The organism is Roseospirillum parvum (genome assembly GCF_900100455.1).
In the GTDB taxonomy this organism is placed as follows: Bacteria; Pseudomonadota; Alphaproteobacteria; order Rhodospirillales; family Rhodospirillaceae; genus Roseospirillum; species Roseospirillum parvum.
Genome location: NZ_FNCV01000001.1, coordinates 1 through 55,998, shown reverse-complemented (window position 1 = coordinate 55,998; position 55,998 = coordinate 1). Strand labels below are relative to the sequence as shown.

Below are 55,998 nucleotides of genomic sequence, written 5' to 3'. Positions count from 1 at the left end.
TCGGCTGCTCGAAGCCGGCGATGACCCGAAGCAGCGTCGTCTTGCCGCAGCCCGAGGGGCCAAGCAGGGTGAAGAACTCGTTGCTTCTGATGTGCAGGCTGACGTTGTCGAGCGCCCGCACCTCGCCCTGCTGGTCGTCGGTGAACACCTTGACCATGTCGCGGATGTGGATGCCGGGCTGGGGCGGGGAGTCCATCGCGCTCCCCATCGGGGAGGCGGTCGGTGGACTGGGGGGCAAAGACGGCTCGGGCGCCAAGGCTTGCGCTCTCCCTGCTGGCTGTGGTCGGGGACTGCGGGCAGCGGCAGTCCGGGCGACGGAAACCGAAAACGGCGACTGGGTTGGAAAACTGGGTTGGAGAAACAGCGGCGCCGCCGGTTCGTTTCCCTGCCCCGGGCTGCCCGACCGCCATACTCCCCCTTTTCTTGGAAAACAGGTTCCGCGAGTTGCCATCCCTTCGTCAACCAGGTTGTTGGGAATTTTTGACACTTGTTTGGGCAACCGGGCCCGACTGCCCAGAAAACCGCCATCGGTAAGATGGTACTCCCCCTTGACGCTCCCCACGGAAAAGGCATTTGTGGAGCCGACGGGGGCCCCGCGCGGCCACCCGGCGTCCCTTCCGCTGCCTTTCGTCGGCTATCCCCATGCGCCACCGTCCACTGCTCGCCGTTGCCGTGCTGGCCCTCGCCCTGGGCCTGACCGCCCCCGTGGCGCGGGCGGAAAGCGCCCTGCTGCGTCAGGTTCATCACGACCTGGAAAGCGACATGACGGCCCAGTTGAGCCGCCTTCAGGCGCGCCACGACGCGGCCCGCGACGCCCTCGGCCCGGACCATCCGGTGCTCGGTCGGCTGGGGCGCGCGGTGGCCCGCACCCAGGCCACCCTGGACACCCTGGCCACCACCGTCGCGACGGCGCGGGCCGAGGGCGACACGGCCTATCTCACGGCCCTGGAGGCGGCCTGGCGGCAGGCGGTGGAGGCCCGGGAGGCGGCCCAGGCGGCGCAGCGGGACCTCTCGGCCCGCCTGTCCCACCCCTCCACCCCGCCCACCCCGGGACCGGTCGGCCTGCCCCTGTCGCCGCCGCCCCCCCAACACGCCGCCGAACCGGCCGCCGAACCGCCTCCCCAGGCCGAACCGCCCCCCCAACTCGCGGCCCGCGACCCCGGCCTGAGCGGGCGGCTCGACGCCGAGCGCCAGGGAGCCCGCCGCCTGCACCGACGAATCGGCGAATTGCAGGTCCGCTTCCAGGACCTGGTGCTGGGTCTGGCCGCCGACCACCCGGCCCTGCCCCAGGTGATCCGGCTTGGCGAACGCCTCGGCCTGGCCCGCGACATGGTGGCCGAGGGCCTGGACAGCTACGAGGAGTTGGCCGAGGGGTTGGCCGCCGGGCGGCTCGACCCGGTGGGGGTCGAACGCGCCATGCTGGCGGCCGGCGAGACGGTGGCCCAGGGCCAGGCCCGGCTGGACGCCGTACTGGCCGACTACGAGGTCTTGCGCCAGGGCTCCTGACCCTCCTTCCGCCATATCTGGAGGGTGGTTCCCGCCCCCTGCCCCCGATATATTGTGGGGCATGAGCGACCCCTTCGATCTGTCCAGCTTCCAGCCGGCTCCCCCGGCGCCCCCGCCCAGCACCCCGCCGGCGCCGCCGCCGTGGCTGGAGGGGCTCAACCCCGAACAGCGTCAGGCGGTGGAGACCACCGACGGGCCGCTGCTCGTGCTGTCCGGCGCCGGCACCGGCAAGACCCGGGTGCTGACCACCCGGCTGGCCTACCTGCTGCACCAACGGCTGGCCCGGCCGTGGGAGATCATGGCGGTCACCTTCACCAACCGCGCCGCCCGGGAAATGCGGGAACGGGTCGGCGAGTTGATTGGCCCACCGGCCGAGCAGCTTTGGCTGGGCACCTTCCACGCCCTGGGGGCGCGCCTTTTGCGTCGCCACGCCGAGCTGGTCGACCTCAAGAGCAACTTCACCATCCTCGACGCCGACGACCAGTTGCGGCTTCTGAAGCAGCTCATGCAGGCCGCCAACCTGGACCCCAAGCGCAGCCCGCCGCCGGCCCTGATGGGCTGCATCCAGCGCTGGAAGGATCGCGGCCTGACCCCGGAGGCGGTGCCGACCTCTGATCGCGGCGCCATGGACGGCTTTGCCCACCGCCTCTACGGGCCCTATCAGGAGCGCCTGAAAACCCTCAACACCTGCGACTTCGGCGACCTTCTGCTGCACTGCCTGACCGTCTTCAAGAGCCACCCCGAGGAAGCCCTCCAGCCCTATCAGCAGCGCCTGCGCTACATCCTGGTCGACGAGTACCAGGACACCAACGTGGCCCAGTACCTGTGGCTCAGGCTGCTCGCCCAGGGGCATCGCAACCTGTGCTGCGTGGGCGACGACGACCAGTCCATCTACTCCTGGCGCGGCGCCGAGGTGGGCAACATCCTGCGCTTCGAGCAGGACTTCCCCGGCGCCAACGTCATCCGCCTGGAGCGCAACTACCGCTCCACGCCGCGCATCCTGGCCGCCGCCTCGGAGCTCATCGCCAACAACCGCGACCGCTTGGGCAAGACCCTGAAAAGCGGCCACGCCCCCCAGAGCGCCTCCCAGGGCGACGATGACGCGCTGGGCGAGCGGTTGCGCGTGCGCGCCGTGTGGGACGGCGAGGAGGAGGCCCGCGTCGTCGCCGAGGATCTGATCGCCCACCAGCGCGATGGCGGCCGGCTGTCCGACGCCGCCATCCTGGTCCGCACCGGGGCCCAGACCCGCGAGTTCGAAGAGCGCCTGATGACCACCGGCCTGCCCTACCGGGTGGTCGGCGGGCCGCGCTTCTACGAGCGCCTGGAGATCCGCGACGCGGTGGCCTATCTGCGCCTGATCGCCCAGGCCGACGACGACATGGCCTTCGAGCGCATCGTCAACAAGCCGCGCCGGGGGATCGGCGACGCCACCCTCAAGACGCTGCACCAACTGGCCCGGGCCGGCGGCCTGTCACTGTCCGCCGCCGCCACCGAGGTGCTGGGCAGCGACGAGCTGAAACCGCGCGCCGCCAAGGCCCTGGACGGCTTCCTTCAGCAGATCGCCGGCTGGCGGGAGGTCGCCGCCGAGACCCCGCCGGGCGAGCTGATGTCCCGGGTGCTGAAGGAGTCGGGCCTGATCGACATGTGGCGCGCCGACCCCGACCCCCAGGCCCCGGGCCGGGTCGACAACCTGCGCGAACTGTGCACGGCGCTGGAGGACTTCGAGAGCCTGGAAACCTTCCTCGAACACGTCAGCCTGGTCATGGAGAACGAGGAAGCCGCGCTCGGCGACCGGGTCACCCTGATGACCCTGCACGGCGCCAAGGGGCTGGAGTTCGAGCTGGTCTTCCTGGCCGGCTGGGAGGAAGAGTTGTTCCCCCACCGCCGGGCGCTCGATCAGGAGGGCCTCAAGGGCCTCGAGGAAGAGCGCCGGCTGGCCTACGTCGGCCTGACCCGGGCCCGCCGCCGGGTGACCATCAGCCACGCCGCCAACCGCCGCCTGTTCAGCCAGTGGCAAAGCTGCCTGCCCAGCCGCTTCCTGGACGAGCTGCCCGACGCCCATGTGGTCCGCGAGGGGGCCAAGGGCCTCTCCGGCGGGCGGGCTGGCAGCTTCGGCGGCGGCTCGGGACTGGGCTGGGATGGGCCGAGTTGGGCCCGCCCGAAACCCGACCGCCACATCGAGCGGCCCACCCCCACGCCGCCGGCCACGCGACCGGCCGCGCCGGATGGCGAGGCCGCCTTCAGCCCCGGGCAGCGGGTGTTCCACGACAAGTTCGGCTACGGCACGGTGACCCGGGCCGAGGGCGGCAAGCTCGACATCCAGTTCGAGAAAGGCGGCGCCAAGAAGGTGATGGCCCGCTTCGTGGTCGCCGCCTGAGCGGCGAGCCCCCTACTTGACCGGGTGGTTGCAGGCCTTGGAAATGGCCTTGTAGGCGTCCAGCGAGCCGCGCAGCGAGAAGGTGTCCAGGGTTTCCGTGCCGCGGCTCGACAGGCCGCGCACGCGCAGCGTCTTGCCATAGGCGATGGCCTGGGTCAGCCGGCGGTCGTCGGTCTCGGTGCGGGTCCAGGCGCGGTCGCCCTCGGTGTACAGCGAGAAGGTGCCGTCGCCGACCTCCACCTCGACATCCACGCCATCGGCGTAAGGGTAGCCGGCGACCATGTTGACCACGTCGAAGGCGCCGTCGCCCGGGCGGTGGCTGACCAGCATGAAGACGTCGCCGCGCTTGGTGTAATCGCCCTGCGAGCTGAGCGGCCGGCTGGCCATGTAGCAGACCTTGTTGCCCTGCTCCTGGTAGGTATAGGCCGACCACGAGCCGAACACGCCGATGCGCTCGACCTCGGTCGCCGAGGCCGGCGTCGCGGCCAAGGCACCCAACAGCACACCGAAAATCGCCGCCACAACGGAGGGCTTGAACGCCATCGCTCGCCGGTCCTTCCTTCTGTCACCGAATACCCGTCATGCTGAGCCGGGAATGTGGCACCAGCGGGGCGAGCGCGCAAGCACCGCCCGCCGGGCCAGTGGTCAACCGGCCGTCCGGGCCGCCAGTTGCGCGGCCAGACCGCTGCGATAGTCGGGATGGGCCAGGGTGACGCCCAGCTCCTCCTTGATGCGCCGGTTGCTGACCCGCCGGTTGTCGGCATAGAAGCTCATCGCCATCGGCGACAGGTTGGCCGACTCCAGCGGCTCCTCGGGCGGCGGCTCCACACCCAGCAGGTGGGCGGCGTGGGCGATCACCTCCTGCGGCGGGGCCGGCAGATCGTCGCACACGTTGTAGACCGTGCCCGGGCTGGGCCGCTCCATGGAGGCGGCCACCACCCGGGCGATGTCGGCCACGTGGATGCGGCAGAACACCTGCCCCGGCTTGACGATGCGCCGCGCCGTGCCGGCCTCAAGCGAATCGATGGCGCTGCGCCCCGGCCCATAGATGCCGGCCAGCCGGAAGACATGGCCCGGCAAACCACTCTCGAGCCAGGCCCGCTCGGCGGCGACCCGGCGGGCGCCGCGCGCCGAGCCCGGGGCCAGCGGGCTTTCCTCGTCGACCCAGGCCCCGTCGGTGTTGCCGTAGACCCCGGTGGTCGACAGGTAGCCGGCCCAGCGCAGCCCCGGCAGCGCCGCCAACTCGGCCCGGTGCACGGCCAGGGGCAGGGGATCGCCGTCGCCGGCGGGAGGGATGGAATCGAGCACATGGGTTACCCCCTCGAAAGCCTCCGGGGGCAGCCGGTGTTCGGCGTCGAAGGTCCACAGGCCGGCCGCCGGATCGGCGGCGCCGCGATGGGTACCGCGCACCGTCCAGCCCCGAGCCCTCAGGTCGTCGGCCAGCACCCGACCGCTGTAGCCCTGGCCGAAGATCAGCACCACCGGAGTCTCTTGCATTCCCTTTCCCCCTGTCGGACCCTGGCCGGCATGAAGCGCCGCGCCCTCGCCCCTGTTGTCCATGCCCTCATCTATGCCCTGGTCGCCCTGGCGGCAACCGGCCCGGCGGCACATGCCCAATCCCCCCAGGTCCAGACATCCGAGCCCGGCACCATCGACCCGGCAACCGAATACGCCCGCTGCCTGGCCCTGGCCCGCAGCGACCCCGAGGCCGGCTTCGACCGCGCCGGCGCCTGGGAAGGCCTGGGCGGCGGCGACGCGGCCCGCCACTGCGCCGCCGTCGCCCTGCTGGAAATGGGCGAGGCCCGCCCCGCCGCCCGGCGCCTGGAACTGCTCGCCGAGCAGTCGCGCCAGCGCCCCGAGGTGCGGGCCGGCATGCTCGCCCAGGCGGCCCAGGGCTGGCTGCTCGACGCCAACCCCGGGCGCGCCGTGGCCGCCCTGGACAGCGCGCTGGCCCTGCTGGCACCCGACGCCCCGGCCCGCGTCGACCTGCTCATCGACCGCGCCGTGGCCCTGGCCGAGGCGGCCAACTACCGCCCGGCGGTGGACGACCTCTCGGCCGCCCTCGCCCTCGATCCGCGCCGCGTCGATGCCCTCACCTTGCGGGCCAGCGCCCGCCGCTTCCTGGACGACACCGCCGGCGCCCGGGCCGACATCGATGCCGCCCTCGAGTTGGACCGCTTCAACCCCGACGCCCTGCTCGAACGCGGCATCCTCAACCGTCTGGCCGGCGACGCCGCGGCGGCCCGCGACGACTGGCTGGCTGTGGTCAACATCGCCCCCGACAGCGCCGCCGCCGAACTGGCCCGGGCCAATCTGGCGCGGCTCGACGTCGACCAGCCATGAAGCGCAAGGCCGCCAACCTGCCCCCCGGCAGTCTGGTCGAGGCCCTTCTCGACGGCCGCTGGCGCCCCTGCCTGCTCGCCCGGCGCCAGGGCAAGGACTTCCAGACGCTCCATCTGGCCCCCCTCGATCCCCCCGGCGAACTGCTGCCGGTCGACCCGGAGACCAAACTCAACCCCCTGCCCGGCCAACTCCACCTGGAACCCACCCCAGCCACCGGCCAGGAACCCGGCCCGCCCATCCCCACCGGCGGCGCCTTCAGCGCCCCCGACGGCCAATGGCTGAAAACCGAGGAAGACTACAAAGGCCAACGCTCCCTGGCCTGCGTCAACCTCGCCACCGGCACCATCGCCCGACGCCGCGACCGCCAACCCGAGATTACCCCCCTCACCCTCACCCCGCCCACCCGACGCTGGACCTGGCGACGGCGGTGACGCAAAGGGGCGCTGCCCCTTTGAACCCCGCTGGGGAGGCCGGGGGCCTCCCCAGACCCCACCCTTGAGTCAAAACCCCACCGAGGGGGGCAAGCCCCCCTCGGTGGGGTTTTAAGTCACGGCGGGGGTCCGGGGGGGCCCCTGGTCCCCCCGGCGGGGGTTCCAAGGGGGCGGCGCCCCCTTGGCGTCACCGCCGTTGCCAGGGTCAGAAGTCGAGGTCGGCGTAGTGGGGTGGGGGGGTGATGCCGGGGGCGGTATCGGCGAGCAGGGGGCGGAAGGCGGGGCGGGATTTCAGGCGGGCGTACCAGTCCTTGGCCAGTGGGTGGTCGTTCCAGGGCACGTCGCCGCTGTAGTCGATCACCGACAGTTGGGCGGCGGCGGCGAGGTCGGCCAGGGAGAGGCTGTTGCCGGCCAGCCAGCGGCGTCGTTCGGCCAGCCAGGCGATGTAGGTCAGGTGGGTATGGATGTTGGCCTTGCCGGCCCTGAGCACGCGCGAATCGGGCGGTGGGCCGCCGGCCAGTCGGCTCCACAGTTTCTGGCCCCACAGGTGGCGGGTTACTTCGTCGAAGAACTTGTGGTCGAACCACGCGGTCAGGCGGCGGGCCTCGGCGCGGGCCTTGGGGTCGGGGCCGAGCAGGCCGGGGTCGGGGTGGGCTTCGTCCAGGTATTCGGCGATGGCCTGGGCGTCGGCCACGGTGGGGCCATTCTCAGCCTCGCACAGCACCGGCAGGTTGCCGGCCGGGTTGAGGGCCAGCAGATGGGGCGGCCGTTCCCAGGGCTTTTCCTCGATGAGCTCGGCATCCAGGCGTTTTTCGCCCAGGCACAGGCGAACCTTGCGGGAGAACGGGCACAGCGGGTGGTGGTGAAGGCGGCGCATGGCGTGGTTATGAACCGCCCGGCGAACGTCCGCAAGAACCGCTGCGGCTTGACCCGGGTGGGGTGGGCGGTCTAAAAGGGCGGCTTCTGTTTTCCGCTTCGGGCATCTCAATGCTCCCGAGGGGGCCCGTCAGTCCGCGAGGTTCGCGCACTGGCGCTGTTGGCGCTTGTCCAAAAGCTGGCGCCGTTGGTGCTTGTCCGAAAGCTGGCACCATTCGTCCGTTTCAACCGCCAGGGGTGGCGTGATGTTCGATTCCCTTTCCAGTCGCCTGGGCGCGACGCTCGACAAGCTGAAGAAGCGCGGCGCGCTGAGCGAGTCCGACGTCAACACGGCGATGCGCGAGATCCGGGTCGCCCTGCTCGAGGCCGACGTCGCCCTGCCGGTGGTCAAGGAATTCGTCGCCCGGGTCAAGGAACAGGCCATCGGCCAGGACGTGGTCAAGTCGGTCACCCCGGGGCAGATGGTGGTCAAGATCGTCCACGATGCCCTGATCGACACCCTGGGCACCGAGGAGACCGGGCTCAATCTGGCCGCCACCCCGCCGGTGCCGATCCTGATGGTCGGTCTTCAGGGCTCGGGCAAGACCACCACCTCGGCCAAGATCGCCCGCAAGCTCAAGAACGACCAGAAGAAGAAGGTGCTGCTGGCCAGCCTGGACGTCTACCGCCCGGCCGCCCAGCACCAGTTGCAGGTGCTGGCCGATCAGGCCGAGGTCGACTGCCTGCCCATCGTCAAGGGCCAGAAGCCGGTGGCCATCGCCGGCCGGGCCCTGGAGGAGGCGCGCAAGGGCGGCTACGACGTGGTGATCCTCGACACCGCCGGGCGCCTGCACATCGACCAGGAGCTGATGGACGAGGTGGCCGAGGTCTCGGCGCTGACCGAGCCAGCCGAGACGCTGCTGGTGTCCGACGCCATGATCGGCCAGGACGCCGTCAACACGGCCCGCGAGTTCAACGAGAAGGTGGGTGTCACCGGCATCGTGCTGACCCGGGTCGATGGCGACGCGCGCGGCGGCGCGGCGCTGTCCATGCGCGCCGTCACCGGGCGGCCGATCAAGCTGCTCGGCACCAGCGAGAAGCTGGACGGCCTGGAGGGCTTCCACGCCGACCGCATCGCCAACCGCATCCTGGGCATGGGCGACGTGGTCAGCCTGGTGGAAAAGGCGGCGCAGACCGTCGACCAGGACGCCGCCGAGCGCATGGCCAAGAAGATGATGGCCGGCAAGTTCGATCTGGAAGACATGCTGGTGCAGCTTCAGCAGATCCAGAAGATGGGCGACTTCAAGGGCCTGCTGGGCATGATGCCGGGGCTGGCCAAGATGAAGAAGCAGATCGCCGAGGCCAACATCGACGATAGGATGATCAAGCACCAGGAAGCCATCATCCTGTCCATGACGCGCCAGGAGCGGCGCCATCCCGAGCTCATCAAGGCCAGCCGCAAGCGGCGCATCGCGGCCGGCTGCGGGCGCCCGGTGCAGGAGGTCAACAAGGTGCTGAAGCAGCACCAGCAGATGGCCACCGTGATGAAGCACATGAAGAAGGCCGGCGGCCGCAAGGCCCTGATGAGTGCCCTGACCGGCGGCGGCATGCCCGGCGGGGCCGACCAGCTCTCGCAGATGGGCCTGCCGGAAAGCTTCGACCCCAACGATTTCAAGGAGGCCCTGAGCGGCCCCGGCGGCGAGGCCCCGCAGGCCCCCGGCGGCGCCCTGCCGCCGCCCAGCGGCGGCATCGCCGGCGGCCCCGCCCTGCCCGGCCTGGGCGGCCCCATGGGCGGCGGGATGGGCGGCATGCCCGGCCTGCCCGGCGCCATGCCCCCGCCGGGAGGCCGCAAGTCCAAGTTCCGCAAAAAGAAAAAGTAGGACGGCTTCGGCCCTCCTCGGTTGCCAGCCGCCCCCACCCGGGGGCACCCGTTTCACTCCCCGAATTCGATCCCCAAAGGAGACACCAACCCCCATGTCGTTGAAGATTCGCCTGTCCCGTGGTGGCGCCAAGCGCCGTCCCGTCTACCGCATCGTGGTCGCCGATTCGCGGATGCCGCGCGATGGCCGCTTCATCGAGAAGCTGGGCACCTACAACCCGATGCTGGCCAACGACCACGAGGAGCGGGTGCGCCTCAAGGAAGAGCGGGTCAGCCACTGGCTGGCCAACGGCGCCCGTCCGACCGACCGGGTGGCCCGCCTGCTCGCCGCCAAGGGCCTGATGGCCGCCCCGGCGATCCCCGAGCAGACCAAGAAGAACCAGCTCAAGGCCAAGGCCCAGGAGCGCCTGCGCGAAGCCGAGGAGCGGGCCAAGGCCGCCGCCGAGGCGGCCGCCGAGGGCGCCGAGGCGGCCTCTTAAGGGGCCCCGCCAACCATGCGCCCGGGGCGGCTGCTGCTTGGCGTGGTCACCGGCCCGCACGGGGTGAAGGGTCAGGTGCGCCTGAAGAGCTTCACCGCCGAGCCGGCCGACATCGCCGCCTACGGCCCCCTGGCCACGGCCGACGGCCGCCGCTTCACGGTGGCCGTCACCGGCCGGGCCAAGGGGGTGGTGCTGGCCCGCCTTTCGGGGATCGACGACCGCACCGCCGCCGAGGCCCTGAAGGGCACCGAGCTGTGGCTGGAGCGCGATTCCCTGCCGGCGCCCGAGGACGACGAGACCTTCTACCACGCCGACCTGATCGGGCTCGCCGTCGAGGATACCGGCGGCCGGGCCCTGGGCGCGGTGACGGCGGTGCACGACTTCGGGGCCGGCGACGTGCTGGAGATCAAGGGCGCGGCCGGCGAGCTGATGGTCCCCTTCACCCGCGCCGCCGTGCCCACGGTCGATCTGGCCGGCGGCCGGCTGGTCGTCGATCCGCCCGAGGAAGAACTGGCGGAGGAAGAACTGGCGGAGAAACTGGCGGAGGACGGGGCATGAGCCCGACCGAGGCCCCGACCGCCGACACCGCCCCGTTCGACGTCCGGGTGCTCACCCTGTTCCCGGAAATGTTCCCCGGGCCGCTTGGCGCCTCGCTGGCCGGCAAGGCCCTGATGGATCGCGTATGGACCCTGAAAACGGTGGACATCCGCGATTTCGCGGGCGATAAGCACGGCACCGTGGACGACAGTCCGTTCGGCGGCGGGGCCGGCATGGTGATGCGCCCCGACGTCATCGACCGGGCCCTGTCCGCCACCCATCCCGGGCCGGGATCGGGCCGCCTCGTCTACCTGACCCCACGGGGCCGGGTGCTGGACCAACCGCTGGTCCGCGAGTTGGCCGCCGAGCCCGGCCTCACCGTGCTCTGCGGGCGCTACGAGGGGGTGGACCAACGGGTCCTGGAGGCCTGGGCACCCGAGGAGATCAGCCTGGGGGACTTCGTCCTCTCCGGCGGCGAGGCAGCGGCCATGGCCCTGCTCGACGCGGTGATCCGGCTGCTCCCCGGGGTGGTCGGCAAGACGGAAAGCCTGGAGGCGGAGAGTTTCGAGACGGGGCTGCTGGAGCATCCCCACTATACCCGGCCCCAGGTCTGGGCCGGTCGGTCGGTGCCGGAGGTTCTGCTTTCCGGCCACCACGCGCGCATCGTCGACTGGCGGCGCGCCATGAGTGAAGACACCACCCGGTGGCGGCGCCCCGATCTGTGGGATCGGTACCTCGCCGCACAGAAGCAAGAGCAAGAGGGTAGAAAGGAACAGCCATGAACATTCTGCAAGAAGTCGAGCAGGAGCAGGTCGACAAGCTGCTGGCCAAGCGGCCGGTGCCGAACTTCCGCCCCGGCGACAACGTCAAGGTCCACGTGCGCGTGGTCGAAGGCACCCGCGAGCGTATCCAGGTCTTCGAGGGCGTGGTGATCGCCCGCAAGAACGCCGGCATCAACTCCAGCTTCACGGTGCGCAAGATCAGCTTCGGCGAGGGCGTGGAGCGCGTCTTCCCGCTGTACGCGCCGGTCATCGAGCGCATCGAGGTGATCCGCAAGGGCCGGGTGCGCCGGGCCAAGCTGTACTACCTGCGCGACCGTCGCGGCCGGTCGGCCCGCATCATCGAGGACACCCAGGGCACCGCCCGGGCGCAGGCCGCCGAGCGCGAGATCGATCGCGCCAAGGCCGCCGCCGCCAAGGCCGCCGCCGAGGCCGAGAAGTCCGAGAAGGGCAAGTAGGTCCCTTCTCCTTCGGCACGCCAAGGCCGGCGGGGCGCCTGACGGGCCGCCCCGCCGTCCCTATTCCCCTGAAAGACATCAATTGGCGACAGAGACGATGGCCGAGCCCCGCACCCTGTTCGACAAGATCTGGGCCGACCACCTGGTCGAGGTCCAGGAGGACGGCACCTGCCTGATCTACATCGATCGGCATCTGGTCCATGAGGTGACCAGCCCGCAGGCCTTCGAGGGGCTGCGCACCGCCGGTCGCAAGGTCGCCCGCCCGGCCCTGACCCTGGCCATGGCCGACCACAACGTGCCCACCGCCGGGCGCGAGACGATGGCCGGGGCAGCCGACATCGCCAACCCGGAAAGCCGCACCCAGGTCGAGGCGCTGGAAAGCAACGCCCGCGACTTCGGGGTGACCTACCTCGGCATGAGCGACATCCGCCAGGGCATCGTGCACATCGTCGGCCCGGAGCAGGGCTTCACCCTGCCCGGGGCGACCATCGTCTGTGGCGATTCCCACACCGCCACCCACGGCGCCTTCGGGGCCCTGGCCTTCGGCATCGGCACCTCGGAGGTCGAGCACGTCCTGGCCACCCAGACCCTGCGTCAGGCGCCGGCGAAAAACATGCTGGTCGAGGTCGCCGGCGCCCTGCCCGAGGGCCTGACCGCCAAGGATCTGGTGCTCGCCATCATCGGTGAGATCGGCACCGCCGGGGGCACCGGCCACGTCATCGAGTACGCCGGCGAGGCGATCCGCGGGCTGTCCATGGAAGGCCGCATGACGGTCTGCAACATGACCATCGAGGCGGGCGCCCGGGCCGGCCTGATCGCCCCCGACGAGACCACCTTCGAATACCTCAAGGGCCGCCCCATGGCCCCCAAGGGCGCCCTGTGGGAAACCGCCGTGGCCCACTGGCGGACCCTGAAGACCGACCCCGGGGCCCACTTCGACAAGACGGTGAGCATCGACGCGACGACCCTCGAGCCGTTCGTCACCTGGGGCACCTCGCCCGAGGATGCGCTGCCCATCTCGGCCCGCGTGCCCAGCCCCGGCGATTTCCCGGAGGCCAAGGCCAAGGCGGTCGAGCGCGCACTGGCCTACATGGACCTCACCCCCGGCACGCCGCTCACCGAGGTGGCCATCGACCGGGTCTTCATCGGCTCGTGCACCAACGGCCGCATCGAGGACCTGCGCGCCGCCGCCGCCGTGGTCGAGCGGGCGCTCAAGGTCGGCAAGACGGTGGCCCCGGGGGTCGGCGCGATGATCGTGCCCGGCTCCGGGCTGGTCAAGGAACAGGCCGAGGAAGAGGGCCTGGACCGCATCTTCCTGGACGCCGGCTTCGAATGGCGCGCCCCCGGGTGCTCGATGTGTCTGGCCATGAACGAGGACCGCCTGAGCCCCGGCGAGCGCTGCGCCGCCACCTCGAACCGCAACTTCGAGGGGCGCCAGGGGCGCGGCGGGCGGACCCACCTGATGAGCCCGGCGATGGCCGCGGCGGCCGCCATCACCGGCCGCCTGACCGACGTCCGGACCTTCTTCTAGTCCGCACCTTCTTCCAAGCCCCCCTCGGAGAGCCCGCCGTCATGGCCCGCGCCTGTTCACCCGCCCTGACCCTCGACCCGGCCACCGGCATCCCCCGGCTGGCCAGCGAGATCGTCCTGCCCGAGCCGGTGATGCGCGCCCTGGTGCGCGGCACCAGTCTGGTCGAGCTGATCGCCACCCCGGCCAACGACCCCTTCGCCCCCGACCTGGACGACCTGGACGACCTCGGCGACCTGGACGGGACGGGCGACGAGGGCGACGAGGGCGACGAGGGCGACGTCATCTGGGCCTGGGTCGAGGAAGACGAGGACGCCACCGGGGCGATGGACCCCGACGATGAGGACAGCGAGGCCGACACCGTCGCCGAAAGCCTGCTGTCCGTCATGCTGGCCCGCAAGCTGAAGGGATAGGCCCGATGGACAAGTTCACCAGCCTGACCGGGGTCGCCGCCCCGCTGCCGATGATCAACGTCGACACCGACATGATCATCCCCAAGCAGTTCCTGAAGACCATCAAGCGCACCGGCCTGGGGGCCCACCTGTTCGACGAGATGCGCTTCGATGGCGACGGCAACGAGGTGCCCGACTTCGTGCTCAACCAGCCGGCCTGGCGCCGGGCGCAGATCCTGGTCGCCGGCGACAACTTCGGCTGCGGCAGCTCGCGCGAGCACGCCCCCTGGGCCCTGCTCGACTTCGGCATCCGCTGCATCATCGCGCCCAGCTTCGCCGACATCTTCTACAACAACTGCTTCAAGAACGGCATCCTGCCCATCCGCCTGCCCCAGGAGGAGGTGGACAAGCTGATGGCCGACGCCGAACGCGGCGCCAACGCCACCATCACGATCGACCTGGAGAACCAGGAGATCAAGGGGCCCGACGGCGGCACCATCCGCTTCGACATCGATCCCTTCCGCAAGCACTGCCTGCTCAACGGGCTGGACGACATCGGCCTGACCCTGGAGCGCCGCGAGCTGATCGACGACTTCGAAGGCCGCCGCACCACCCAGCAGCCCTGGCTGGCCGCCGAGTGACCCCGGCGGGCGGGAAAAAGCGGGCTTTTCCCGCGCCCTGCTCTGCCGTACAGTGACTTGACGAGAGGCTTCGGGGGCGACCGGCGCCCGAACCGACTCGGCCGCCGGAGAAGCCGGCGGAACCGCCCAGAGGGGTGCAAACCCGTGGGCGGGAAAATGGCCGGGTGGTGGAGCGGCGCGGTGGAACTGGTCGAAACCGGATCGCTTGATGGGATCTTCCTGCTCCGGGACGTGCCGGCCGAGGGGCTGCGCGACTTCGCCCGGGCCTGCACCTGGCAGCGCTACACCGTCGACGAACAGATCATCGACCAGGACGACGACTGTCACGACGTCTATTTCGTCGTCAAGGGCGCGGTGCGCGTCCTCACCTACACCTACACGGTGGCCCTGGGCGAACAGGAAGTGGCCCTGGCCAACATCACCGCCGGCAACTTCTTCGGCGAGTTGTCGGCCATCGACCAGCGGCCCCGCTCGGCCCGCGTGATCGCCGCCGCCGAGACCGTCATCGCCGCCATCCCCGGCCCCACCTTCATGGAACTGCTGAAGTCCCACCCGGTGGTCGCCATCGAGATGCTGCACCATCTGGCCGGGATGGTCCGCCGGCTGGACGCCCGGGTGACCGAACTCAGCACCCTTTCCGACACCCAACGCATCATCTGCGAGCTGGTCCGTCTGGCCGAGCCCGACCCCAGGCGCCCCGGCGAGTACTTCATCAAGAGCGTGCCCAGCCACAGCGAGATCGCCGCCTGGGCCGGCACGGCCAAGGAGAACGTCGCCCAGACGCTGGGCGAACTGGCCCGCGAGGGGGTGGTGTCGCGGCGCATCTCCGGCCTGATGATCAAGGACTGGAGCCGCCTGCAACTGCTCGCCCGGGTGCCCAGCGAGGCGGCCTGACCTTCCCCCCTACTCCACCACCTCCAGCCGCTCCGGATGGTCGAGCACCAGCATCGGGCCGTTGCGGTTGCGCAGCCAGCCCCGGGCCCGCACCGTCCGCCCCTCCAGGGCCAGCAGATCGACCCCGAGCCCACGGAACGCCTGCTGGAACAGGGGCCACGCCGGCTCGTCGACGCGGACGGTGAAGTCGGTGCGCCAGTCGGGGCCGAAGTTGAGGTAGATGTGGTCGCGCACCCGGGCGGCGTCGCGCACCGTGCCCTCGACCAACTGGAAGGTGCCGACCTCGCCGAGCAGGCGGGCCACCGCCGTGGCGGCGCGGATGGCGTGGCGCGAGTCGGCCCACAGGCCGCGCCGGGCCTGGCGTGCCGCCGCCTCGCGGCGCAGCAGGGCGGGGCCCAGGGCGCGGTTGTCGGCGAAGGTGTAGACCCGGGCCAGCCCCCGGTCGATCAACTCGGCCTCCAGCCACAGGCCGTCAGCGCGCACCAGATGGGCCAGCAGGCGGCCGTGGCGGTCGTGGCGGGCGCGGTCGAAATGGGGCGTCACCCGGCGCCCCTCGGCCAGTTCGACCAGGGCGGCGGTGGCCGCCTCGGCGAAGGGCTCGGGGGTGCCCCGGCCGTAATTCATCTCCGGGGCCTGGATGGCCAGCAGGCGGACCCGCCGGCCGTCGTCGAGGTCCACGGTGTCGCCATCCAGCACCCGCGCGACCACGCCGGGCTCGCCCGGAGTGAGGTCCTGGGGGGTCAGGTCTTGGGGGGTCAAGTCCTGGGGGCTGAGAGCCTTGGCCGGCGCGGCGAGGAGCAGCAGGGCGCAGAGGACGACAACGGCCCGCCTCATGGCTTGCCGCTCCAACGGGCGGCGGCCTCGGCGCGCCGCCGGAAGGCCCGTTCCTCCAGGTGGACGCGGCGGACCAGAAGGTCGGCCCGCCGGTTGTCCAGACGGCGCAGTTCCGTATCCAGGTCATCGAGCCGAAGCAGGGCGTTGGTGCGCGCCTCCAGGGTCTCGCCGGTCAAGGCCGCCGATTTCAGGGACGCGCGGCGCCGGCGCAGCGTGTCGAGCTGTTGGTCGAGGTCGGTCACCTCGGCCGCCAGGTCCTCGGCCTCCTCTTCCAGGCGGTGGATGTCCCGGCCGGCCTGATGGGCGGCGACGAAATCGGCCTCCAGATGGGCCGGGCAGACGCCCCGGTAGGTCTTGCCGTCCAGCCCCTCGGCATAGCCCCGGGCCGGGCGGCAGTACTCCAGCAGGCCCTCGCCCCGCCCGGCGCGGTAGGCGGCGAGCACCGGGGCGATGCCGTACTCGGCGCAGGCTTCCCGGTGATCCTCCAGCCGGCTGCCCGGCCGCCCCGCCGCGCCGTCGGCATAGCCGATCGCCGCCCAGTCGGCGGTCCGGCACTCGTCCTCGCTCAGGCTGGCACAGCCGGTGAGCAGAACCGTCAGCAACACCCCGACCAAACGCACGCCGTCATCTCCCGGTTTCCCAATCCTCGACGCACCCTATCAGGGTCCGATCCCCCCTCACAGCGGCAAGCGGACCCGCACGCGCAGGCCGCCCAGGGGGCTGTCGAGCAGGGCGATCTCGCCGCCGTGGCCGCGCACCACGTCGCGGGCGATGGTCAGCCCCAGGCCGCAGCCGCCGGTCGCCGGGTTGCGCGAACGCTCGACCCGGTGGAAGGGGCGGAAGACCTCCTCGCGCTCGGCCTCGGGGATGCCGGGGCCGTCGTCGTCGATGAGGATTTCCGCCGCCCCCTGGCGCTCGCCCAGGCGCACGCTGACGTGCCGGGCGAAGCGGCTGGCGTTGGCCAGCAGGTTGGACAGGCAGCGGTCCACCGCCTGCACCTTCAGGGGCAGGGTCAGGCTGCGTTCCAGGTGCAGGTCGACCAGCGCCCCGTGGCGGCGGAAGCGGCCCACCACCTCCTCGATGAGCCCGGCCAGATCGGTCGGCACCGGCGCCTCGGTGCCCTCGCCGCGGGCGAAGGCCAGATAGGCCTCGACCATGCGCTCCATCTCGGCCACGTCGTCCAGCAGGTCGTCCAGGCCGTCGGCGCCCAGGCCGCTGTCGGGATGGCGCCGGGCCAGGGAAAGCTGGAGCTTCATGCGGGTCAGCGGGGTCCTCAGATCGTGCGAGACGCCGGCCAGCATCTCGGTGCGCTGGGCCACCTGACGGCCGATGCGCTCGCGCATCAGGTTGAAGGCCTGGGCCGCCTGACGCACCTCGCGGGCCCCCTCGATCTTGAACTGGCCGATCTCGCGGCCCTTGCCGAAGGCGTCGGCGGCGGCGGCGAGGCGGCGCACCGAGCGCACCTGATTGCGCATGAACAGGGTGGCCAGGGCGAACAGCAGCACCGAGGCGCCGACCATCCAATAGATCAGCAGGTCGGCGGTGAAGCTGGAGATGCGCTTCTGCTCGGTGGTCACCACCAGCACGCCGCGCGGCAGTTGGATGTCGATCCGCACCTTGCCGTCCGGCCGCTCGAGGTCCATCAGGAACGGCCGGCGCACCCGTTCCTCCAGGGCGGCGGCCATGTTGCGGGCCAGGGCGCTGGTCAGCCTGAGCGGCTGGTTGGGCAGCACCCGGCCCTCCTGATAGTCGAAGCTGAGTTGCAGGTAGAGCCCGGCGGTGGCGTGCAGGCGCTGGAGTTCCTCCGGGTGGTGGGCCGCCTCGTCGAGGACCAGGGCGATCTCGCCGGCCAGGGCGTTGGTCAGGCGCCGGGTGATGGTGTCCCAGTGGCGGTCGTAGAAGACATAGGCGGTGATCACCTGGACCAGGATCAGCGGCGCCACGATGATCAGCAGCGAGCGCGCCAGCAGCCCCTTGGGGCTGAGCCGGCGCAGCAGGCGCGGCGTGCCGAAGATGGTCATTCGCCGGGCCTCAGCCGGTAGCCCTGGCCGCGCACGGTCAGCAGGTAGCGGGGCAGCCGGGGGTCGGGCTCGATCTTCTTGCGCAGCCGGGTCACCTGCACGTCGACGGCGCGCGGGTTGGCGGCGTTGCCGGTCGCCTCGGCCAGCTCGTCGCGGCTGATCGTCTCGCCGTTGTGGCGGGCCAGCACGGCCAGCAGGTTCAACTCGGCGGCGGTCAGGTGGACCGCGCCGGTGGCCCCGGAAAGCAACTCGGCGGTCGGATCGAAGGTCAGGGCGCCGAAGCGCAAGGGGGCCGCCGGGGCCGCCGCCGGACGCGGCAGGCGGCGCAGGATGGCGTTGATGCGCAGCAGCAGCTCGCGCGGCTCGAAGGGCTTGGTCAGGTAGTCATCGACCCCCACCTCGAGGCCCCGGATGCGGTCCTCGGGCTCGGCCATGGCGGTCAGCAGCAGGATCGGCACCGGCGGCGGCGCGCCCGGGTCGGCCTCCTCGGCGCGCAGGGCGGCGGCCACCTCGAGCCCACTTTCGCCGGGCATCATGATGTCGAGCACCACCAGATCGAAGGTCAGGGCGGCCAGATGGGCCCGGGCCTCGGCGGCATCGGCGGCGGTCGAGACCATGAAGCCCTCGCCCGACAGGTAGTCGCTGAGCAGGCGGCGCAGCCGGCGATCATCGTCGACCACCAGGATGTGATGGCGCAGGTCGCCGAGCAGGTCGCGGGTGGTCATGGAAGCGGCTTTCAGGGAAGAGGCTGTCAGGCCGAGCGCCGGGTGGTCAGGGGATCGGGCTCGGCCAGCGGCGCGCCGTCGGTGGCCGCCGGGCCGGGGCGCGGCAGCGGCGAGTCGAGCAGCCCGCCGAGCACCTTGCGGAACCCCTCGACGGCGCTCGCCCCGGCCGCCCGATAGGCCCGGGCGACCCGCTCGCGCTGGCATTCGGTCAGCCGGCGTTCCAGGGCCTGGCCCTGCTCGGTCAGGTGCAGCAGGCGCTGGCGGCGGTCCCGCGTGCCCTGGTGCTGCACGATCAGCCCCTCGGCGACCAGATGGGACAGCACCCGGCTCAGGCTCTGCTTGGTGATCTTGAGGATGCCCAGAAGCTCGCTGACGCTGATCCCCGGATGGCGGCCGACGAAGTAGATGACCCGGTGGTGGGCCCGCCCGAAGCCCATGTCGGCCAGGATGGCGTCGGCCTCGGCGGTGAAGTCGCGGTAGGCGAAAAACAGAAGCTCGATGCCCTGGCGCAGGTCTTCCTCGCGCAGGAACAGCGGGTTGACCCCGCCCTTGATGCCGCTCATCGCCTGATCCTTACAGCCTGCGGCGGAGCGGCCGGGGCCCCGCCAAGTACGTCAGCACTATTGACATATCGCGCCTCACGATGTTACGCAACCCCTCGGTGGCCAGACACAATCTGACCTCGGTCGGACGGTATACGCAGCAATCCGACAATTCCCGAACCATTCCTTTCCAAGACGATCAAAACAAGGCGACAAGACCATGGCTTCCATCCCCTTCGACCAGCGCGACGGCGTCATCTGGTACAACGGCCGGCTCTGCCCGTGGGCCGAGACCAAGATTCACGTGCTCAGCCACGGGCTGCACTACGCCTCGTCCGTATTCGAGGGGGAGCGGGTCTACGGTGGCACGGTCTACAAGCTCAGGGAACACACCGAGCGGCTGATCTATTCGGCCAACGTGCTGGGCTTTTCGCTGCCCTACAGCGCCGATCAGATCGACGCCGCCCACGCCGAGGTGCTGGCCGCCAGCGGCATCACCGACGGCTACGTGCGCCCGGTGGCCTGGCGGGGCAGCGAGATGATGGGCGTTTCGGCCCAGCAGAATTCGATCCATCTGGCCATCGCCGCCTGGGAATGGCCGTCCTACTTCTCGCCCGAGGCCCGCATGGCCGGCATCCGGCTTCGCATCAGCGACTGGCGGCGCCCCGACCCGCGCACCGCGCCGGTGCACGCCAAGGCGGCCGGGCTGTACATGATCTGCACCCTGTCCAAGCACAAGGCCGAGTCGGAAGGCTACCACGACGCCCTGATGCTGGACTGGCGCGGTCAGGTGGCCGAGGCCACCGGGGCCAACATCTTCCTGCTCATCGACGGCAAGCTGCACACCCCGAAGCCCGACTGCTTCCTCGACGGCATCACCCGGCGCACGGTGATCGGGCTGGCCAGGGCGCGCGGCCTTGAGGTGATCGAGCGGGCCATCCTGCCCGAGGAGTTCGCCCAGGCCGACGAGGTGTTCCTGACCGGCACCGCCGCCGAGGTGACCCCGGTCGGCGAGATCGGCCCCTACAAGTTCACCCCGGGGCAGGTCTGTCAGGCCATGATCGCCGACTACGACGCCGAGGTGCGCCGCCCGGTGGCCACCCCCAGCACCGCCGCCGTGGCCTGATCGCCGGGGGTCGGCCCAGACCCCGAACCCGGCGCCCACACACAACGACGGCCTGACTCCCGGGTGGGTGTCAGGCCGTTCTGGTGTCGGCCCCCTGGTCGGTTACCGCGCCACGGCTACTCGGCGACGCTGAGCGCCCCGCCCTGGATCACCGCCTTCTGGCCCTCCATGACCAGAACCGGTTCGCTGTCCTCGGTCATCTGGAAGGTGCAGATGTCGCACACCCCGGCCTTGGTTTCGCCGGCGGCGACGGTCACCTCGGTGGTCTCGCCCAGAATGTCCATCAGGACGGTGTGATCACTGCCATCCTGGTTGACCAGATCGGCCGCCAAGGCTGGCGTCCCGGTCAGGGCAACGGCAGCCACGAAAGCAACGATGCGCATGGATCGACTCTCCCGTGAAATCGCCGCCGGCCGGACGACGCCCGAACGGGCGGGGAACCGGCCGAACGGCCGTTTGCGGGGCGGATGAAGGTGCCCCGAACAAATAGTATGCGCGATTGCCGGCGCTTTCGGTAGCCTTTCACACCAAAATCGGCCCCGGGGCTGGCCGCATGGCCCGCGCGCCGCCCCGGGGTGTGTCATTTCCATGGTTCAAATCCTTGCCCGAATGGGTCTAAGATCGCTCCCCCGGCGCCACGCGGCCGGGCAAGATCGATGAACCGGGTTCGATACCCGGTTCGTTTTGTAGCCAGCAGACGATTCCCAGGGGGAGGCCGGTGACCGGCAGGGACGCCAACGGCGGGGCGCCGATGCTCAGCGCCCGTGACATCCGCAAGCGATTTGGCGAGGTCGAGGTCCTGAAAGGGGTTTCGGTGGACGCCCACCCGGGCGATGTGATCACCATCCTGGGGGCGTCCGGCTCGGGCAAGAGCACCTTCCTGCGCTGCCTCAACTTCCTCGAGACACCGACCGGCGGCTCGGTGATGCTGCACGGCGAGCCGATCGTCACCAGACCGGACGGCGAGGGCAACCACCAGCCCCGCGACCGCCGCCAGTTGCGCCGCCTGCGGGCCCGCGTCGGCTTCGTCTTCCAGCAGTTCAACCTGTGGCCCCACATGACAGTGCTGGGCAACGTGGCCGAGGGGCCGCGCCAGGTGCTGAAGACCTCGCGCGCCGAGGCCGAGGCCCGCGCCCTGGCCCTGCTCGAAAAGGTCGGCCTGGCCGAGCGGGCCAACTTCTATCCGGCCCATCTGTCCGGTGGCCAGCAGCAGCGCGCCGCCATCGCCCGCACCCTGGCCATGGACCCCGAGCTGATCCTCTTCGACGAGCCGACCAGCGCGCTCGATCCCGAGCTGGTCGGCGAGGTGCTGGAGGTCATCCGGGGCCTGGCCCGCGAGGGCCGGACCATGCTCATCGTCACCCACGAAATGGGCTTCGCCCGCGAGGTGGCGACCCGCACCATGTTCCTGCACGAGGGCCTGGTGGAGGAGGACGGCGACCCCGAAGCCCTGTTCACCCAGCCCGAAAGCGAACGGCTGCGCCAGTTCCTGCGCCGCCACCTGTCGTGAAGCTCCCCGGCCCGGCCGGGCCGGGCGTTTCCCCCACCTCCCCGCCCGGGGAGGTATTTGCCAGACAACAACGGAAGGTTGATCCGCCCATGACACGCCTCAAGACCCTTCTGTCGGCCGCCCTGCTCGTTGCCGGGGGCCTTGCCCTGACCGCCGCCCCGGCCACCGCCGACCCCCTGCGCATCGGCACCGAGGGCGCCTACCCGCCGTTCAACGAGGTCAACGAGAACGGCGAGCTGATTGGCTTCGACATCGACATCGCCAAGGCCCTGTGCGCCGAGATGGCGGTCGAATGCACCTTCGTGAAGCAGGACTGGGACGGCATCATCCCCGGCCTGCTGGCCAAGAAGTACGACGCCATCATCGCCTCCATGTCGATCACCGAGGAGCGCGAGAAGACCGTCGACTTCACCGAGCGCTACTACACCAACAAGCTCCAGTTCATCGGCCCCAAGGGCGCCGACCTGACCATCACCGCCGAGGGCATGGCCGGCAAGACCATCGGCGCCCAGCGGGCCACCGTCTCGGCCAAGTGGGCCGAGGAGAACATGCCCGGGGTCGACATCAAGCTGTACGACACCCAGGAGAACGCCTACCTCGACCTGGAGGCCGGGCGGCTCGACGCCATCATCGCCGACCAGCTGGTGAACTATGAGTGGCTGAACAGCGAGGCCGGCGCCGACTTCGAGTTCAAGGGCGAGCCGGTGTTCGAGAACGACCTGATCGGCATCGCCGTGCGCGAGGGCGAGGACGAGCTGCGCGAGAATCTCAACGCCGCCATCAAGGCCATCGTCGAGGACGGCACCTACGCCGAGATCAACCAGCGCTACTTCCCGTTCAGCATCTACTGAACGGCGCTTTCTGACCACTCACCCCCGGGCGGTCGGCCGCCCGGGGATGCCCTGTTCGGACCCGCCATGCCCGACTTCCAAGGCTTCGAGAACCAGTTGCTGGCCGGCACCTGGATGACGCTTCGGCTGGCCTTCGCCACCCTGCCGCTGGGCATCGCCCTCGGCCTGATGGGGGCGGCGGCGCGGCTGTCGCGCTTGAAGGTGCTGCGCGGCCTGGGCACGGCCTATGTGGAGGTGTTCCGGGGCCTGCCCGAGCTGCTGGTGGTGCTGACCATCTACTTCGGCGCCTCGGTGGTGTTGATGGGGCTGGCCAAGCGGCTGTTCGACTATGACGGCTACATCGAGCTCTCCCCCTTCATCGCCGGCACGCTGGCCCTGGCGCTGACCTTCGGGGCCTACGCCACCGAGGTCTTCCGGGGCGCCTTCCAGGCCATCCCCAAGGGCCAGGCCGAGGCGGCGCTGGCCCTTGGCATGTCGCGCGGCCAGGTGTTCCGCCGGGTCACCCTGCCGCAGACCTGGCGCCTCGCCCTGCCCGGGCTGGGCAACCTGTTCCTGATCATGATGAAGGACACCGCCCTGGTCTCGGTGATCGGGCTCGAGGAGCTGATGCGCAAGACCCAGTTCGCGGTCGGCCAGACCAAGGAGCCGTTCACCTTCTACCTGTCGGCGGCGCTAATCTACCTGACCCTGACCGTGGTCGCCATGGCCCTGCTGCACCTGATGGAACGGCGCGCCAACCGGGGCCTTTTGCCCCGCCGGGCCGGCTGAGGGGGAGACGCATGGACGGCTTTGGCTGGGACATCATCCTTCAGTCGCTGCCCAAGCTGCTGGAGGGCCTGTGGGTGACTGCCCAGCTGGTCCTGGTCAGCGGGCTGTTCGGCCTGCTGCTGGCCCTGCCGCTGGGCATCGCGCGCTCCTCGCCGCGCCCCTGGGTGCGGGCCCTGCCCTTCGGCTACATCTTCTTCTTCCGGGGCACCCCGCTGCTCGTCCAGCTGTTCCTGATCTACTACGGCCTGGCCCAGTTCGAGGCGATCCGCCAGGGACCCCTGTGGTACCTGCTGCGCGAGCCCTACGTCTGCGCCCTGCTCACCTTCTCGCTGCACACCGCCGCCTACATCGCCGAGATTCTGCGCGGTGCCCTGCAGGCGGTGCCGCCGGGCGAGGTGGAGGCGGCGCGGGCCATCGGCATGGGCCGCTGGCTGACCCTGCGGCGGGTCCTGCTGCCCCGGGCGGCGCAGATCGGCCTGCCGGCCTACGGCAACGAGGTGATCCTGATGGTCAAGGGCTCGGCCCTGGCTTCGACCATCACCCTGCTCGACCTGACCGGCATGGCGCGCACCCTGATCGCCGGCAACTACCGGGCGGTGGAGATGTTCCTCGCCGCCGGGGTGCTCTATCTGATCTTCAACTGGGTCCTTCAGCGGCTGTTCCGGCTGGCCGAGCGGGCCATGAACCGCCATCTGAGGGAGCCGCCCCGGCTGGTTCAGCAACCGGTGCCACGGGTGCCAAGCGGCCTCGACCCGCCTCTCTAAGAGCAGATCGTGCCCAATCTGAATCGCCAAGCGATTCAGATTGGGCACGTGAATCTGCTCTCGATTCAAGGATTCAGAGCACGTCGCGGTTATCTGGGGTCACAAAGAGACCCCAGATAACCGCGACGTGCTCTAAGCGCCTCGGCGACGGCCTGGAAACGCGCATCGTCGGCCCATTCCTCCACCGGCACGGCCAGCCGACGCCGCCAGTTGGGATAGGCGTCGACGGTGGCCGGCATGTTCACCTGGGCCACCTGCCCGATCACGTCCTCCGGCTGGATCATCACCAGTCGCGCCGGGGTGCGCCCCAGGAACCCGGCCACCGCCGCCGCCAGCCCCTCGGGCAGCGGGCCTTCGGGGTCGGTCGCCGGATCGAGCAGCCCGGCGGCGGTCAGCGCGGCGACCAGTTGCCGGCGGTCCTCGGCCCGCTGCGGCCCGGCGGCGGCGGCCGCCGCGTCGGTCGGATACAGGCCCAGCTCGCGCCGGCTGGCCACGTCATGGCCGGTCCAGAAGCCGGCCAGGGTGGCCTGATCGTGGGTCCCGGCGGCCACCGCCGCCTCGGCCGGATAGCTCTCGGGTGGCAGGTAGCTCCGCCCCTGGCCGCGCTCGCGGTGCAGGATGCGGTAGGACAGGGTGCCGCGCGCCATCGCCGCCTCGCGGAAATCGTCGGGGATGGTGCCCAGGTCCTCGGCGATCACCGCGCAGTGGGCGCGCTGGCTTTCCAGGGCGATGATGCCCAGCAGGTCGGCCAGCGGATAGGCCACATAGCCGCCCTCGCCGGGCGGCAGATCGAGCGGTCGCCAGAACAACCGGGTCAACTGGAAGGCATGGTCGATGCGCAGCGCCCCGGCGTGGCGCATGACGGCGCGCAGGGTGTCGATGAAGGGCTGGTAGGCGGCGGCCTTGAGAGCCCTCGGATGGAACGGCGCCACCCCCCAATCCTGACCCAGGGGATTGCGCAGGTCGGGCGGGCAGCCGGCCGAGATGTCCTGGGCCAGCAGGTCGCGGAAAACCCAGGAATCCACCCCGTCCCGGTCGACCCCCACGGCGAGGTCGGCGTACAGGCCAAGGCGCAGTCCGCCGGCCTGGGCGCGGGTGGCGCAGGCGGCCAGTTGGCGGTCGGCCTCGAACTGCAGCCAGGCATGGAAGGTCACCCGCCGGGCGTGACTCTGGGCCAGGGAGCGCACGGCCGGGCCGCGCGGATCACGGTAGGCAGCCGGCCACTGCTGCCAGGCCGGCGGCAGGCCGCGGTCCTCGAACAGCTCCGACAGCACCTGGAAACGGGCGAAATCCTCCAGCGCCGCGCCCCGTTCGGACCGGAAGGCGGCGAAGGCCCGGCCGCGCGGCGTCTCCTGGTCGAGATGGCGGGTGGCGAAGGCCTCGAACAGGGCCTCGAGCACGTCCAGGCGGTGCCTGGCCACGCCCCGGTTGTCGATCAGCGCCGCCACATCGCGCCGCCGGGGCGGACCGCTTTGGTTGGGCAGCGGCGTGATCGGCAGGCCATCGGACTCCGGCACCAACTCGACGGCGATGTAGAGCGGGTTGAGAAAACGCCGCGACGACGGGGCATAGGGCGAGCGTCGCTCGGGGCGGGTCGGGAACAGGGCGTGCAGCGGATTGAGCCCCACCGTGTCCGCCCCCAGGCTGGCGGCGGCGTCGATCGCCCCCTGAAGGGAGTGGAAATCGCCCATGCCCCCCCCGCGAATGTCGCGCAGCGCATGGACCTGGACCGCCAGCCCCCAGATGCGCGCCGCGTCCAGGGCCGCCGGCCAATGGCAACGCGGCGGCACGACGATCAGCCGGGTCTCGGCGGCCAGCCCCGGGGCGCGCAGGCGCAGCCGGTGGTAACCGGGAGCCGGCGGCACCAGCCCCGGCGCCGCCGGGTCCAGGGGGTGTTCGCTGTGCGAGCCGTCCTCATGCGTGATCTCGGCGACCAGCGGCCCCTTGATGCAGACCACCGGCAGCGGGCACGGCGCCGCCCCGGCGGTCCACACCAGAACCGGCGGCAGCGGGCCGCTTTCCTCGGCCTTCAGGCGCTCCAACGCCGCCCGCGCCTCGGCCGGGGTGTCGACCGGCGCCCCCAGGCTGGCCGCCAGACGACGGCGCACCGAAGCCGGGGTGGTCACCCAATGGCCGGCGGCATGGCGGTAGCCGGCGGCGATGCCCAGGTGGTCGAACAATCCCTGAAATGCGGAATCCGGCACGGAGGCCCCCTCCGATGCAATGGCGAATGAATCGCCAATAGGTATACCCGCCTCATCCTTAAAGTAGAAGCCTTTAGGCGTTAAACTCGGCAGACGGGAATCAGGCGGAGGGACCCTGGTACTCCGGATGCCAGGGCTGCTGGTGGCGCGGCACCCGCTGGCTGTCGGAGCGCAACTGCCCGCAGGCGGCCAGGATGTCCTGGCCGCGCGGCTGGCGGACCGGGGCCGAATAGCCCATGTCGTTGAGGATGTTGGAGAACTTCATCACCCGGTTGCCCGAGGGCGGCTCGAAGCCGGAGCCGGGCCAGGGGTTGAAGGGGATCAGGTTGAACTTGCAGGGAATGCCGGCGACCAGCCGACCCAGGGCGCGGGCATCGTCGTCGCCGTCGTTGATGCCTTTCAGCAGGATGTACTCGAAGGTGATGCGCCGGGCATTGGACAGCCCGGGATAGCTCCGGCAGGCGGCCATCAGCTCGGCCAGCGGATACTTCTTGTTGATCGGCATCAGGCGGTCGCGCACCTCGTCGGTGTGGGCGTGCAGCGAGACGGCCAGATTGATCCCCAGTTCGGCCCCGGCGCGGTGGATCAGCGGCACCACCCCGGCGGTCGACAGGGTGATGCGCCGCTTGCCCAGCGACAGCCCCTCGTCGTCCATGATGATGCGCACCGCCTGGGCCACGTTGTCGTAGTTGAACAGCGGCTCGCCCATGCCCATCAGCACCACGTTGGACAGCATCCGCGTGGCGTCGGTGGGGCTCGGCCACTCGCCATAGGAATCGCGCGCCACCATGAACTGGCCGACGATCTCGCCCGGCGTCAGGTTGCGCACCAGAAGCTGGGTCCCGGTGTGACAGAACTTGCAGGTCAGGGTGCAGCCCACCTGCGAGGAAATGCACACCGCGCCCCGGTCGTCCTCGGGAATGTACACGGCCTCGGCCTGTTGGCCGTCGGCGAAGTCCAGAAGCCACTTGCGGGTGCCGTCGGTCGAGGTCTGCTGGCGGGCGATGGCCGGGCGCTCCAGCGTGTAGCGCGCCTCCAGCCGCTGCCGCAGATCCTTCGACAGATCGCTCATGTCGGCGAAGCTGCGCGCCCCGCGATGGTAGATCCACTGCCAAAGTTGACGCGCCCGGAAGGGCTTTTCACCCATCTCGGCCAGCATCCCTTGCAGCCCGGTCCGGTCGATGCCGATCAGCGATGGCCGCGCCTCATCGGCCCCGGCCGGCGACGGTGCGTGAAACGTATCGAGAGAATCATTTGAAACGGCGCACATGCCCCCCCATATATGCTCATGATCGCATTTCGGCAAACGCCGTTTCCCGGACTCCATCGGGGGCCGGGACAGACGGCGGGCCGGTGGCGATCCCGAGATGTCGATGCGTCGGCCGGGGGACTTTTCCCAACGCCCGGTTCGCCTTATTCTTTAAGGCATCGGGCCCGGCCGGAAGTGGGGGCACTTCCAAGAGGATCGGCCCCCAGCGTTGCAACCGACATTTCCACGCTGATCGCGTGCCTCGCGGGGCGCCGCTCGGTGTGACGAGGATCACTGTGTTGGGGAGGGTCGCTAGCTCATCTAACCCGGAACTGGCCGGCGCCGTCATCAGGCACGGCCCTGGCCCGGAACCACCCCGCCCACCTTAACCGGCCCCCGTGACCCTATCGGGCGATTGGACTGGACCTCAGTTTATCACTCAGGAGAGGACCCACATGACCATTTCCTTTAAGAAACCGCTGATCGCCGCGGCCTCGGTGCTGGCGGTGGCGGCCTGCGCCGACAAGTGGGACGTCGAAGGCACCCGCCAGATGGACGTCGCCGGGGGCATGTTCAACAGCGCCCTGCACCAGGAATACGTCGATCTGGCGTCCATGGAATCGGCGGAAGGCGACTGGGACGACACCGCCTACTTCCTGGACAAGGCCAAGATGGCCGCGGCCGGCCAGAAGGTGGCGCCCGACGCCGTGATGTCGCGCGATACCCCGCCCCACGCCATGGCCGAGCTGACCGCCGCCCGTCAGGACCTGATGGCCGCCCTGGTCAAGGGTGCCCGCGACGCCAACCCGAAGATGGCCGCCAAGGCGCAGGCTGGCTTCGACTGCTGGCTGCAGGAGCAGGAAGAGGACTTCCAGCCGGAAGACATCGAAGCCTGCAAGCAGAACTTCATGATCGCCATGAACGCCCTGAAGCCGCAGCCGGCAACTCCGGAACCGGCCCCCGAGCCGGCCCCGATCCCGGCCATGCCGCTGCCGGCGCCGTTCGTCGTCTACTTCGACTTCGACAGCGCCCAGTTGGATGAGATGGCCCAGGCCGTGCTCAACGACGTCTCCTCGGCCTACGCCGACTTCCGTGGCATCGTCGTCACCGTGGTCGGCCACACCGACACCTCGGGCGCCGACGCCTACAACGTCAACCTGTCGCAGCGGCGGGCCGAGAACGTCTCGCGCGCCCTGGCCGACATGGGCGTGCCGATGAGCGTGCAGTCGCTGGAAGCCTACGGTGAAAGCCGCCTCAAGGTGCCGACGGACGACGGCGTGCGCGAGCGTCTGAACCGTCGCGTGGAAATCTCCTTCTCGCGCTAAGCCGGAAGCGATCCAGACCCGAAACCAGGAGGGGCCCGCCAATCGGCGGGCCCCTTTTCTGTCTGCCGGGACGCGCCGCCCGGAAGCGGCCCGGCGGCCCGCCCGTCAGATGCTGAAGGCACCGCTGTCCGGCGGCGCCTCGCCCGCCACCGTGGCGGCGCCGACCACCGCCGGGCCGGTCAGGATCAGCTTGACCAGCTCGGACTGGCGACGCACGCCGGTCTTGCGGAAGACGGTCTTGAGCTGGCTGCGCAGGGTGTGCGGCGACACCTTCTGCTCGTCGGCCAGATCCTCCAGCCGGCGGCCCTGGACCAGTCCGTTGACCAGCCGGGCCTCGGCGCCGCTCAGCCCATAAAGGGCGGACAGGCGGCCCTCGGTGATGCGGCCCAGGCTGTCCGGGTCGGAGACGAACAGCGCGACGCCCTGCCCCGGGCGCCCGGCCGGCACGACGATCACCGAGAGCGGCGTTTCGCTGTCGGGCCGCTCCAGGGTCAGCGCCCCTTCCCCATCCCCGGCGCCCTCGGCCACCGCGCGGATGATCCCGCTCAGACGCCGGCTGTCGGCGCTGGTGGCGGCGCGCAGGATGCCCCCGGCATCCAGCGTCAGGGCGTCGCCGGTGTCGAGCAGCCGACGGGCCGGGGTGTTGGCGTGGATCATGGTGCCGTTGGCGCGGGCCAGGATCAGGGCCAGGGGCAGGCGATCGACCAGGGTCAGGGCCTCGCTGGCCTGATTGGCCCCCGGCGGCGCCACCGGCGCGGCATGCGATCCGGCCGGCTGGTTGGCCAGCATCGACTGCTGGCGGACCCGGGCCCGGGCCACGGCCTGCCACAGCTCTTCCGGCCCGCTCGACGACGCGGCCAGCACCTCCATGGCGCCGTGACGCAGCAGCTCCAGTTCGCTGGCCACATCGAGTCGGTCGGCGACCACCACCACCGGGGCGGCGACGCGCCGTCGGGCCGCCATGACCAGGGTCGGATCGTCGGCCACCAGCACCGTGGCGATGAACGTTTCGTCGGGCGCCGCTTCCACGGTGCGCACCAGATAGACCGAAACCGGCGCCTGGCTGCCGGCCAGACGCAGCGCGGTGGCGGTCGCCGCGGCGGGGGCAACGACCAGACAGCGGCTGGCCGAGGCGGCCTTGTCACCACCGCGCGGCTTGGCCGGGCGCGGCGTTGCCGGTTTCCCGGAGGTCGCGGGAGTGGCCTGGATTGTGCTGTCCGTTTCGCTCATATCGACGCCACGCCCCGATCAGCTGGACCCGTATTGGCGGGAGTCGGCGCACCCGGACCAAGCCCTGGGCCCGCCGGGCCCTGTGCCTGAACCACGTCCGCCGGCGTCGAGCCACAAGCGGCCCCGACCCGATGCGGCCCCCGAGGCTTCCGCCTCACGCCTGCCGTGGGGCGGCGCGAGAACCGCCTCTTTGTCGGCCCTTGATGTTACCCCAACGGGTCGGGCGTGGAAACCATCAGGCGATGGATTAATCGCGCAAAATCAAGAAACTAGAAATTCGCCACCGGACAACGGCCGCGCCTTTGCGGAGTCGTCGCGAGATGTCGCGGCCACAGCCCCGCCACACCACCATTAGCAGGCCGCGCCAAGCCAGGGCGCCGATCAGCAAAAAAGAACGGCCGGCGGAACCCCCCGCCGGCCGTCCATGTCGCGTCGATTGTCTCGCCCACCGTCGGCATCCATGGCCGACGGATCGCTGGAAATCAGTTCGTCGACATCTCCATCTCGGCATCGGCGCTGACCGCCTCGCCGGGCTGGTAGTTCGGCGTCACGCCGGCGTCCTGGCGGGCCCCGGTGGCGCCCTCGGCCGGAATGTCGAGGTTCATGATCTCGGCCAGCTGGCCGGTGGTGGCGAGCACCCGGAAGGCGGCGAACTGGGCCACGTATTCCGAGCTGATCAGGTTGGTGCGCGACAGGAACAGCTCGTTCTCGCCGTCCAGCAGGTCGAGCAGGTCACGCTGCCCGATGTCGAACTCCTGGCGGTAGGTCTGCACCACCTGCGAGTTGGAGATGACCTGCTCGTTCAGGGCCTCGACGCGGCGCAGGGCCATTTCGAAGGCGTTCCAGGAGACCCGGGTCTCCTCGGCGGCGGCGCGCTCCTGATCCATGGTCACGGCGCGGGCCTCGCCGATGCGGTGGGCCAGCTCGGTGCGGCGGTTGGTGTCGATGAAGCCGCGGAAGACGTTCCAGGTCATGTTCAGCATGACCGAGATGTCGTGGTTCTTGCCGTGGACGCCGTCGATGTTGTGGTTGCGGGTGGTCTGGGCGTCCAGGGTGAAGGTCGGGTAGTAGTTGCCGGCGGCCTCGCGGTGCACGGCGATGGCCTCGTCCAGCTCGGCGGCCGAGGCGGCCACGGTCGGGCTGTCCTTGACGGCGGTGCTGACCGCCTCGCCAACCGAGTCGGGCAGCTGGTCGGCCAGATCGGGGGCGGCGACCAGTTCCTCGGGCTCGGCCCCGACGACGCGGATGAAACGGGCCTTGGCGTCGTTCAGGTCACGCTCGGCCTCGATCAGGGCGTCGCGGGCGGCGGCCAGACGGGACAGCGCCTGCTGGGCGTCACCGACACCGGTCTGACCGGCATCGACCCGCTCCTGCACCTGATCCAGGGTCTGCTCGTGGACCGCCACGTTGTCCTGGGCCAATTCGACCAGATCCTGGTTGCGCAGCACGTCGAGGTAGACCTCGGTGGCGTCCAGGGCCAGGAAGTCGGCCCGCTCCTGCACGCGCAGGGCGGCGGCGTCGAGGCGGGCGGCGCGCTGCTCGATCTTGGCCTCGCGGGCGAAGCCGTCGAACAGCAACTGGCTCAGGGAGGCCTGGAATTCCTTCCGCTTCAGGTTCTGGCGGTTGAGGGTGGTGTTGTCGGTCCACTCCCAGCCCATGCCGGCGCTCAGGTCCAGGCTCGGCCAGTACAGGCCGCGACCCTGCTTCAGTTCGTATTCCTGGGCCCGGCGGTTTTCCTGGGCGGCCATCATCTGCGGGTTGGTGGCAACCGCGAGTTGGGCCGCCTCTTCCAGACTCATGGCCGAGGCCGGGGTGCCGGCGGTCATCATCAGCCCACCCGTCAGGCCGGCGATCACGGCCAGGCTGGCGCTCGTCTTCCACAGTCGCATGCGTGCGGTCCCCTTTGTTGATACGTGCTGCCCCGTCACGCGTCATCGGGACAGGAGCCGAGTCTAGATGGTGTGTGGCGGCCCGCCAGAGCAACAGGACCTTGGGATACCGCACCGGAACCGCACCGGGATCATCCGAAAAAAAGCCTGGCCGACACCGCCCCCACCGATCACCACGCTGACCGAACGGTAAAGGACGCATAAAAAATGTCGCCAAACCCTTCCCGGAACCCTGGCCTGCTGCCCCGAACAGGCACACCAAGAGGACAGGCCTCTGAATAGGGCGAGTAGAGCCGAAAGCCCTGTCCCGGTCAAGCAACCCTGGGAAAAACACCGCCGCCGTGGCGAAACGGCAACACCCTCTTTTCAACCACGGCGCCCGACTCTTAAATCACACACCCACCATCAACAACCCGTCACGCGAGCGCCCTTGCCGGGAGCCGGCCGCCACGGCTAATCTTGGCCGCGAGCTTTCCTGGCCACTGGCCGCGTTCCGACCGCCCGAGGGGGCCGGCACGGCAGGCTGGTCGACCGTCCCTTCCCGGGACCACAAACCCCGGGACACCAACGCATTTGAGGCATGGGAGACTTCGATGGCGGAAGCCCGAACCGGCGACCCCGCGCCCGACGCCGCCCCCCCCGGTGGTGCCTCCGGCAATGCCACCGGTGGTGCCCCCGACGGCGCGGCCCCTTCTCCGGGCGCTCCCTCCGCCGAGGCCGAGCCCGCGCCAACCTGGGGCGTCAGGCCCAGCCAGCTCAGGCCGGAGGCCAGCGACCCCCTGCTCGGCGCCCTGATGGGGCTGTGCGCCCTGCATGGGCGGCCACGCTCGGCTGCCTCGCTGACCAGCGGCCTGCCCCTGGTCGACAACCGCCTGACCCCCGACCTGTTCCCGCGCGCCGCCGCCCGGGCCCGCCTGAGCGCCCGTCTGGTGCGCCGCAAGCTGGCCGACATCCCGGAAGCCCTGCTGCCGGCGGTGCTGCTGCTGAAGGGGCGCTCGGCCTGCGTGCTGATGCGCCGCCGCGGCTCCGGGCGCTACGAGGTGCAGTTCCCGGAAACCGGGACCGGCTCCGACCTGCTCGATGCCGGCGAGCTTGAGAAGCTCTACGAGGGCTACGCCTTCCTGTCGCGCCCGGAAACCGAGCATCGCGACGAGGCGCTCTACCGGAAGGTCGAGTCGCGCGGCAACTGGTTCTGGTCCACCCTGATGCGCTTCGGCGGCGTCTACTCGCACGTCATCGTGGCCGCCATCATGGTCAACCTGTTCGCCCTGGCCGGGCCGATGTTCACCATGAACGTCTACGACCGGGTGGTGCCCAACCAGGCCCTGGAAACCCTGTGGGTGTTGGCCAGCGGCATCGCCATCGTCTACTGCTTCGACTTCCTGCTCAGGCTTCTCAGGGCCTATCTGGTCGACCACGCCGGCAAGCGGGCCGACGTGATGATGTCGGCCATCATCTTCGAGCAGGCGATGAACATCAACATGGGGGCCCGCCCCCAGTCCTCGGGCGCCTTTGCCAACAAGCTGAAGGAGTTCGAGTCGGTCCGCGACTTCTTCACCTCGGCCACGGTCACCGCCCTGGTCGACCTGCCGTTCATCTTCCTGTTCATCTTCATCATCTACATGCTGGCCGGCCCGGCCGCCTACGTGCCCATGGTGGCGGTGCCGGTGGTCATCATCGGCGGCCTGCTGCTGCAATTGCCGCTGCGCAAGGCGGTGGAGAAGAACAACGAGGACAGCGCCCGCAAGCACGGCGTGCTGGTCGAGGTGCTCTCGGCGCTCGACACCGTGAAAAGCCTCGGCGCCGAGGGCCGCATGCAGCGCGACTGGGAGCAGTTCGTCGGCGATTCGGCCAAGCTCGGGGCCCGGGTGAAGTTCCTCTCCGGGGTCGGCATCCACTTCTCGTCGTTCGTCCAGCAGTTCGTCACCGTCGGCGTGGTGATCGTCGGCGTCTACCAGATCGCCAACAACGAGATGACCATGGGGGCGCTGATCGCCTCCTCCATCCTGACCGGCCGGGTGATGGCCCCGCTGGCCCAGGTGGCCGGCCTTTTGGCCCGCCTGCACCACGCCTTCTCGGCCAGGAAGTCGATCAACGAGATCATGGCCCTGCCGGTCGACCGGCCGGCCGGCAAGCAGTTCCTGTCGCGCCCGGTGCTGACCGGCGAGATCGAGTTCCAGAACGTCACCTTCGCCTATCCGGGCAGCCAGACGCCGTCCCTCAAGGACGTCAGCTTCCGCATCGCCCCGGGCGAGCGGGTGGCCATCATGGGGCCGATCGGCTTCGGCAAGTCGACCCTGTCGCGCCTGATGGCCCGTCTCTACGACCCCTCGGAAGGGTCGGTGCTGGTCGACGGCACCGACCTGCAACAGCTCGACCCGGCCGACATCCGCCGCTCGCTGGGCGTCGTGCTGCAGGACACCATCCTGTTCCACGGCAGCGTGCGCGACAACATCGCCATGGGCGCCCCGGAAGCCGACGACGAGATGATCCTGAAAGCCGCCGAGCTGGCCGGCGTGCACGAGTTCATCAGCCGCCACCCGATGGGCTACGACCTGCAGGTGGGCGAGCGCGGCGGCATGCTTTCCGGCGGCCAGCGGCAAAGCATCGCCCTGGCCCGCGCCCTGCTGCCCGACCCGCCGATCCTTCTGCTCGACGAGCCGACCAGCATGATGGACATGCCGGCCGAACAGGCCTTCGTGCGGCGCATGGAAACCGCCATGCGGGGCAAGACCATCGTGCTCATCACCCACCGGCCGTCGCTGCTCAAGCTGGTCGACCGGCTGATCGTCATCTCGCGCGGCGCGGTGGTCGCCGACGGGCCGGTCAACGAGGTGCTGAAGGCGGCCGAGCAACCGCGCAAGCCGGCTCCCGGCGGCGCCGGCAAGCCCGCCCCCACCCAGAACGGCCACCTCGCCGCCGAGTTGGCGGGCCGGACCAGCGGCCCCGCTCCCCAGCCCAAGCCGGTGAAAAGCGACTCGCCAGCCGCCGCCAACCCGTCGCCCCCGGCCGCGCCGACCGGTCCCGCCCAGCGTCCGACGGCGGCGCCCGCCCAGCGCCCACCAGCCGACCCGCAAGGGCTGGAAGGGGGCCGTAGACTGCGCAACATTTTCCGTTCCGGCGGCGACTCGGCCGACGGCTCGGGCAGCAAGGGAGCCTCCTGATGGCCGCCAACTGGCGCGACGGCGAGTTCGCCACCCCCCGGGTGCGGGCCGAAATCCAGGGCGCCAACCCGGTCGCCTACATGATCCTGTTCGCGGTGGTGCTGTTCGTCATCGCCGCCGTCGTCTGGGCCAAGTACACGGTGATCGACGAGGTGACCCGCGGCGAGGGCAAGGTGATCCCCTCCTCGCAGATTCAGGTGGTGCAGAACCTGGAAGGCGGCATCGTCAAGGAACTGAGGATCGGCGAGGGCGATCTGGTCGAGAAGGATCAGGTGCTGCTGGTCCTCGACGACACCTCGTTCTCCTCGGACCTTGGCGAGATCCAGTCCAACGCCCTGTCGCTGAAGGCCAAGATCGCCCGCCTGCAGGCCGAGGTCGAGGACCGCGAGCTGAGCTTCCCGCCCGAGGTGACGGCCGAGGCCGCCTCGACCGCCCAGGACGAACGCGAGTTGATGCAGGCCCGCCGGCAGAGCCTGGAGTCGCAGGTTTCCATCCTCGAGGGGCAGGCCGCCCAGCGGCGCCAGGAACTGGCCGAGTTGCGCGGCAAGATCGAGCAGGCGCGCTCCAGCCTGAGCCTGCTGCAGGAGGAAATCTCCATCACCCGGCCGCTGGTCCAGAACGGGGTGGTGCCCAAGATCAACCTTCTGCGCCTGGAGCGCGAGGCCAACGACCTGGAAGGCGAGATCCAGGCCTCGCGGCTGGCCATCCCGCGCGCCGAGGCGGCGCTGCGCGAGGCCACCGAGCGCATCGAGGAAAAGTACCTGGCCTTCCGCAGCGAGGCGCAGACCGAGCTCAATCAGGCCCGCGCGGAGTTGGCGGCCATCGAGGAACGCCTGCGCGGGGCCAGCGACCGGGTGCGCCGCACCGACATCCGCTCGCCGGTCAACGGCGTGGTGAAGACCCTGCACGTGCGCACCATCGGCGGCGTCATCCGACCGGGCATGGACATCGTCGAGGTGGTGCCGCTGGACGACACGCTCTTGGTCGAGGCCAAGATCCGCCCGGCCGACATCGGCTTCCTGCGCCCCGGGCAAACCGCCACGGTGAAGTTCACGGCCTATGACTTCTCCATCTACGGCGGCCTGGAGGGCACCGTGGAACGCATCAGCGCCGACACCATCACCGAGGAGGAAACCCAGGAAAGCTTCTATCAGGTGGTGGTGCGCACCAAGAACAACAGCCTGGAGCGCAACGGCAAGGTGCTGCCGCTGATGCCGGGCATGGTCGCCTCGGTCGACATCCTGACCGGCAAGCGCTCCATCCTCGACTACATCCTGAAGCCGATCCTGAAGGCCAAGTCCAACGCCCTGACGGAGCGCTGAGCGATGGTCCGGTCCCGCCTCGCGCGCCGCCTTTCTGCCCGGCCCCGCCTCGCGCGCCGCCTTGGCGCCCCGCTCGCCGCCGTCATCCTGGTGCTGGCCGCGCCGGCGGCCCAGGCCGCCCCGGCCCGGCCGGACATCCTGGGCAGCGTCGCCATCCCGGCCGACACCCTGGCCGCCCTGCCCCTGTGGCGGCGCGCCCTGGCTGATCAGGCCAACTGGCTGGCCGACCTGAAGGGCTGCCTGGGGCGCGGCGAGGCCGAGTGCGCCAGCCTGCCCGAGAAGGTCTGGCTGGCCCGCATCGAGGGGCTGGCCACCCTGCCGGCGGCGGAAAAGGCCTCGGCCGCCAATCTGCTGGTCAACCAGTTGCTCGGCGAGTCGCCTCCCGACCCCGCCGCGCCGGACCCCGCCACGCCGGCCGCCCCGGCCGCCCCGGCCGCCGACGCGCCCTGGCCGACCCTGGGCGACCTGCTCGGGGCGCACCGCCAGCCGGCCGGCGATCTGGCCCTGGCCCTGGCCAAGTACCACACCCTGCGCGCCGCCGGCGTGCCGGCGGTCGACGTCCGGGTGGTCGCCACCCACCCCACCCTGGGCGGTGGCGGCCACTTCCTGGCCGTCACCCGGGTCGACGGCGACTGGCAGCTGCTCGGCTCGGCCGGCGGGCTGCTCGAACCGGCTGGCCGTTCGTCGCTGTTCGCGCCGCTGTACTCGTTCAACGAGACCACCCGCTGGGTCCATTTCCCGGCCCGCCTGGCCGAGCACCCCTGACCTCGCCCCGGACCACCCCCGTTTCGGCCAAGGAGAGCCGCCCGTGAGCACCGTCGACAGGCCGCTGGAAGACCTCCCCGCCCCGCCCAACGCCCATCGGGGGCGGCGCGAACGCCGTCGCGCCTGGCTGATCGCCGGCCTGACCGGGGCCGCCGCGCTGGCGGTCGGCCTGGGCGGCACGCTGTACACCGTGTCGACCGAAAAGGAACGGCTGATCTCGGCGGCCGCCAGCCGGGCCGAGGCGGTGCTGGAAACCCGCGGCCATCTGGTGCGCAACTGGCTGACCACCCGGCGCCAGGGCCTGGGTGCCCTGGCCGAGACGGAAAGCCTGCGCCTGATCGCCGCCGAGGTGGCCGGCGGCGCCGGCCAGGGCCTGGACACCGAACTGACCTTCCTCAGCCGCGCCCTGGAGGAACAGGCCCGCGCCCTGGACGCCCAGACCCTGCAACTGCTGACCCCGGACGGTCAGGTGTGGCTGGTTTCCGGTGGCGGCGCGCCGTTCGAGCCGCAGATCAAGGCGGCCGCCGTGACGGTGGCCGACAGCGGCGAATCGCGGGCCATGCCGGCGCCGGCCGAGGCGGCCGAGGCGGCGGAGGAGTCCTCGTCCCCGGCCATCGATCTCCTGGTCCCGGTGCCGCCGCTGCAAGGCCAGACGGCGCCGGTCGGCGTGCTGGCCGGCCGACTGCCGGCCGGCGCCCTGCTCGACGAGGTGGCGGTGCCCGGGGCCCTGGCCCGCCCCGGGGAACGGCTGACCGTCACCCTGGACGCCCAGCCGGTTGACGCCAAGGCCGGCTTCACCCAGCACCCGGGCAACCCGCCGCTGTTCACCCTGACCCGGCCGCTGGCCGAGCTGCCGTGGACGCTGACCTACGCCATTCCGGTGACCACCGTCATCTCGCCGGCCCAGGGCAGCCTGTTCGTTGGCCTGGCGCTGTCGGTGTTCGCCGCCGGGGCGGTCGCCTCGCTGGTGATGGCCGCCCTGTGGCGTCAGGCCACCGACAACCAGCGCCGGCTGGCCACCCAGTACCAGACCATGGCCGGACGCATCGCCGATCAGCGGGCGCTGCTCAACACCATCATCGACGCCATTCCGGAGTACCTGTTCGTCACCGACACGCGCGGCGTGCTGCACTACGCCAACGCCGCCGTCGGCGAGCTGGTCGAGGCCAGCCACGACGAGATCACCGGGCGCACCCTGGCCGACGTGCTGGACGACCCGACCGCCGCCACCACCATCCTCGGCGCCGCCCGCCCCGGGGCCGGGGCGCGGCAGGTGGCCTGCGCGCTGTTCGGTCAGCCGCGCTGGCTGTCGGTGTCGCAGAGCCAGGTGGACTTCGACGACGGCCAGGGCGGCACGGTGACCCGCTGGGTGACCCTGGCCCAGGACGTCACCGAGGCGGTGCTCAACCGCCAGCACCGCGAACGCCTGCAACACAGCATCATGCGCACCCTGGGGCGCACGGTGGCGGCGGTCGATCCCTTCCTGGCCGATCAGGCGGCCAAGCTGGAGCAGGTCGCCCTGGCCCTGGCCGAGCGCCTGGAGGTGAGCGAGGACGAGCGGCTGACCCTGGAGCTGACCGCCCGCGTCTCGCAGATCGGCAAGCTGTTTGTCTCACGCGAGTTGCTGACCAAGACCAGCCGCCTGACCGACGCCGAACGGGCCGAGCTGGAAAGCCACGTCGATCACGCCCGCACCCTGCTCGGCGACCTGGAGACCGACCTGCCGATCGCCGCCACCCTGGCCGAGATGAGCGAGCGCCTGGACGGCACCGGCTATCCCGACGGCCTGGGCGGCGAGGACATCAGCCGGGCCGGCCGTATCCTCGGGGTGGCCGACGTGTTCGTGGCCCGCACCTCCGAGCGCGCCCACCGCAAGGCCAACCGGGCCGAGGACGTGCTCGACATCCTGGCCCAGCACCCGGGGCGCTACGACGCCGACGTGGTCGAGGCCCTGAAGGCCCTGATCGACCAGGGCCACCTGGCCAACGGCAACGGCAACGGCAACGGCAACGGTAGCAACGCTTACTGAGGACAGCCAGGGCCGGCCCGGCGACCGGCCCCGACGCCGTTCGGCTCAGTCGTCGTCGGCCAGTCCGGTGTCGGCCGGGCGGCGCACCCCGCCGCCCTGCTTGCCCGGGCGGTTGAGCAGCAGGATCGCGGTGTTGAGGATGGTGGCGAAGGTGACCCACCCCAGGTAGGGCACCAGCACCCAGGCGGCGACCGGATCGACCGGGAAGAAGGCCAGGATGGTGGCCAGGATGGACAGCCACATCAGGGTCGCTTCCATCAGCGACAGGTCGATGCGCTTCATGCCGAAGAAGAAGTACGACCAGCGCGCGTTCAGCGCCATGTGCACGCCGTAGATCATCAGCGGCATGGTCGCCTCGCCACCCTCGGCGCCCTGCCAGGCCAGCCAGCCACCCAGCGCCAGCAGCGAATAGAAGAACGCCCAGGCGATGGGAAACACCTTGTTGGGCGGATTCCAACGCGGCTTCCTGAGGTTCTCGTACCAGCTGTCGGGCTTGTAGATGGCGGCCGAGGAGGCGGCCACGAAGTTGACCAGAATGAAGGCGAGGGCGGCAAGCACGGCGGCCAGATCCATGACGGGGGCTCCCTGGCTGGGCATGAAAAGGGGGTCGAAACAGGCGGCGGAGTATGCCACGCCCTGGTATCTGTCCACAATGTTCCTGGGGACAAGCCCCCAGGGTGCCCCCGGCCCCGCCTTTCCGACCGTCCCGGGCCGCTCAGGCCCCGGCGGCGCTTTTCATCAGGGTGCCGGCGCCGCCCGGGGTGAAGATTTCCAGAAGCACCGCGTGCTGCACCCGGCCGTCCAGGATGACCGCCGCCTTGACCCCCTCGCGGATGGCGGCAAGGCAGGTTTCCACCTTGGGAATCATGCCGCCGCTGATGGTCCCGTCGGCGATCAGGGCGCGGGCGTCCTCGGTGGTCAGGTCGGTGACCAGATTGCCCTCCTGGTCCAGCACCCCGGCCACGTCGGTCAGCATCAGAAGGCGGGTCGCCTTCAGCGCCCCGGCCACCGCGCCGGCGGCGGTGTCGGCGTTGATGTTGTAGGTGTGGCCCTCGGCGTCGAAGCCGATGGGGGCGATCACCGGGATGATGTCGCTGTCGCGGAAGCTTTCCAGGATGTGGCTGGTGATCGCCCGGGGCGCCCCGACAAAGCCCAGGTCGAGCGCCTTCTCGATGGCGCTGTCGGGGTCCTTGACGGTGCGCGAGAGGCGCTCGGCGCGGATCAGGTTGCCGTCCTTGCCCGACAGGCCGACCGCGAAGCCGCCGGCCTGGTTGATGTTCTGCACGATCTGCTTGTTGATCGAGCCGGCCAGGACCATCTCGACGATGTCCACCGTCTCGCGGTCGGTGACGCGCAGGCCGTGGACGAACTCCGACTGGATCTTCAGGCGGTCCAGCATGGCCTTGATCTGCGGCCCGCCGCCGTGGACCACCACCGGGTGGATGCCGACCTGCTTCAGAAGCACGATGTCGCGGGCGAACAGGCGGGCCAGCTCGGGGTCGCCCATGGCGTGGCCGCCGTATTTCACGACGATGGTCTGCCCGGCGAAACGGCGCATGTAGGGCAGCGCTTCCGAAAGGGTGCGGGCCTTTTCCATCCAGACGGCCCGTTCGGCCGCGAGGTCCTTCTGGAGCATGATCTTGAGGTCCCGGGAGAAGGTGGGCATGGGGGTCGGCTGCCTCAGGCGCGGCGGGGCATGAGAACGGTGTAGTCGAACGACAGGATGACCTCGCTCGCCCACTTGCCGTTCTCGTCCTTCTCGGGGAAGGCATCGGCCGGCTGGTTGCGGGTGGCCACGGTCTTCAGGCGCAGGGCGCCCACGTCGCGGCGCCCGGGCACCTCCAGGCGCTCGACCACCTCCGACCAGGCGAACACGGTGTCGCCGGCGAACAGCGGGTTGGTGTGGCTGCCGGCGTTGATGGCGGCCAGCCGCACGGCGTTGCCCAGCCCGTTGAACGACAGCGCCCGGGCCAGGCTGATGACGTGGCCGCCGTAGATCAGCCGGCGGCCGAAGCGGCTGTCCTGCTGGGCCAACTGGTTGAAGTGGACGCGCGCCGTGTTCTGGTAGAGGCGGGTGGCCAGCATGTGCTCGGCCTCCTCGACCGTCATGCCGTCCACGTGGTCGATGCGCTCGCCGGGCTGGTAGTCCTCCCACAGGTGGGGCGAGCCGGTCAGCGCGGTGTCGAAGCCGGCGAACGACACCCCCTCGGGCAGGCGCAGGTCGGCCGCGTCCACCGCCTCGGGCAGGTGGGGCAGCAGCGGCTCGGGGGCCGGGCTTTCGGGGTCGCGCTTGTGGACCATCACCCAGCGGATGTAGTCGAGCACCGGCTCGCCGCGCTGGTTGGTCGCCGCCGAGTGGACGTAGACCACCCCGGTCTTGCGGTTGCTGTTCTCCTTGAGGCCGACCACCCGGCTGACCGTGGACAGCGTGTCGCCGGCGTAGACCGGCACCCCGAAGCGGCCGCCGGCGTAGCCCAGGTTGGCCACCGCGTTCAGCGAGACATCGGGCACCGTCTTGCCGAAGGCGATGTGGAAGACCAGCAGGTCGTCCAGCGGGGCGTCCTCGAAGCCGTGGTCGAGCGCCGCCGTGGCCGCCGATTCGAAGGGAAAGCGCGAACCATAGAGGGCCGTGTAAAGGGCCGCGTCGCCCTCGGTGACGGTGCGCGGGGTGGCGTGGACGATCTCCTCGCCGGGGCGGAAGTCCTCGAAGAAGCGGCCCGGATTGGATTTGGTCGGGTTGGATTTGGTCGGGGTCGATGGGGTGTCCGTCATGCCGCGTTCCCGGCCTCCAGTTGCTCGATCATCCCGGCCAGGGCGAGCAGGCGGCGGGCGCTTTCCACGTGCAGGTTCTCGACCAGCTTGCCATCGACCACCACCACGCCGCGCCCCTCGCGGGCCGCCTCGGCGTGCGCCTCGATGATCCGCCGGGCCCACGCCAGCTCGGCCTCGGTGGGGCCGAAGGCGGCGTTGGCGGCGCCGATGGTGCGCGGGTGGATCAGGGTCTTGCCGTCGAAGCCCAGCTCGCGGCCCTGGCGGCAACTGTCGGCAAAGCCCTCGTCGTCGCCCAGATCGAGATAGACCCCGTCGACGATGGCCAGCCCATGGGCCCGGGCGGCCAGCAGGCAGGTGGAAAGCGCCGTCAGCATGGGCAGGCGCAGCGGCGTGTGGGCGCAGCCCAGGTCCTTGGCCAGATCGCTGGTGCCCATCACGAAACCAGCCAGACGCGGGCTGGCGCCGGCGATCTCGGCCGCCTTCAGGATGCCCATGGGGGTTTCCATCATGCACCACAGGGCCAGATCATCGGGCGCCCCGTTGGCCTTCAGCACGGCGTCCACCTTGCGCACCATGTCGGCGCTCTCGACCTTGGGCAGGAGCACCCCGTCAGCCCCGGCGGTGGCGGCGGCGATGGCGTCGGCCATGCCCCAGGGGGTCTCCAGGCCGTTGATGCGGATCAGCACCTCGCGCTGGCCATAGGCCTTGTCGGCGGTCGCGGCGATGACGTTGGCGCGGGCCTCCTCCTTGGCTTCCGGGGCGACGGCGTCCTCCAGGTCGAGGATCAGGCCGTCGGCCGGCAGGCCGCGCGCCTTTTCCAGGGCCCGGGTGTTGGAGCCGGGCATGTAGAGCACACTGCGCCGGGGACGTGCGGAGGCGGCCATGGCGGTCTCCCTGTTCTTGAAGGCGGGGTGGACGGGGCGGGTTGACTGAAGAGCCGGGCGATGCCGGGCAAAGACCCACCCTGACAGCGACGATGGGAGACACTATAAGGGGTCGGTCGGGACTGGCAAGCCGCCCCCGGCCCCCATCCTCCCAATCCCCTTTAAGGGTTTTCGATCCTCCATCATGTCGGTCCTCTCCATCCAGAGCCACGTCTGCTTCGGCCATGTGGGCAACGCGGCGGCGGTCTTTCCCCTGCAACGGCTGGGCTTCGAGGTCTGGCCGGTGAACACCGTGCAGTTCTCCAACCACACCGGCTACGGCGCCTGGAAAGGCGAGGTGTTCGCCCCGGCGCTGATCGAGGCCTGCCTGGACGGCATGGCCGAGCGCGGCGCCCTCGAGGGCGTCGAGGCGGTGCTCTCGGGCTACCTGGGCAGCGCCGGCACCGGGGCGGTGATCCTGGAAGCGGCGCGCCGGGTGCGCGCGGCCAGCCCCGGGGCGCTGTATTGCTGCGACCCGGTGATGGGCGACGTGGGACGCGGCGTTTTCGTCGCCCCGGACATCCCCGACTTCATCCGCCATCAGGTGATGCCGGCGGCCGAGGTGACGACCCCCAACCAGTTCGAGCTGGAGCTGCTCACCGGGTGCCCCATCGGCAGCGTCGCCGACGCGGTCGACGCCGCCCACAGGCTGCGCGCCCTGGGCCCCTCGGTGGTCCTGGTGACCAGCCTGATGGCCGCCGACTCAAGCCCCGGCACCATCGAATGCCTGGCCGTCGACGGCGCCGGGGCATGGCGGGTGCGCACCCCCCTGGTGCCGGTGGAGCCGCCGCCCAACGGCTCCGGCGACGCCATCGCCGCGCTGTTCCTGGGCCACCTGTTGAAGAGCGGCTCGGTGCCGGAGGCGGCGGCCCGGGCCACCTCGGCGCTCTATGAATTGTTCCGCCTCACCGCCCAGGCCGGCACCCGCGAGCTGCAACTGATCGCCGCCCAGGACGCCTTCGCCGCGCCGCCCCGACTGTTTGCCCCCGAACCGGTGGAGGGCTGATCCATCATGCGTGTTGTCTTCATGGGCTCGCCCGATTTCGCCGTGCCCGCCCTGGCCTCGCTGACCCGCCAGCACGAGGTGGTCGCCGTCTACGCCCAGCCGGCCCGCCCGGCGGGGCGCGGCAAGGCCGAGCGCCCGACCCCGGTGGCCGCCTTCGCCGAGGCCCAGGGCCTGCCCGTGCGCACCCCGACCCGCCTCAAGGACGCGGCGGAGATCGAGGCCTTCCAGGCCCTCGAAGCCGACGTGGCGGTGGTCGCCGCCTACGGGCTGATCCTGCCGCCGGCGGTGCTGGAAGCGCCGCGCCTGGGCTGCCTCAACCTGCACGCCTCGCGCCTGCCCCGCTGGCGCGGCGCCGCCCCCATCCACCGCGCCGTGCTGGAAGGCGACCGCGAAAGCGGCCTCACCCTGATGCAGATGGACGTCGGCCTGGATACCGGTCCCATCCTGCGCTTCGGCCCGGTGGTGCCGATCGATCCCGACACCACCACCGGCGATCTGCACGACATCCTCTCCGCCCACGGCGGCGAGATGATCAACCCCGCCCTCCACGACCTGGAACACGGCCACCTGATCCCCATCGCCCAGCCGGACGACGGAGTGACCTACGCCGCCAAGATCGACAAGGCGGAAGCCCGCGTGGACTGGAGCGAACCAGCCGACGTGGTGCGCCAGCGCATCAACGGCCTGTCGCCCTTCCCCGGCGCCTGGTGCCAGACCCCGGACGGCGAGCGCCTGAAACTGCTGCGCGCCGCCCCGGCCGACGACGCCCGCCCGCGCGGCGCCGACCCCGGCACCCTGCTCCCCGGCCCCGGACTGGTGGTGGCCTGCGGCGAAGGCGCCGTGCACCTGCTGGACGTCCAACGCCCAGGGCGGAAAGAAACCCCGGCCGAGGACTTCCTGCGCGGCAGCCGCCTGCGTCCCGGCGACCGGCTGGCGTAACCGGGGGCTGGATGGGGCGCTGCCCCACACCCCGCCGGGGGATCGAAGGCGATCCCCCGGACCCCCTCCAGTCGTTGGAGCGAAACGCCGGCGACGGCTTGAAATTCGGATGAGGTTGGGTGCGGGCCAGCTTTGCTGGCCCGCGTAAACAGACACCAACGAAGTGGCGCAAGGATGCGCGGATCAAGTCCGCGCAGGACGGCTGCTCGGTGGATTTTTGTTTCCGCAGGCCAGCGAAGCTGGCCTGCAACCAACCCCCATCCGCGCTCGGCTCGACCTTAAGCGTTCCCCTCCAACGACCTGGCGGGGTCCGGGGAGGCCCAGCCTCCCCGGCGGGGGTTTGGGGGCAGCGCCCCCAAGCTTGCAACGGCGTCTGCTGTTGTCAGCGTCCCAGCAGTCCCCGGGCGATGACCTGGGCCTGGATCTCGGCGGCGCCTTCGAAGATGTTGAGGATACGGGCGTCGCACAGGATGCGGCTGATCCGGTATTCCTCGGCGTAGCCGTTCCCGCCGTGGATTTGCAGGGCGTTGTCGGCGTTGGCCCAGGCCACCCGGGCGGCGAGCAGCTTGGCCATGCCGGCTTCGATGTCGCAGCGCAGGTCCTGGTCCTTTTCGCGCGCCGCGACCAGGGTGAGTTGGCGGGCGATCATGGTTTCCACGGCCATCCAGGCCAGCTTGCCGTGGACCCGGGGGAAGGCGTAGAGGGGCTGGCCGAACTGCTGGCGCTGGGTGGCGTAGGCGAGGCCTTCTTCCATGGCGTTGACGGCCACCCCCACGGCGCGGGCGGCGGTCTGGATGCGGGCCGCCTCGAAGGTGGCCATGAGCTGCTTGAAGCCCTTGCCTTCCTCGCCGCCGAGCAGGGCCGAGGCGGGGACCCGGAGTTCGTCGAAGGAGAGTTCGTACTCCTTCATCCCCCGGTACCCCAGCACCTTGATCTCGCCGCCCGACAGGCCGTCCAGGGGGAACGGGTCGGCATCGGTGCCGGCCGGCTTGTCGATCAGGAACATGGACAGGCCCTTGTAGCCCTTCTCGGCCGGATCGGTGCGGGCGAGCAGGGTCATCATGTCGGCCCGGGCGGCGTGGGTGATCCAGGTTTTGGCGCCGGTGATCACGTAGTCGTCGCCGTCGCGCACGGCGCGGGTGGTCAGGCTGGCCAGGTCGGAGCCGGTGTTGGGCTCGGTGAAGACGGCGGTGGGCAGGATCTCGCCGCTGGCGATGGCTGGCAGGTAGCGGTCCTTCTGCGCCTCGGTGCCGCCCAGGCGGATCAGCTCGGCGGCGATTTCCGAGCGGGTGCCCAGCGAGCCGACGCCCAGGAAGGCGCGCGACAACTCTTCCGTCACCACACACATGGCGGCCTTGCCCATGCCCAGGCCGCCGTTCTCTTCCGGCACGGTCAGGCCGAACACCCCCAACTCGGCCATCTGGCGGATGACCGACATGGGGATCAACTCGTCCTTCAGGTGCCATTCGTGGCAGTGGGGGGCGACCTCGGACTCACCGAACTTGCGGAACTGGTCGGCGACCATGTCCAGGGTGTCGTCGTCGTAGCCCGGGTCGCCGAAGCCATCGTGCTCGATCAGCGCCGCGATGCGGGCCTTGCAGGCGGCGGTGAAGCCGTGTTCGCGCAGCAGGGTGGTGTAGGGGGTTTGCAGCAGGTGGCGTTCGCGCATCTCGATGCCGAAGTCGGCCAGCCGGGCGGTTTCGCCCTGGCTGATCGGCACCCCGCCGTAAATCTGATGCAGGTACTCGGAGAAAGCGGCCTGGAGCATCAACTGTTCCAGCTCGCCCAGCTTGCCGGCCGCCTCGAGCCGCTGGGCCCAGCCCAGCATGGCGCCCAGCGCGGCGTCGTAGGTGGCGAACCAGGCGTAGCCGTGGGCGGCGAACTGCTCGGCGTGAAGGCGCGCGCCGTCGAGCCGCCCGTTGTCGTCGAGCAGGCGCGCGGCGAGGTGCTGGCCGATGGCCTGGATGGCCTGCTGGCAGGCGATGTGGGCCCGCTCGCAGGTGTTGAGCAGGTCGGGCACGATCAGGCCGGCGGGTTGGTGGGTCATGGCGGGCGACTCGTCTGGCTGGTGAGGAACAAGGCAGTGATGAGAGGAGCTCCTTTCTAGCTGCCTTCCACCACCTCTTCCAGGGTCCGCCGACCGGGCTTCTTGGCCTGCACCAGCACCGCCATGTTGCCCGGCTTGTGCAGGTTGTTCATCATCTTGGTGTGGGCGGCGGGGATCTGCTCCCAGGTGAAGACCTCGCTGGTGCAGGGGTCGATGCGCCGCTCGACGACCAGTTGGTTGGCCTGGGCGGCCTGCTTCAGGTTGGCGAAGTGGCTGCCCTGGATGCGCTTCTGGCGCATCCACACGAAGCGGGCGTCGAAGGTCAGGTTGAAGCCGGTGGTGCCGGCGCAGAAGACCACCATGCCGCCGCGCTTGACCACGTTGCAGGAGACCGGGAAGGTCTGCTCGCCGGGATGCTCGAAGACGAAGTCGACATCGGTGCCCTTGCCGGTGATCTCCCAGATCGCCTTGCCGAACTTCCTGACCTCCTTCATGTAGTCGCCGAAGCCCTCGCCGTTGACCTTGGGCAACTGACCCCAGCAGTTGAAGTCCTTGCGGTTGATCACCCCCTTGGCGCCCAGGCTCATCACGAAGTCGCGCTTGGACTCGTCGGAAATAACGCCGATGGCGTTGGCCCCGGAGACGGCGCACAACTGGATCGCCATCGCCCCCAGGCCGCCCGAGGCGCCCCAGATCAGCACGTTGTGCCCGGGCCGGAGCACATGCGGGCGATGCCCGAACAGCATCCGGTAGGCGGTGGCCAGGGTCAGGGTGTAGGAGGCGGATTCCTCCCAGGTCAGGTGCCGGGGGCGGGCCATCAGCTGCTGCGCCTGGACGCGGGTGAACTGGGCGAAGGAGCCATCCGGCGTCTCGTAGCCCCAGATGCGCTGGGTGGGCGAGAACATCGGGTCGCCGCCGTTGCACTCCTCGTCGTCGCCGTCATCCTGGTTGCAGTGCACGACCACCTCGTCGCCCACCTTCCAGCGCTTCACCTTCGCGCCCACCGCCCAGACGATGCCCGAGGCGTCGGAGCCAGCGATGTGATACTCGGCCTTGTGCACGTCAAAGACGCTGATCGGCTGGCCCAGGCCGGCCCAAACGCCGTTGTAGTTGACCCCGGCGGCCATCACCAGGATCAGCACCTCGTGGCTGTCCAACTCGGGCACCGGCACCACCTCGTGCTGGAACGACTCCTCGGGCGGGCCGTGGCGGTCGCGGCGGATGACCCAGGCGTGCATCTGCTTGGGCACATGGCCGAGCGGCGGAATCTCGCCAATGTCGTAGAGGTCCTTCACCGGCTGGCCGGCGGTGGCGGCGGAAATCGAGTCGTCGGGGACGATGGCGGTGGCCGTCTGCGCGGTCATTGGTGGGGGCTCCTTCCCTGGCCTGGTGTGGCGGCGTTCCCCGGTTTTTCGGCCACCCTGGCTGGCTGTGGTGGCCGCCAGGAGTGTCGCCCGGGTGGTCTTTCATGAGGGAAAGGTTTAGCTTGAAAGTCTGCCTTTCGCAATGCACAAATTACGCAATGTTGCTTGTGCTTGCCATTCATGGAAACTTTCGTGCGCTGATGCCGCTGCCGAGCCGCTCGCTTCCCGTTTCGCCCCGCCAGGAGATCGCCCGATGAGCCCCCAAACCCCGCCCGCCGACTCCGCCGCACCGCAGCGCGAACCGTCCCCCCAAGTCGCGCCCGAGCGCGAACCGCCTTCCCAAGTCGCGCCGCAGCGCGACAGGCCCTGGCTGTTCCGCACCTATTCGGGGCACTCCTCGGCGGTGGAGACCAACCGGCTGTTCCGCACCAACCTGGCGCGGGGCCAGACCGGGCTGTCGGTGGCGTTCGATCTGCCCACCCAGACCGGCTACGATTCCGATCACGTGCTGGCCCGGGGCGAGGTGGGCAAGGTCGGGGTGCCGGTCAGCCACATCGGCGACATGGAAGCGCTGTTCGAGGGCATTCCCCTGGGCGAGATGAACACCTCGATGACCATCAACGCCCCGGCGGCGTGGATGCTGGCCCTCTACGTGGCGGTGGCGGAGCGCCAGGGCGCCCCCAGGAAGGCCCTGGCCGGAACCACCCAGAACGACATCATCAAGGAATACCTGTCGCGCGGCACCCACATCTTCCCGCCCGCCCCCTCGATGCGCCTGATCGAGGACGTGGTCAGCTTCACCTATAAGGAGATGCCGCGCTGGAACCCGATGAATGTCTGCTCCTACCACCTGCAGGAGGCCGGGGCGACGCCCGAGCAGGAGCTGGCGTTCGCCCTGGCCACCGCCATCGCGGTGCTCGATCAGGTCAGGGACGGCGGGCAGGTGCCCCCCGAGGACTTCCCCAAGGTGGTCGGGCGGATCAGCTTTTTCGTCAACGCCGGCATCCGCTTCCTGACCGAGCTGTGCAAGATGCGCGCCTTCACCCAGTTGTGGGACGAGATCTGCCAGGAGCGCTACGGCATCGACGATGCCAAATTGCGCCGCTTCCGCTATGGCGTGCAGGTCAACAGCCTGGGCCTGACCGAGCAGCAGCCGGAGAACAACGTCTATCGCATTCTCCTTGAGATGCTCGCCGTCACCCTGTCGCGCGATGCCCGGGCCCGCGCGGTGCAGCTTCCCGCCTGGAACGAGGCCCTGGGCCTGCCCCGGCCGTGGGACCAGCAGTGGTCGCTGCGCCTGCAACAGATCGTCGCCTACGAGACCGACCTTCTGGAGTTCGGCGACATCTTCGAGGGCAGCCACGTCATCACCGAGCGGGTCGAGGCGCTGAAGGCCGAGGCGCGGGCCGAGCTGACCCGCATCGAGGGCATGGGGGGCGCCGTCGCCGCCGTGGAAAGCGGCTACCTCAAGAGCCAACTGGTGCGCGCCAACGCCCGCCGGGTGGCGGCCATCGAAAGCGGCGAGCAGGTGGTGGTCGGGGTCAACCGCTTCACCGAGGCCGCGCCCTCGCCGCTGACCGCCGGCGACGGCAGCTTCCTCAAGCCCGACCCCGGAGCCGAGCAGGCCCAGGTCGCGGCGCTCGAGCGCTGGCGGGCCGAGCGCGACGGGGCCCAGGTCGAGGCCACCCTGAAAGCCCTGGCCGAGGCCGCCGAGTCCGGGACCAACCTGATGGAGCCCTCCATCGCCTGCGCCCACGCCGGGGTGACCACCGGCGAATGGGCCGACACCCTGCGCCGGGTGTGGGGCGAATACCGCGCCCCGACCGGGGTCGGCGGCACCATCCGGGGGCCCGACCCGAGCGCCCTGGCCGAGGTGCGCGGGCAACTACAGGCGGTGACTGGCCGCCTGGGCCATCGGCCGCGCATGCTGGTCGGCAAGCCGGGGCTCGACGGCCACTCCAACGGCGCCGAGCAGATCGCGGTGCGGGCCCGCGACGTGGGCTTCGAGGTGGTCTACCAGGGGATCAGGCTGACCCCGGCCCAGATCGTCGCCGCCGCGGTGGAGGAAGGGGTCGACGTGGTCGGGCTGTCGGTGCTCTCGGGCTCCCACGTGGCGCTGGTGTCGGACGTGGTGGCGCGCCTCGCCGAGGCCGGGCTGGCCGGCCTGCCGGTGGTCGCCGGCGGCATCATCCCCGAGCCCGACGCCGCGCTGTTGAAACAGAAGGGCGTGGCCGCCGTCTACACCCCCAAGGACTTCGATCTGACCCGCATCATGGGCGACATCCTGACCCTGATCGACCCCGGCGCCGTGGCCGCCTGAAGGCTGGGCAGGGGACGCGGCGCCCGCCCCGCGCGCGGCCAAACCACCTGGACGACCAACACCTGCGGCTGCTAGCCTGAAGGGGCTGACCGCCTCCAGGGGAACGGCCAACGCGCCCCGGGACGAAAAGCGAACATTTCGGTGGCTTTTGGACATCGTGAAAACCCAAGCAAACTCAACGCTCTCCAAGAAGAGTGTTCCCCGCCCACGCGGGGATGAACCGTCGCGGGCTACCTGGGGCACTCGCAGGCGCGGGTGTTCCCCGCCCACGCGGGGATGAACCGGAGGCCCGCGAGGACTTCCGGGCGAGACGCTAGTGTTCCCCGCCCACGCGGGGATGAACCGAACCGGGTCACTTTGCTCATGTGGAAAACCCCGTGTTCCCCGCCCACGCGAGGATGAACCGGACTTTGAGATGAACCGGCTGGATCGGCTGATGTGTTCCCCGCCCACGCGGGGATGAACCGGGAAAACGAGGCACCGCGCACCACCGGCCTGTGCGTTCCCCCCCCCCACGCGGGGACACGTCTGCGCTCAGGCGGGGGTCGTTTTGGCGGCGCGCCATCGGCGTGGCGGGCCCGCCCCCGTTCTCGGCCCCCTACACCGGCACGATCTTCCCCGGGTTGAGGATGTTGTCGGGGTCGAGGGCCCGCTTCACGTCGGCCATCACGCCCAACGCCTCGCCGTGTTCGGCGGCCATGAAAGCCATTTTGCCATAGCCGATGCCGTGCTCGCCGGTGCAGGTGCCGTCCAGCGCGATGGCGCGGTCCACCATGCGGGTGTTGAAGTGTTCCACCTCGGTCACCTCGTCGGGGCGCTCGGGGTCGACCATGAAGACCAGATGGAAGTTGCCGTCGCCCACGTGGCCGACCAGGGCATAGGGCACCGAACAGTCCTTGAGGTCGGCCTCGGTCTCGGTGATGCACTGGGCCAGTCGGCTGATCGGCACGCAGACATCGGTCGGCCAGCCCTTCGAGCCCGGGCGCAGGGCCAGCGAGGCGTAATAGGCGTCGTGCCGGGCCTGCCACAGCCGGCTGCGCTCTTCCGGCTGACTGGCCCACGCGAAGTCGGCCCCGCCGTGCTCGCCGGCCAGGGCCTTCACCGTCTCGGCCTGCTCGGCAACGTGGGCCGGCGAGCCGTGGAACTCGAAGAACAGGGTCGGCGCCTCGGCATACGACAGCTTGGAATAGGCGTTCACGGCGCGCATCGAGGTGGCGTCCAGAAGCTCGATGCGGGCCACCGGCACGCCGTGCTGGATGGTCTCGATCACCGTGTCCACCGCCGCCTTCAGGCTGGGGAAGGGACACACCGCGGCGCTCACCGCCTCCGGGATGCCGGCCAGCCGCACGGTGACCTCGGTGATGATGCCGAGCGTCCCCTCGCTGCCCACCAGCAGGCCGGTCAGGTCGTAGCCGGCGGCCGATTTGCGGGCCCGGCGCCGGGTTCGGATGATCCGCCCGTCGGCCATCACGGCGGTCAGCGAGAGCACCGAGTCGCGCATGGTGCCGTAGCGCACCGCGTTGGTGCCGCTGGCCCGGGTCGCCGCCATGCCGCCCAGCGAGGCGTCGGCCCCCGGGTCGATGGGGAAGAACAGGCCGCTGTCGCGCAGGTGGCTGTTCAGGGTCTTGCGGGTCACCCCGGCCTCGACGGTGGCGTCCATGTCGGCCGGGTTGACGCTCAGCACCCGGTCCATGCCCGAGAGATCCAGGCACACCCCGCCTTCCAGCGCCGCCACCTGCCCTTCCAGCGAGGTGCCGGTGCCAAAGGCGATCACCGGCACCTTCTCCGCCGCGCACAGGCGCACCACCTGGGCCACCTCGTCGGTGGTGCGGGCGAAGGCGACCGCGTCGGGCGGTGCCGCCGGGTGCCACGACTCGTCGCGCCCGTGCTGTTCACACAGCGCCGCGCCGGTGGACAGGCGCTCTCCGAGCACCTCCGTGAGAGCCTTGAGCAGGGCCGGCGAGGGGCTGCGGCGCGGCCGGGTGATGGGCGCGGCGGTCATGGCGCGGGGGTCTCCGAATCGGGGCCGGGGTCGCCGCCCAGGTCCACCTCCTGCCAGCTTTGGCCAAGGTGGGTCAGGAAGCGCCGGAAGTCGGCGTTGCCCAGGCTGACGGTGGCGGTGTTCTCCAGTGGATGAAAGGCCAGTCGCGGCTGGGCCATCATCCAGGCATCGAGCACCAGCTTCACCCGGCCCTCGGCGTCGTTGATCATGGCCAGCGGCGTCACCGAGCCCGGCAGCACCCCCAGCACCTCTTCGAGCAGCGTGCCGCGCCCGAACGACAGCCGCTTCGAGCCGATCTGCCTGGGCAGGGCCTTCAGGTCGACCCGGCGGGCAAACGGCACCACGACCAGCCACAACTGGCCGCCGGCGTCCTTCAGGAACAGGTTCTTGGCGTGCACCCCGGGGATCGCCGCCCAGTGGGTCAGCGCTTCCTCGACCGTGTTCACCGGCGGGTGGGTGAAGGTCTGGCCGGCGATGCCCAAGGCCTCGAGGAAACCCATCAGCCCGGCCCGGTCGACCGGCGGGGCGGGAATGGCGACCTCGGGGGCGGGGCTGGTCATGACGCACTACCTGTTCAGGGACAAACACTTATGTGACCCGGAATACATCGCCTGGGCCCACCCTCCCCTATAACCGACCCAGGAACTTGTGTTCAATCCCCACCCGGACCGCGCCATCTCCAAAACCGGGGCCCCAAGCCCCCCGTCGCGCGGCCCCCGGGAACCTTCGGGACCCGCACGGGGAGGACCGGTCATGCTGAATTTCTCCGAGCTTCTAGACCATCTGTGGAGCCTGTGGATGGGCCTGTTCACCTGGGCCCCCTTCGGCGAAACCTATCTGGCCGTGCTGGCCCTGGTCAGCGTCGTCGCCGGGCTGGGCTACACCGTGGCCCACATCATGGGCACCGCCGACCCCTGATCCCCCCACCATACCCCTGGCTTTCCCGCCGCGTCTGGGGCACTCTGGCGGCCGACCGGCCGTCGTCGCCGGAACACCATCCGAGCAAGCAAGAGTGACCGATACGCCATGGGCTGGTGGGGAAAACTGATCGGCGGGGCCGCCGGAATGGCCCTGGGCGGACCGCTGGGCGCCGGCCTGGGCGTCGCCGCCGGCCACGCCTTCGACCGCATGGCGGTGGCCGACCGCGACAACTTCGGCCTCGGCGACGATGTGGCCGGCGAAGGCCGGCGCCGCCTGGGCGGGGTGCGCGAAAAGCTGGAAAACGCCCGCGCCCAGGCCCGTCAGGCCGCCTTCACCGCCGCCCTGGTCACCCTGGCCGCCAAGATGGCCAAGGCCGACGGCACCGTCACCCGGGCCGAGATCGACGCCTTCAAGTCGCTGTTCCACATCCCGCCCGAGCAGATGAGCACCATCGGCCGGCTGTGGGACACCGCCCGGCGCTCCACCGACGGCTACCAGATCGCCGCCGCCCACATCGCCCGCGAGTTCCGCGACAGCCCCGAGATGCTGGAAAACCTGCTCGGGGCGCTGATCATGATCGCCCAGGCCGATGGCCACGCAATGGCCCCCGAGGAAATCGCCTTCCTGGAAGAGGTGGCCCGTATCTTCGGCCTGCCGCCGCGCGATTTCGCCCGCGTGCGGGCCGGCGGCGCCCCGGCCGGCGAAGGCGACCCCTATCAGGTGCTGGGGGTCGACCGCGCGGCCAGCGGCGAGGAGATCAAGGCCGCCTGGCGCCGCCTGACCCGCGAACACCACCCCGACCTGCTGGCCGCCAAGGGCATGCCACCCGAGTTCATCGAGGTCGCCACCAGCCGCATGGCCGCCATCAACGCCGCCTACGACCGCATCGCCCAGGAGCGCGGCCTCAAGTGACCCCGGCCTGGGTGTCCGACCGCCGGGTGCTGGCCCTCACCGTGGCCGCCATCTGGGGCTTCAACATGATCGCCGTGAAGATCGGGGTGGAGAGCATTCCGCCGCTGTTCTTCCTGGCCCTGCGCTTCATGGCCGTGTCGCTGCTGGTGGTCCCCTTCATGCCCCTGCCGCGCGGCCGCATGAAAGGGCTGATCGGCCTCGGGCTGATCATGGGGGTGGGCCACTTCGGCGCCCTGTTCTGGGGCCTGAGCCAGGTCGATGCCGCCGTCGGCGCGGTGATGATCCAGCTCGGCCCGCCCTTCTCCGCCGTGCTCGCCGCCCTGCTGCTGAAGGACCTGCCCGGCTGGCGGCGCGGCCTGGGCATCGGGCTGGCCTTCGTCGGCGCCGCCGTGCTCGGGGTGGCCAGCGCCGGCCCGGCCGAGGGCGGCGGCAGCGATCCCCGCTTCCTCGCCCTGCTGATCTGGGCCGCCTTCGCCTGGGCCCTGGGCAACGTGCTGGGGCGCCATCTCAGGGACCTCCACCCGCTGACCGTCACCGGCTGGATCAGCCTGCTCGCCTGGCCGCCCCTGCTCGCCCTGTCCTTCCTGCTGGAAGAAGGCCAGATCGCCGCCACCCTGGCCGCCCCGTGGACCACCTGGGCCGCCCTCGCCTACATCTGCCTGGGCTCGTCCATCGTCGCCTACGGCCTGTGGTACTGGCTGCTGGGACGCTTCCCGGTCAGCCAGGTGGCCCCCTTCGCCCTGGTCGCCCCCTTCATCTCGGTCGGCGCCGGAGTCGCCCTGCTCGGCGAAACCCTGAGCACCGGCAAACTGCTCGGCGGCGCCCTGGTGCTGGCCGGCGTGATCATCCTGGAATTGCGCCTGATCCGCCGGGGCAGGACACCGGAAGTGCCCTGACGGGGGCTTCGCCCCCGAGCGGAACAACAAACACGGGGGCTTCGCCCCCGAGCGGAACAACAAACACGGGGGCTTCGCCCCCGAGCCCCCACCGGGGGACCGAAGGCGGTCCCCCGGACCCCCTCCTTGACTTGGCGCGGAACGCCTGGGCTGAGACAGGGACAGAAGGGGGGTGGGTGCAGGCCAGCCTTGCTGGCCTGCGAACCAGAAAACAAACCTGCGGCAGATCGAGGGGGGTGGTTTCGCAGGTCGGCAAAGCCGACCTGCACCAAAAACCCGTCCGAACAAGACTCGGACGGGGCGGCTATCTGCATCGAACCGGCGGGGGTCCTTAGAGCACGTCGCGTTTATCCGGGGTCACTTTGTGACCCCGGATAAACGCGACGTGCTCTAGAGCGGTGAGCCTTTAATCTGACGCATATCCGGCGTGCTTGAGGTAGTTCCAGCATTCGTCTGGAGTGTAGAGGTCGCAGATATCG

At 70.4% G+C, this 55,998-nt stretch carries 51 protein-coding genes and 1 CRISPR repeat array (1 of these 52 only partly in view); of the genes, 29 read left to right on the top strand and 22 right to left on the bottom strand.

The genetic code is table 11. The annotated features are described in order from the left end of the window. A protein-coding gene (locus tag BLR95_RS00250) for an ABC transporter ATP-binding protein (RefSeq protein ID WP_092613933.1) crosses the window boundary here: on the bottom strand, positions 1–196 show its beginning. 914 nt of this gene lie to the left of the window's left edge; the window shows 196 of its 1,110 coding nt (coding positions 1–196); its start codon is at positions 194–196; its stop codon lies beyond the left edge, outside the window. 446 nt (positions 197–642) lie between these two features. Between BLR95_RS00250 and BLR95_RS00245 the strand changes: the two genes are divergently transcribed. Both BLR95_RS00245 and BLR95_RS00240 read left to right on the top strand, forming a co-directional pair. Further along, the gene (locus BLR95_RS00245) at positions 643–1,506 is read left to right on the top strand and encodes a hypothetical protein (RefSeq protein WP_092613932.1); all 864 of its coding nucleotides are present in this window, start codon (positions 643–645) and stop codon (positions 1,504–1,506) included. A gap of 61 nt (positions 1,507–1,567) precedes the next feature. Further along, entirely contained in the window at positions 1,568–3,883 is a 2,316-nt protein-coding gene (locus BLR95_RS00240) for an ATP-dependent helicase (protein ID WP_092613931.1), read from the top strand. 12 nt (positions 3,884–3,895) lie between these two features. On the opposite strand, the gene BLR95_RS00235 is transcribed toward BLR95_RS00240, so the two are convergent. After that, complete coding sequence (locus BLR95_RS00235) at positions 3,896–4,426, bottom strand: invasion associated locus B family protein (protein ID WP_092613930.1); 531 nt, start codon at positions 4,424–4,426, stop codon at positions 3,896–3,898. A 102-nt stretch (positions 4,427–4,528) separates the two neighbouring features. Beyond that, positions 4,529–5,380, bottom strand: coding sequence for an SDR family oxidoreductase (locus BLR95_RS00230; protein ID WP_092613929.1), 852 nt, complete (start codon positions 5,378–5,380; stop codon positions 4,529–4,531). A gap of 30 nt (positions 5,381–5,410) precedes the next feature. Between BLR95_RS00230 and BLR95_RS00225 the strand changes: the two genes are divergently transcribed. Then, a complete protein-coding gene (locus tag BLR95_RS00225; RefSeq protein ID WP_092613928.1) occupies positions 5,411–6,226 on the top strand; it encodes a tetratricopeptide repeat protein in 816 nt (271 codons plus the stop codon). Further along, positions 6,223–6,657 (top strand): hypothetical protein, encoded by a 435-nt coding sequence (locus tag BLR95_RS16175; protein ID WP_092613927.1) that lies wholly within the window; start codon positions 6,223–6,225, stop codon positions 6,655–6,657. Before BLR95_RS00225 ends, BLR95_RS16175 begins: the two co-directional genes overlap by 4 nt. A gap of 205 nt (positions 6,658–6,862) precedes the next feature. Here the strand turns inward: BLR95_RS16175 and BLR95_RS00215 are convergent, their stop codons facing one another. Next, positions 6,863–7,534, bottom strand: coding sequence for a glutathione S-transferase family protein (locus BLR95_RS00215; RefSeq protein ID WP_092613926.1), 672 nt, complete (start codon positions 7,532–7,534; stop codon positions 6,863–6,865). Positions 7,535–7,778: 244 nt separating this feature from the next. Between BLR95_RS00215 and ffh the strand changes: the two genes are divergently transcribed. The 9 genes from ffh (at position 7,779) to BLR95_RS00170 (ending at position 15,099) form a co-directional block, all read left to right on the top strand. Then, entirely contained in the window at positions 7,779–9,392 is a 1,614-nt protein-coding gene (gene ffh / locus BLR95_RS00210; RefSeq protein WP_092613925.1) for a signal recognition particle protein, read from the top strand. 94 nt (positions 9,393–9,486) lie between these two features. Continuing rightward, positions 9,487–9,870, top strand: coding sequence for a 30S ribosomal protein S16 (gene rpsP, locus BLR95_RS00205; protein WP_092613924.1), 384 nt, complete (start codon positions 9,487–9,489; stop codon positions 9,868–9,870). Positions 9,871–9,885: 15 nt separating this feature from the next. Continuing rightward, the gene (gene rimM / locus BLR95_RS00200; RefSeq protein WP_092613923.1) at positions 9,886–10,428 is read left to right on the top strand and encodes a ribosome maturation factor RimM; all 543 of its coding nucleotides are present in this window, start codon (positions 9,886–9,888) and stop codon (positions 10,426–10,428) included. Continuing rightward, positions 10,425–11,189 (top strand): tRNA (guanosine(37)-N1)-methyltransferase TrmD, encoded by a 765-nt coding sequence (gene trmD, locus BLR95_RS00195; RefSeq protein ID WP_092613922.1) that lies wholly within the window; start codon positions 10,425–10,427, stop codon positions 11,187–11,189. Before rimM ends, trmD begins: the two co-directional genes overlap by 4 nt. Next, entirely contained in the window at positions 11,186–11,644 is a 459-nt protein-coding gene (gene rplS / locus BLR95_RS00190; protein WP_092613921.1) for a 50S ribosomal protein L19, read from the top strand. Before trmD ends, rplS begins: the two co-directional genes overlap by 4 nt. Positions 11,645–11,741: 97 nt before the next feature. Then, positions 11,742–13,175, top strand: a complete 1,434-nt coding sequence (gene leuC / locus BLR95_RS00185) for a 3-isopropylmalate dehydratase large subunit (RefSeq protein ID WP_092613920.1) — start codon at positions 11,742–11,744, stop codon at positions 13,173–13,175. Between the two features lie 41 nt (positions 13,176–13,216). Continuing rightward, positions 13,217–13,585, top strand: a complete 369-nt coding sequence (locus BLR95_RS00180; RefSeq protein WP_092613919.1) for a hypothetical protein — start codon at positions 13,217–13,219, stop codon at positions 13,583–13,585. A 5-nt stretch (positions 13,586–13,590) separates the two neighbouring features. Next, the gene (leuD, locus tag BLR95_RS00175) at positions 13,591–14,205 is read left to right on the top strand and encodes a 3-isopropylmalate dehydratase small subunit (RefSeq protein ID WP_092613918.1); all 615 of its coding nucleotides are present in this window, start codon (positions 13,591–13,593) and stop codon (positions 14,203–14,205) included. A gap of 180 nt (positions 14,206–14,385) precedes the next feature. Then, a complete protein-coding gene (locus BLR95_RS00170; RefSeq protein WP_176787494.1) occupies positions 14,386–15,099 on the top strand; it encodes a Crp/Fnr family transcriptional regulator in 714 nt (237 codons plus the stop codon). Between the two features lie 9 nt (positions 15,100–15,108). Here the strand turns inward: BLR95_RS00170 and BLR95_RS00165 are convergent, their stop codons facing one another. The 5 genes from BLR95_RS00165 to BLR95_RS00145 are packed head-to-tail and all read right to left on the bottom strand — an operon-like array spanning position 15,109 to position 19,242. Then, complete coding sequence (locus BLR95_RS00165) at positions 15,109–15,933, bottom strand: thermonuclease family protein (RefSeq protein ID WP_092613916.1); 825 nt, start codon at positions 15,931–15,933, stop codon at positions 15,109–15,111. Further along, complete coding sequence (locus BLR95_RS00160) at positions 15,930–16,553, bottom strand: DUF2799 domain-containing protein (RefSeq protein WP_176787492.1); 624 nt, start codon at positions 16,551–16,553, stop codon at positions 15,930–15,932. Before BLR95_RS00160 ends, BLR95_RS00165 begins: the two co-directional genes overlap by 4 nt. 57 nt (positions 16,554–16,610) lie before the next feature. Continuing rightward, complete coding sequence (locus tag BLR95_RS00155; RefSeq protein WP_092613914.1) at positions 16,611–17,954, bottom strand: ATP-binding protein; 1,344 nt, start codon at positions 17,952–17,954, stop codon at positions 16,611–16,613. Then, entirely contained in the window at positions 17,951–18,679 is a 729-nt protein-coding gene (locus BLR95_RS00150; protein ID WP_092613913.1) for a response regulator transcription factor, read from the bottom strand. Before BLR95_RS00150 ends, BLR95_RS00155 begins: the two co-directional genes overlap by 4 nt. Positions 18,680–18,705: 26 nt before the next feature. Further along, a complete protein-coding gene (locus BLR95_RS00145; RefSeq protein WP_092613912.1) occupies positions 18,706–19,242 on the bottom strand; it encodes a MarR family winged helix-turn-helix transcriptional regulator in 537 nt (178 codons plus the stop codon). Positions 19,243–19,441: 199 nt separating this feature from the next. Between BLR95_RS00145 and BLR95_RS00140 the strand changes: the two genes are divergently transcribed. After that, a complete protein-coding gene (locus tag BLR95_RS00140) occupies positions 19,442–20,347 on the top strand; it encodes a branched-chain amino acid aminotransferase (protein WP_092613911.1) in 906 nt (301 codons plus the stop codon). A 116-nt stretch (positions 20,348–20,463) separates the two neighbouring features. Here BLR95_RS00140 and BLR95_RS00135 read toward each other — a convergent pair whose 3' ends face one another. Then, entirely contained in the window at positions 20,464–20,730 is a 267-nt protein-coding gene (locus tag BLR95_RS00135; protein ID WP_092613910.1) for a hypothetical protein, read from the bottom strand. Positions 20,731–21,098: 368 nt separating this feature from the next. On the opposite strand from BLR95_RS00135, the gene BLR95_RS00130 reads away from it, so the two are divergent. From BLR95_RS00130 to BLR95_RS00115, 4 genes are all read left to right on the top strand, one after another. Then, positions 21,099–21,857 carry an ATP-binding cassette domain-containing protein gene (locus BLR95_RS00130; RefSeq protein WP_092613909.1) on the top strand — a complete coding sequence of 253 codons (759 nt, stop codon included), beginning with the start codon at positions 21,099–21,101 and terminating at the stop codon, positions 21,855–21,857. An 89-nt stretch (positions 21,858–21,946) separates the two neighbouring features. After that, positions 21,947–22,708, top strand: a complete 762-nt coding sequence (locus BLR95_RS00125; RefSeq protein WP_092613908.1) for an ABC transporter substrate-binding protein — start codon at positions 21,947–21,949, stop codon at positions 22,706–22,708. A gap of 66 nt (positions 22,709–22,774) precedes the next feature. Continuing rightward, a complete protein-coding gene (locus tag BLR95_RS00120) occupies positions 22,775–23,476 on the top strand; it encodes an ABC transporter permease (RefSeq protein ID WP_092613907.1) in 702 nt (233 codons plus the stop codon). 11 nt (positions 23,477–23,487) lie between these two features. After that, complete coding sequence (locus tag BLR95_RS00115) at positions 23,488–24,240, top strand: ABC transporter permease (RefSeq protein WP_092613906.1); 753 nt, start codon at positions 23,488–23,490, stop codon at positions 24,238–24,240. Positions 24,241–24,329: 89 nt separating this feature from the next. Here BLR95_RS00115 and malQ read toward each other — a convergent pair whose 3' ends face one another. Both malQ and rlmN read right to left on the bottom strand, forming a co-directional pair. After that, complete coding sequence (gene malQ / locus BLR95_RS00110; protein ID WP_143130896.1) at positions 24,330–26,444, bottom strand: 4-alpha-glucanotransferase; 2,115 nt, start codon at positions 26,442–26,444, stop codon at positions 24,330–24,332. Positions 26,445–26,544: 100 nt separating this feature from the next. Beyond that, on the bottom strand, positions 26,545–27,714 hold the full coding sequence (gene rlmN / locus BLR95_RS00105) for a dual-specificity RNA methyltransferase RlmN (protein WP_092613904.1): 1,170 nt from the start codon (positions 27,712–27,714) through the stop codon (positions 26,545–26,547). A gap of 434 nt (positions 27,715–28,148) precedes the next feature. Between rlmN and BLR95_RS00100 the strand changes: the two genes are divergently transcribed. After that, positions 28,149–29,018: an OmpA family protein gene (locus BLR95_RS00100; RefSeq protein ID WP_092613903.1), complete on the top strand. Its 870-nt coding sequence runs from the start codon at positions 28,149–28,151 to the stop codon at positions 29,016–29,018. 105 nt (positions 29,019–29,123) lie between these two features. Here BLR95_RS00100 and BLR95_RS00095 read toward each other — a convergent pair whose 3' ends face one another. Both BLR95_RS00095 and BLR95_RS00090 read right to left on the bottom strand, forming a co-directional pair. Further along, a complete protein-coding gene (locus BLR95_RS00095; protein WP_092613902.1) occupies positions 29,124–30,248 on the bottom strand; it encodes a helix-turn-helix transcriptional regulator in 1,125 nt (374 codons plus the stop codon). A gap of 482 nt (positions 30,249–30,730) precedes the next feature. After that, positions 30,731–32,137: a TolC family outer membrane protein gene (locus BLR95_RS00090; RefSeq protein WP_092613901.1), complete on the bottom strand. Its 1,407-nt coding sequence runs from the start codon at positions 32,135–32,137 to the stop codon at positions 30,731–30,733. A gap of 593 nt (positions 32,138–32,730) precedes the next feature. On the opposite strand from BLR95_RS00090, the gene BLR95_RS00085 reads away from it, so the two are divergent. Genes BLR95_RS00085 through BLR95_RS00070 form a run of 4 tightly spaced genes read left to right on the top strand, consistent with a single transcriptional unit; the run spans position 32,731 to position 39,417 of the window. Continuing rightward, positions 32,731–35,301 carry a type I secretion system permease/ATPase gene (locus BLR95_RS00085; protein WP_092613900.1) on the top strand — a complete coding sequence of 857 codons (2,571 nt, stop codon included), beginning with the start codon at positions 32,731–32,733 and terminating at the stop codon, positions 35,299–35,301. After that, positions 35,301–36,623: an HlyD family type I secretion periplasmic adaptor subunit gene (locus BLR95_RS00080; RefSeq protein ID WP_092613899.1), complete on the top strand. Its 1,323-nt coding sequence runs from the start codon at positions 35,301–35,303 to the stop codon at positions 36,621–36,623. The genes BLR95_RS00085 and BLR95_RS00080 overlap by 1 nt, the downstream gene beginning before the upstream one ends. A 3-nt stretch (positions 36,624–36,626) precedes the next feature. Beyond that, a complete protein-coding gene (locus BLR95_RS00075; protein WP_092613898.1) occupies positions 36,627–37,388 on the top strand; it encodes a hypothetical protein in 762 nt (253 codons plus the stop codon). A 43-nt stretch (positions 37,389–37,431) separates the two neighbouring features. Beyond that, entirely contained in the window at positions 37,432–39,417 is a 1,986-nt protein-coding gene (locus tag BLR95_RS00070) for an HD domain-containing phosphohydrolase (RefSeq protein WP_092613897.1), read from the top strand. 45 nt (positions 39,418–39,462) lie between these two features. Here BLR95_RS00070 and BLR95_RS00065 read toward each other — a convergent pair whose 3' ends face one another. The 4 genes from BLR95_RS00065 to BLR95_RS00050 all read right to left on the bottom strand — a co-directional run bounded on the left by BLR95_RS00065 (position 39,463) and on the right by BLR95_RS00050 (position 43,073). Then, a complete protein-coding gene (locus BLR95_RS00065; RefSeq protein WP_245689150.1) occupies positions 39,463–39,990 on the bottom strand; it encodes a TspO/MBR family protein in 528 nt (175 codons plus the stop codon). A gap of 142 nt (positions 39,991–40,132) precedes the next feature. After that, entirely contained in the window at positions 40,133–41,053 is a 921-nt protein-coding gene (gene argB, locus BLR95_RS00060; RefSeq protein ID WP_092615164.1) for an acetylglutamate kinase, read from the bottom strand. Positions 41,054–41,097: 44 nt separating this feature from the next. After that, a complete protein-coding gene (locus tag BLR95_RS00055; RefSeq protein ID WP_092613896.1) occupies positions 41,098–42,189 on the bottom strand; it encodes a MaoC family dehydratase in 1,092 nt (363 codons plus the stop codon). Further along, positions 42,186–43,073 carry an HpcH/HpaI aldolase/citrate lyase family protein gene (locus tag BLR95_RS00050; RefSeq protein WP_092613895.1) on the bottom strand — a complete coding sequence of 296 codons (888 nt, stop codon included), beginning with the start codon at positions 43,071–43,073 and terminating at the stop codon, positions 42,186–42,188. The genes BLR95_RS00055 and BLR95_RS00050 overlap by 4 nt, the downstream gene beginning before the upstream one ends. A 184-nt stretch (positions 43,074–43,257) precedes the next feature. Between BLR95_RS00050 and pdxY the strand changes: the two genes are divergently transcribed. Together pdxY and fmt are read left to right on the top strand one after the other, a co-directional pair. Further along, positions 43,258–44,118 carry a pyridoxal kinase PdxY gene (gene pdxY, locus BLR95_RS00045; protein WP_092613894.1) on the top strand — a complete coding sequence of 287 codons (861 nt, stop codon included), beginning with the start codon at positions 43,258–43,260 and terminating at the stop codon, positions 44,116–44,118. Between the two features lie 6 nt (positions 44,119–44,124). Beyond that, positions 44,125–45,057 carry a methionyl-tRNA formyltransferase gene (gene fmt / locus BLR95_RS00040; protein WP_092613893.1) on the top strand — a complete coding sequence of 311 codons (933 nt, stop codon included), beginning with the start codon at positions 44,125–44,127 and terminating at the stop codon, positions 45,055–45,057. A gap of 382 nt (positions 45,058–45,439) precedes the next feature. Here fmt and BLR95_RS00035 read toward each other — a convergent pair whose 3' ends face one another. Both BLR95_RS00035 and ccrA read right to left on the bottom strand, forming a co-directional pair. Then, entirely contained in the window at positions 45,440–47,104 is a 1,665-nt protein-coding gene (locus BLR95_RS00035; RefSeq protein WP_092613892.1) for an acyl-CoA dehydrogenase family protein, read from the bottom strand. Between the two features lie 56 nt (positions 47,105–47,160). Beyond that, on the bottom strand, positions 47,161–48,468 hold the full coding sequence (ccrA, locus tag BLR95_RS00030) for a crotonyl-CoA carboxylase/reductase (RefSeq protein WP_092613891.1): 1,308 nt from the start codon (positions 48,466–48,468) through the stop codon (positions 47,161–47,163). Positions 48,469–48,721: 253 nt separating this feature from the next. Between ccrA and BLR95_RS00025 the strand changes: the two genes are divergently transcribed. Beyond that, positions 48,722–50,788: a protein meaA gene (locus tag BLR95_RS00025; RefSeq protein WP_092613890.1), complete on the top strand. Its 2,067-nt coding sequence runs from the start codon at positions 48,722–48,724 to the stop codon at positions 50,786–50,788. Positions 50,789–50,982: 194 nt separating this feature from the next. Then, positions 50,983–51,255: a CRISPR direct-repeat array (repeat unit 29 nt; unit sequence GTGTTCCCCGCCCACGCGGGGATGAACCG). A 131-nt stretch (positions 51,256–51,386) separates the two neighbouring features. Here the strand turns inward: BLR95_RS00025 and BLR95_RS00020 are convergent. Further along, a complete protein-coding gene (locus BLR95_RS00020; protein ID WP_092613889.1) occupies positions 51,387–52,790 on the bottom strand; it encodes an FAD-binding oxidoreductase in 1,404 nt (467 codons plus the stop codon). Then, a complete protein-coding gene (locus BLR95_RS00015) occupies positions 52,787–53,350 on the bottom strand; it encodes a prolyl-tRNA synthetase associated domain-containing protein (RefSeq protein ID WP_092613888.1) in 564 nt (187 codons plus the stop codon). The genes BLR95_RS00020 and BLR95_RS00015 overlap by 4 nt, the downstream gene beginning before the upstream one ends. A gap of 193 nt (positions 53,351–53,543) precedes the next feature. Here BLR95_RS00015 and BLR95_RS15650 point away from each other — a divergent pair, with 193 nt between their 5' ends. The 3 genes from BLR95_RS15650 (at position 53,544) to BLR95_RS00005 (ending at position 55,519) form a co-directional block, all read left to right on the top strand. Next, a complete protein-coding gene (locus BLR95_RS15650) occupies positions 53,544–53,708 on the top strand; it encodes a hypothetical protein (protein ID WP_176787490.1) in 165 nt (54 codons plus the stop codon). Positions 53,709–53,816: 108 nt separating this feature from the next. Beyond that, positions 53,817–54,623 carry a TerB family tellurite resistance protein gene (locus BLR95_RS00010; RefSeq protein ID WP_092613887.1) on the top strand — a complete coding sequence of 269 codons (807 nt, stop codon included), beginning with the start codon at positions 53,817–53,819 and terminating at the stop codon, positions 54,621–54,623. Beyond that, positions 54,620–55,519, top strand: a complete 900-nt coding sequence (locus tag BLR95_RS00005) for a DMT family transporter (protein WP_092613886.1) — start codon at positions 54,620–54,622, stop codon at positions 55,517–55,519. Before BLR95_RS00010 ends, BLR95_RS00005 begins: the two co-directional genes overlap by 4 nt. The last annotated feature ends 479 nt before the right edge of the window (positions 55,520–55,998 follow it).

Bases quoted from the DNA above. Each gene is read 5' to 3' on its own strand.
- BLR95_RS00245 (WP_092613932.1), top strand. From the start codon at position 643: ATGCGCCACCGTCCACTGCTCGCCGTTGCCGTGCTGGCCCTCGCCCTG.
- BLR95_RS00240 (WP_092613931.1), top strand. From the start codon at position 1,568: ATGAGCGACCCCTTCGATCTGTCCAGCTTCCAGCCGGCTCCCCCGGCG.
- BLR95_RS00235 (WP_092613930.1), bottom strand. From the start codon at position 4,426: ATGGCGTTCAAGCCCTCCGTTGTGGCGGCGATTTTCGGTGTGCTGTTG.
- BLR95_RS00230 (WP_092613929.1), bottom strand. From the start codon at position 5,380: ATGCAAGAGACTCCGGTGGTGCTGATCTTCGGCCAGGGCTACAGCGGT.
- BLR95_RS00225 (WP_092613928.1), top strand. From the start codon at position 5,411: ATGAAGCGCCGCGCCCTCGCCCCTGTTGTCCATGCCCTCATCTATGCC.
- BLR95_RS16175 (WP_092613927.1), top strand. From the start codon at position 6,223: ATGAAGCGCAAGGCCGCCAACCTGCCCCCCGGCAGTCTGGTCGAGGCC.
- BLR95_RS00215 (WP_092613926.1), bottom strand. From the start codon at position 7,534: ATGCGCCGCCTTCACCACCACCCGCTGTGCCCGTTCTCCCGCAAGGTT.
- ffh (WP_092613925.1), top strand. From the start codon at position 7,779: ATGTTCGATTCCCTTTCCAGTCGCCTGGGCGCGACGCTCGACAAGCTG.
- rpsP (WP_092613924.1), top strand. From the start codon at position 9,487: ATGTCGTTGAAGATTCGCCTGTCCCGTGGTGGCGCCAAGCGCCGTCCC.
- rimM (WP_092613923.1), top strand. From the start codon at position 9,886: ATGCGCCCGGGGCGGCTGCTGCTTGGCGTGGTCACCGGCCCGCACGGG.
- trmD (WP_092613922.1), top strand. From the start codon at position 10,425: ATGAGCCCGACCGAGGCCCCGACCGCCGACACCGCCCCGTTCGACGTC.
- rplS (WP_092613921.1), top strand. From the start codon at position 11,186: ATGAACATTCTGCAAGAAGTCGAGCAGGAGCAGGTCGACAAGCTGCTG.
- leuC (WP_092613920.1), top strand. From the start codon at position 11,742: ATGGCCGAGCCCCGCACCCTGTTCGACAAGATCTGGGCCGACCACCTG.
- BLR95_RS00180 (WP_092613919.1), top strand. From the start codon at position 13,217: ATGGCCCGCGCCTGTTCACCCGCCCTGACCCTCGACCCGGCCACCGGC.
- leuD (WP_092613918.1), top strand. From the start codon at position 13,591: ATGGACAAGTTCACCAGCCTGACCGGGGTCGCCGCCCCGCTGCCGATG.
- BLR95_RS00165 (WP_092613916.1), bottom strand. From the start codon at position 15,933: ATGAGGCGGGCCGTTGTCGTCCTCTGCGCCCTGCTGCTCCTCGCCGCG.
- BLR95_RS00155 (WP_092613914.1), bottom strand. From the start codon at position 17,954: ATGACCATCTTCGGCACGCCGCGCCTGCTGCGCCGGCTCAGCCCCAAG.
- BLR95_RS00150 (WP_092613913.1), bottom strand. From the start codon at position 18,679: ATGACCACCCGCGACCTGCTCGGCGACCTGCGCCATCACATCCTGGTG.
- BLR95_RS00145 (WP_092613912.1), bottom strand. From the start codon at position 19,242: ATGAGCGGCATCAAGGGCGGGGTCAACCCGCTGTTCCTGCGCGAGGAA.
- BLR95_RS00140 (WP_092613911.1), top strand. From the start codon at position 19,442: ATGGCTTCCATCCCCTTCGACCAGCGCGACGGCGTCATCTGGTACAAC.
- BLR95_RS00135 (WP_092613910.1), bottom strand. From the start codon at position 20,730: ATGCGCATCGTTGCTTTCGTGGCTGCCGTTGCCCTGACCGGGACGCCA.
- BLR95_RS00130 (WP_092613909.1), top strand. From the start codon at position 21,099: ATGCTCAGCGCCCGTGACATCCGCAAGCGATTTGGCGAGGTCGAGGTC.
- BLR95_RS00125 (WP_092613908.1), top strand. From the start codon at position 21,947: ATGACACGCCTCAAGACCCTTCTGTCGGCCGCCCTGCTCGTTGCCGGG.
- BLR95_RS00120 (WP_092613907.1), top strand. From the start codon at position 22,775: ATGCCCGACTTCCAAGGCTTCGAGAACCAGTTGCTGGCCGGCACCTGG.
- BLR95_RS00115 (WP_092613906.1), top strand. From the start codon at position 23,488: ATGGACGGCTTTGGCTGGGACATCATCCTTCAGTCGCTGCCCAAGCTG.
- rlmN (WP_092613904.1), bottom strand. From the start codon at position 27,714: ATGTGCGCCGTTTCAAATGATTCTCTCGATACGTTTCACGCACCGTCG.
- BLR95_RS00100 (WP_092613903.1), top strand. From the start codon at position 28,149: ATGACCATTTCCTTTAAGAAACCGCTGATCGCCGCGGCCTCGGTGCTG.
- BLR95_RS00095 (WP_092613902.1), bottom strand. From the start codon at position 30,248: ATGAGCGAAACGGACAGCACAATCCAGGCCACTCCCGCGACCTCCGGG.
- BLR95_RS00090 (WP_092613901.1), bottom strand. From the start codon at position 32,137: ATGCGACTGTGGAAGACGAGCGCCAGCCTGGCCGTGATCGCCGGCCTG.
- BLR95_RS00085 (WP_092613900.1), top strand. From the start codon at position 32,731: ATGGCGGAAGCCCGAACCGGCGACCCCGCGCCCGACGCCGCCCCCCCC.
- BLR95_RS00080 (WP_092613899.1), top strand. From the start codon at position 35,301: ATGGCCGCCAACTGGCGCGACGGCGAGTTCGCCACCCCCCGGGTGCGG.
- BLR95_RS00075 (WP_092613898.1), top strand. From the start codon at position 36,627: ATGGTCCGGTCCCGCCTCGCGCGCCGCCTTTCTGCCCGGCCCCGCCTC.
- BLR95_RS00065 (WP_245689150.1), bottom strand. From the start codon at position 39,990: ATGGATCTGGCCGCCGTGCTTGCCGCCCTCGCCTTCATTCTGGTCAAC.
- argB (WP_092615164.1), bottom strand. From the start codon at position 41,053: ATGCTCCAGAAGGACCTCGCGGCCGAACGGGCCGTCTGGATGGAAAAG.
- BLR95_RS00055 (WP_092613896.1), bottom strand. From the start codon at position 42,189: ATGACGGACACCCCATCGACCCCGACCAAATCCAACCCGACCAAATCC.
- BLR95_RS00050 (WP_092613895.1), bottom strand. From the start codon at position 43,073: ATGGCCGCCTCCGCACGTCCCCGGCGCAGTGTGCTCTACATGCCCGGC.
- pdxY (WP_092613894.1), top strand. From the start codon at position 43,258: ATGTCGGTCCTCTCCATCCAGAGCCACGTCTGCTTCGGCCATGTGGGC.
- fmt (WP_092613893.1), top strand. From the start codon at position 44,125: ATGCGTGTTGTCTTCATGGGCTCGCCCGATTTCGCCGTGCCCGCCCTG.
- BLR95_RS00035 (WP_092613892.1), bottom strand. From the start codon at position 47,104: ATGACCCACCAACCCGCCGGCCTGATCGTGCCCGACCTGCTCAACACC.
- ccrA (WP_092613891.1), bottom strand. From the start codon at position 48,468: ATGACCGCGCAGACGGCCACCGCCATCGTCCCCGACGACTCGATTTCC.
- BLR95_RS00025 (WP_092613890.1), top strand. From the start codon at position 48,722: ATGAGCCCCCAAACCCCGCCCGCCGACTCCGCCGCACCGCAGCGCGAA.
- BLR95_RS00020 (WP_092613889.1), bottom strand. From the start codon at position 52,790: ATGACCGCCGCGCCCATCACCCGGCCGCGCCGCAGCCCCTCGCCGGCC.
- BLR95_RS00015 (WP_092613888.1), bottom strand. From the start codon at position 53,350: ATGACCAGCCCCGCCCCCGAGGTCGCCATTCCCGCCCCGCCGGTCGAC.
- BLR95_RS15650 (WP_176787490.1), top strand. From the start codon at position 53,544: ATGCTGAATTTCTCCGAGCTTCTAGACCATCTGTGGAGCCTGTGGATG.
- BLR95_RS00010 (WP_092613887.1), top strand. From the start codon at position 53,817: ATGGGCTGGTGGGGAAAACTGATCGGCGGGGCCGCCGGAATGGCCCTG.